Here is a 57,671-nt window from a genome sequence, read left to right on the forward strand (position 1 = left end):
ATTGTCAACTATATTACACCAAAACTTTTTTGGAAACGTTTTTATTTTGTGAAAAAGAAAAACCCCAGATTTTTCGGGGTTTTAGCTGTTTATTTGCTTTCCAAAATGAGCGTAACCGGCCCGTCATTTACCAGCCGGACATCCATCATCTCCCCGAATCTGCCGGTTTCGACATGGACCCCCATTTCTTCAAGCTTCCGGTTAAACAGATGGTAAAGCTTTTCCGCCTGTCCGGGCTTTGCCGCCGCCATAAAATTCGGGCGCCGCCCTTTCCGGCAATCGCCGTATAAAGTAAATTGGGAAACCGACAAAATGTCCCCGCCGGTATCCAAAAGCGACAAGTTCATTTTTCCCTGTTCATCTTCAAACACGCGGAGATGGACGATTTTGTCGGCGAGATAGGCTGCATCTTTTTCGGTATCCTCGTGCGTTACGCCGACAAGGAGGACAAGGCCTTTTGTAATGCTTCCTGCCACTTCTCCGCCTACAGTGACGCATGCTTCCTTGCTGCGTTGCAAAACAACCCGCATTTTTCTGGCTCCTTTAACTCATGATCCTTCTGACTGAATAAATATCCGGAATATGTTTAATTCTTTCCACGACCCGGTGCAGATGGCTGATGTTCTGAATGGAAATCGACATGATAATCGTAGCCATTTTGTTGCGGTCAGTGCGCCCGCTGACGGCTGAAATATTCGTTTTCGTTTCATTGACCACCTGCAGGACTTCATTGAGCAGGCCGCGGCGGTCGTACCCGGTAATTTCAATGTCGACATTATACTCTTTCCGGTCGGCCGCATCCGTCTCCCATTCGACCGGGATAAGCCGGTTTTGCGCCTCTTCGTTCTGCACGTTCGGGCAGTCGGCACGGTGGACGGAAACGCCTCTGCCTTTCGTGATAAAGCCGACAATTTCATCGCCCGGCACCGGGTTGCAACATTTCGAAAGGCGGATCAGTAAATTGTCGACGCCCTTCACGTGTACGCCTGCATCCTTTTTCCGGTGCTTTGCGGCCGGTTTCTGCTCGGAGACAATCTCCTTAATCGTTTCTTCGGAATCCCGCTGCTTCCGCCATTTTTCCGTCAGCCGGTTGGCGATTTGGCTTGCGGTGATCCCGTTGTACCCGACAGCAGCATACATATCATCTTCATTGGCAAAATTAAATTTTTCGGCAACTCTTTTGATATTGTCGGCTGCCATCACTTCTTTTACGTCGAATTCCATCGCCCGGATTTCTTTTTCCACCATCTCGCGGCCTTTTTCAATATTTTCTTCTTTCCGCTGGCGTTTGAAAAACTGGCGGATTTTGTTTTTCGCCTGCGATGTCTGGGCAAGGTTCACCCAGTCGAGGCTCGGCCCGTATGAGTGTTTTGAAGTGAGGATTTCGACAATATCGCCGGTTTTTAACTGGTAATCGAGCGTCACCATTTTGCCGTTGACTTTCGCGCCGATCGTCTTGTTGCCGATTTCCGAGTGGATCCGGTAGGCAAAATCAATTGGGACGGACCCGGACGGCAGTTCAATGACATCCCCTTTAGGCGTAAAGACAAACACCATGTCGGAAAACAGGTCGATTTTCAGCGATTCCATGAATTCTTCCGCATTATTGGTGTCATTTTGAAATTCTAGAATTTCGCGGAACCACGTCAATTTTTTCTCAAAAGACGTTTTCTCATTGACCGTTTTTCCTTCTTTATATGCCCAGTGTGCGGCAACCCCGTATTCGGCAATGCGGTGCATTTCAAACGTCCGGATCTGCACTTCAAGCGGTTCGCCTTTTGGCCCGATCACCGTCGTATGGAGCGACTGGTACATGTTCGGCTTTGGCATTGCAATATAGTCTTTAAACCGGCCCGGCATCGGTTTCCAGCATGTATGGATCACACCGAGCACAGCATAACAGTCTTTGATGCTTTTCACAATAATCCTTACGGCAAGCAAGTCATAAATTTCGTTAAATTGCTTATGCTGCTGGACCATTTTCCGGTAAATTGAATAAATATGCTTCGGCCTGCCGGAAATTTCCGATTTGATGCGAATATCCGCAAGCCGTTCCTTCACTTCTTCAATGACATTTTGCAGGTACTGTTCACGCTCGGCGCGCTTCCGCTTCATCAAATTCACAATCCGGTAGTATTGCTGGGGATTTAAATAACGGAGCGAGGTGTCCTCAAGCTCCCATTTGATGGCGGAAATGCCGAGGCGGTGGGCGAGCGGCGCAAAAATTTCGAGTGTTTCATTCGCGATCCGCCGCTGTTTTTCGGGGGGAAGATGTTTCAATGTGCGCATATTGTGCAGCCGGTCTGCGAGTTTGATCAAAATGACGCGGATATCCTGCGCCATCGCGACAAACATTTTCCGGTGGTTTTCCGCCTGCTGCTCTTCGTGCGATTTATACTTAATCTTCCCGAGTTTCGTTACCCCGTCAACAAGCATCGCCACTTCATCGTTAAATTCTTCACGGAGTTCGTCAAGTGTCACATCTGTATCTTCCACAACGTCATGCAGAAAACCTGCTGCTACCGTTGAAGGATCCATCTCCAAATCCGCCAGTATCCCAGCAACCTGAATCGGGTGAATGATATACGGCTCCCCCGATTTGCGCTTCTGGCCTTCATGCGCTTTACTGGCGAACGCACAGGCATGCCGCACCATTTCAACATGTTCGTCGTTTAAATATTGTTTTGTCCTGTCAATGACGTCTTCGGCGATCATTATTCGGTCATTCGCCATAAAAAAATCACCTTTAAACTGGAATATATGAATCGATGATTGCAATATCATATTGTCATTATTATCATGAAAAAAAAGAAGATTGTAAAGCAAATGACACAGAATGGAAGAAATTTGGCGAAAAAAGACGGTTTTTCCCGGTACAGACAAAACCATCCCGTCATTTCATCCGGATGAAGGATAAATAAAGAAACCGACAATTTTGCCGATTTCCTTACAGTTTATTCATTCTCGTATTCCATCAGGGTGAGGATATCATAGCCCTTCAATTTATCGCGGCCGTGCAAATAATTCAGTTCAATTAAAAAAGCAAGGCCGGCTACAACCCCGCCCAGTTCTTCAACAAGCCGGATGGTTGCTTCCATCGTGCCGCCTGTTGCCAAAAGATCGTCCGTAACCAAAACGCGCTGGCCTGGCCTGATCGCATCTTTATGGATCGTGAGCACCGCTTTCCCGTATTCGAGATCATATTCCGCACGGATCGTTTCCCGCGGCAGCTTGCCTTCTTTGCGGACCGGGGCAAAGCCGACGCCAAGTTCGTATGCGACCGGGCAGCCGATAATAAAGCCGCGCGCTTCAGGGCCGACGACGAGATCAATATGTTTGTCTTTCGCATACTGGACGATCTGGTCCGTCGCATATTTAAACGCCTCTCCATCATTCATCAAAGGCGTCACATCCTTAAACATCACGCCTTTCTTAGGCCAGTCGGGGACGAGTGCAATATATTGTTTTAAATCCATTTTGCTGTTTCCTCCTCATACTGTACAGCAGGCTTGATCATTTGGTCAAACCACATCTTCAGCTCATGGAAAGATGAGTACAGCAGGTCCTTTTCCATTTGATATTGTGCCAGTTTTTTCTGATACGTAAAAGATTCCTTTAAATCGCGTTTTTGTTTGGCTGCTTTCAGGGAAATAAATCCATCCTTTATTGTAACAAAATCAAGTTCAAAAAACACCTGCGAAATAAAATCGATCGTATTTCTCGACCAGCCGCGGTAAGCCGCCAGCTCATCCCCGTGCCGCTTCAGGTTGAACGTTTTCCTTTTTGCAAGAAAAGCGTAAAACCATTTAAAATGTTCGCGCGTCGGAAACGTGCTGAAAAAGTGGTTCCCGGCATGGTAAAAATACGCATAAATCCTGGCCGGCGCACCGCCTTCAAGCAGTGCCGCCATCATCTTCGGGCCTGGCGGAAGATCAAGAAACACAATATTTTTATTTGCCGGGTCAAATGCCCTTGCCTCTTCCATTGTCGCCACCGGCACAAGGCGGACGGAAAAATCCGGCAGCGACAGTTTCCGCAATGTTTCTTTTTGGAACACAACAAAAGCCTGGCCATCTTCCGGGACGTGCCCGACCCATTGCTTTAAAGGCCTGTTGCCCCTGAAATCAAACAATTGCCAGTTTGTGATTTTGATGTCCTTTACCATCATTTGCGGCTTGCGGATATTATTCCATTCATTGATGGACAGTTCCCCGACAACCGATATGCAGGCAGAAGGGGAAATATGCGGGGCAAGATTTCCGAGCCCGAAGCCGACTCCATCGAGCGTTGTGCCGTTTTTGGAAAGCGCCAATTTCAAATGTTTCCCGTCTGCGCCGATCGCCCGGATTTGCGGGCAATAGGCCCCATCCAGCAACAGAAGCGGCTTCGGATTCGCCGTGCCAAACGGCGAGAGCAATGCCATTTCGCGGATCGCTTCCATCCCGGCTTCTTCTATGGAAATTTCAGCGCTGATGTTCGTAACCGGCACAAACATCTCATCCGGCAATGCCGCGGCCTGTTCGTTCAGCCGGCGCCGCAGTTCATCCACATCGGATAAAGAAAGCGTCATCCCCGCCGCCATCGGATGCCCGCCAAAATGCGGCAAAATATCCCTGCATTTCGATAATTCGTTAAACATATGGAAGCCGTCAATACTGCGCGCCGATCCTTTTGCCAGCCCTGTTTCCAGATCAAAGCTGAGCACAATCGCAGGCCGGTAAAAGCGTTCTGTAAGGCGCGAGGCGGCAATGCCGATTACACCGGCATTCCATCCTTCTTTCCCGACAACAAGGACACGCGCCCCCTTTTCCACTTCTTCTTCCACCATTTCGATTGCTTCATTTGTCATCTCGTTTACGATTTTTTGCCGTTCTTTATTGAGCCCGTCAATCGTTTCAGCGAGCATCCCGGCTTCTTCTGCGTTTTCGGTCATCAGCAGTTCTGCTGCCGGTGCCGCATGTTGCAGGCGCCCGGCCGCATTTAAGCGCGGGGCGAGCACAAAGCCGATTGTTTCTTCGTTAATCTCTTCCTGGCGGATATCCGCACACCGACACAGCGCCGCAAGCCCCGGCCGCTTTGTTGTTCTCAGCCGTTTGATGCCGTTTGCGGCAATCAGCCGGTTTTCATCCAATAGCGGCACAAGATCCGCGACCGTCCCGATAGCGGTCAGTTCTTCAAGTTGTTCCGGCACTTTGCCGTACAGCGCATGGGCGACTTTAAAAGCGACGCCTGCGCCCGACAGTTCCCGGAACGGGTATGTACTTTCCGGATGCTTCGGATGGACGATGGCAAAAGCTTCCGGCAACACCGGCCCGGGTTCGTGATGGTCCGTAATAATGAGCGGGATCCCCAGTTCGCGGGCCACTTCCGCTTCGTGGACAGCGGCAATACCGGTGTCCACGGTAATGATCAGCTGGAATCCTTCTTCAGCCGCCCGCCGGAAAGCCGCCTCATTTGGCCCGTACCCTTCTTTAAACCGGTCCGGGATATAAAATTCCGCACGGGCGCCAAGATCGTTTAAAACGGCCATCATGATCGCGGTGCTCGTTACGCCGTCCGCATCGTAATCGCCGAAGACGAGAACCGGCTCTTCCCTTTTAATCGCTTCGCGGATACGGGCGGCTGCTTTTTCCATATCATGCAGCAAAAACGGATCATGGTATTCTGCCCCTTCATGGAATAAAAAAGACCGCGCTTCTTCAACATCCGTTATGCCGCGGTTTACAAGCAATTTTGAAACAAGTGGCGAAACGTTCAATTGTTGCGAGATCGTTGCGGCTGCCTCCGGATCGGTTTCCGGCACCCGCCACCTTGTTCTTGACTGCAGCATATCCCCACCTCTTTCACAATACTTTATTATAACGTTTCGGAGGAAAACTGTCATTACAAAAAATGCAGGCTTTTCGCCTGCATTTTTCTTATACTTGCGGTTCATCCGCGCGGGTGCGCCGCGCTTTTTGAATGAGAATGGAGCCGTGTTTTTTCAGCTGCCGTTTTTTCAGTACAAACCAGATTTGTGCGGCAATGAAAACAGACGAGTATGTCCCGGTAATTAACCCGACAATCAGCGCGATCGAGAAATTTCGGATCGATTCGCTGCCGAAAATGGCGAGAGCCACGGACGTCATCAGCACGGTCAAAACGGTATTGACCGACCGGGCCAGTGTCTGGCGGATCCCGGCATTGACAATATCATGGATTTCCTTCGCCGTTTTAATTTTCCGCCGCCGGTTTAAATTGTCGCGGATCCGGTCGAATGTGACAATCGTATCGTTGATGGAATAACCGACAATCGTCAGGACCGCCGCAATGAAGGTGACGTCGACCTCGAGCCTTGTGATGCTGAAAAAGGCGATCATGAAAAAGACGTCATGGAAGAGCGCCACGATGGAGGCAACCCCCATTCTCCATTCAAACCGGAAGGCCACGTAAATAATGATGCCGACTGCCGCCAACAGCAAAGAATACACGGCGCTTAAGGCCAGCTCTTTTCCGACTGTCGGTGAAACGGAGCTGATGCTCGGGCTCTTTCCGTATTTCTCTGTAAAATACTGGTTGATTTTTGTGCTCTTCTCTTTGTCGCTGAACGAGCCTTTCACCCGGATCACGGCATGATGCCGGTTGGCCCCCTGCATCACAATATCTTCTGATTTCAAATGCAAATGGTCGAGGTCGCGCTGAATCTCCTGCTGGCTGAGCGCATGGTTTGAACTGACTTCAATGCGCGTCCCGCTCGAAAAATCAATGCTCAGATTCAGTTTGAAAATCGAAAGGAGAATAAACCCGCCGATGATCAGCACAGCTGAAATCGCAAAGAAAATATTGCGGTGCTTGACAAAGTCGTACCAGTCAAACTTTGTTTTCAAATCATGCGTATCAACGTTTTCAGCAATATCGTGGATCGCCGATTTTTTCACGCCGAACCAGTGCGGCCGTTTTTTCAGGAAATTGCTGTTTACCCAGAGGCCGAGCAGCCATCTGGAACCGTAAACAGCCGTCAGAAAGCTCAGCAGAATACTGATAATTAATGTTGTCGCAAATCCCCTGATTGAACTTGTCCCGAAATAAAAGAGAATGATGGCCGCAAGAATGGTCGTGATGTTGGAATCAAAAATGGCCACGAACGATGACTTGTTCCCCGCCCGGAACGCCGATTTCACACTTTTGCCGACGCGCAGTTCTTCTTTGATCCGCTCATAGGTGATAATATTGGCGTCGACCGCCATCCCGACCCCGAGGACAAGCGCAGCAATCCCGGGAAGCGTCAGTACCGCGCCCATTAAACGATAAACGAGCAAAATCAGGAAAATATAAACGGACAGCGTAATGCATGCGATAAAACCCGGAAAACGGTAGTAGCCGATCATAAAGAGAAAAATGGCTGCAACGCCGATTATTCCGGCAAGAATTGTATCATGCAGCGCTTCCTGGCCGAAAGACGCGCCGACAGATGTCGAATAGATTTCGTGCAGCTTCACCGGAAGCGCCCCTGCATTCAGCAGGTCTGCAAGATTGGACGCCTCTTTTACCGTAAAGTTCCCGGTAATTTCAACCTGGTCTGTATTTAAAACAGAATTTACACTCGGATTTGACAAAAATTTCGGATTTTTCTTTGCCACTTCTTTTTTATAGGAATCGCCTTTTTGAAAGTCCATCCAAATGACAAGCTGGTTGTTCGGCGCCATCGCCAGGATTTTTTTCGTGACATTGGCAAACTTTTTCCGGCTCTTTAACTGCAGGACAACATCCGGTTTGCCGTTCTGGTCAAATGACTGTTTCGCTTTACCCTGTACAAGGTCCGTCCCGTCCATCATCACTTTGTCATTGACGTCACGGAAAGTTAGGTTCGCGGTTGTCGAAAGCATCTTTCTCGCTTCGTTCTGGTCTTTCACCCCGGCAAGCTGGACGCGGATCCGGTTGTTGCCTTCGACTGAGATCTGCGGTTCGCTGACGCCAAGGGCATTCACGCGCCGGTCCAAAGCGGCTGCCGTATCCGCAAGCGCGGCTTTATCAATCTTCTGCCCTTTTTTGACCGGTTCCACTTTGTAAAGCACTTCAAACCCGCCCCGTAAATCAAGGCCAAGGTTAATTTTTTTCACAACTTTATCCGTCGTTCCTCCTATTAATCCCGCAAACAGCAGGACAATGAGAAAGAAGGCAACGATGCGGCTCCTTTTCACCATTATGTACAGCCTCCTAGCAAATCAAAACATGTAGCATGCCGAAAATACATGCTTCCGGCAATATCATTTCTATTATGATGCAGGGCAAAAAGCGTGTCAATTTTTCTTATTATTCCGCATGCAGCAGCAGGATGCCCGGTTTTGCTTATTTGCCCGCCTATTCTTCCGTCCTTTCCCCGTTAAAAAGCGCATCCAGCTCCTTTTCGTCCAGCTCAGCAAACCAGTTTGGCGAACGGTAAGCTTCCACGGTTTTAAAACTCATCAAATCGCCGGGCTTAACCGTTAAAACGTCGGAAACAAGCGCATACATGCGGACATGCGCCGGATCCGGATTTTTCCACACTTTCCGGATTAAATATTCCCAGACATCCCTTGCTTCAAAAGACCCGTAGCCGAAGACGGCTAGTTCTTCCGCCTTGCTTTTAACCGCAGGTTCAAGTTTTTTATAGTATTTTTCATACGGATGGCGGTCCTTCACACGTTCTGCCCCTTTCCTGAGCATTGATGTATTCTTGTCCATTACCGTGCATATACATCATTGTATAGGAAAATTGCAGATTTGAGAAGGCAGGTTAACAGAATGTCCAAGTTTTTAAGGGGAACGATTATATTGCTCGCCGCAGGTTTTGTAACAAGGGTGCTTGGATTTATCAACCGGATTGTCATTGCCCGGTCGCTCGGGGAAACGGGCGTCGGGCTCCATCAGATGGCTTTCCCGACCTTAATGCTCGTCATTACGGTAACCCAGCTCGGGCTGCCGGTCGCGATCTCGAAATGCATTGCCGAAGCAGACGCGGTCGGAGACAGGGTAAAAATCAAGAAGATCCTTGTCATTTCCTTAACGGTTACCATTTCGCTGTCGGCCGTTTTTACGCCCGGGCTGATTTTACTGGCGCCGTATCTGGCTGACCATTTATTCACAGATCCGCGCGTCTATTACCCGCTTGCCGCCATCACGCCAATTATCCCGATTGTAGCGGTTTCCGCTGTATTGCGCGGCTATTTCCAGGGGAAGCAAAACATGAAGCCTTTTGCCGTCTCACAGGTCATCGAGCAAAGTGTGCGGATTATGCTGATTGCGTTTTTTGCCAATTTGCTTCTGCCGTACGGGATTGAATATGCGGCAGCCGGCGTAATGTTTGCATCCATATTGGGCGAACTGTCATCCCTTCTTTATATGTTTACGATGTTTAAATTGAAAAAGCAGATCCGCGTCCGCAAACATTTTTTCAAAGCCGTAAAATCAGGGAAAGACACGTTTTACGAACTGATGCGCGTGGCGGTTCCGACCGTCTGGAGCCGGCTGATCGGCAATTTCTCCTGGTTCCTCGAGCCGATTGTCGTCTCCCACTGCCTTGCCCTTGCCGGTGTCGCTTCACATCTTGCAACAAAACAGTACGGTTCTTTAACCGGCTTTGCCATGCCGCTGTTGATGCTGCCGTCTTTTGTGACGGTTTCCTTGTCAACCGCCCTTGTGCCTGCGATCAGCGAAGCCAATTCAAGGAAAAATGCCAGGCTTGTTGAACACAGGCTCCAGCAGGCATTGCGTTTTTCCCTTTTAACCGGCGGCATCTCGGTTGTCATCCTGTATGTCTTTGCGGAACCGCTCATGCAGGCGATGTACGGGACGGCAAACGGGGCACAGTTTATCAAAATCATGGCGCCGTTTTTTATTTTTCAAGCATGCCAGGCACCGCTCCAGGCCGCACTGCAGGCAATGGATCTGGCAAAAGCGGCGATGATCAACAGCATCATCGGGGCAGTCGTGAAATTGGGCACCATTTTTGTCCTTGCTTCCCGACCGGAGTTCGGGATCAACGGCGCCGCGATCGGCATCATGGCGGGAATGGTGCTTGTGACCTTTCTTCATTTTGCAACCGTTTTGAAAAAAATCCAGTTTACCCTGTATGTCCATGACTGGGCCAAGCTTCTGGCTGTTTCGGTCGTTTCCGGCGCATTCGGGCACTGGTGGTTCACCGGTATAATGGCGCAAGACGCATCTTTCCTGCGGCTTTTAGCGGGCATTTGTTTGACCGTGGCTGTTTATGCTCTGCTGCTTGTGATGACAAAATTGATCCGCCGGTCCGATCTCATGTATGTTCCAATCCTGAATAAATGGCTATAAAAAGAGCAATAGGCCCTGCATGTTCCGGCCGGGCTTATTGCACATCATCCAGATCAATATAAAACTCGCCATCCTGATAACTGCAAAACGAAATCCGGCTGATATCCCCGTACCCTCTTTTTTGCAGCTCGCTGCGCAGCCATGCTTCGGTCTTGTTGCTTTTCTTTAAATTGTTTTGCTGGATTTTCCCTCCGACAATGAGCGGTTCCGTATAGGATGCCGGTTTGTTTTTGTTTTTGCTTTTTTTCACCACTGACAGCTCCCCGGAAGTTTCCAGAATCGCAAATTCCACATCCGCAATATTGTCAATATCTTTTGAACGGAGCTGCATCAAAAGGTCGTCAAAATTGTAACGCTGCTTGCGCATTTCTTTTTCATCGATTTTTCCTTTACTGATGAGAATGCTCGGCTTGCCGTCAATCAGCTTGCGGAACCGGTTGCTGTGGAGCGAGAAAAGCGCCAGCGCGATTTGGATGCCGAGCAGGACAACCATCGGCAAAAGGGTATTTACAACGGGCTCATTGTGGTTTTCAATGGCAACAACCGCCATCTCCCCGATCATGATAAACACAACAAGATCCAAAACGCTCAGTTCGCCGATCTCCCTTTTTCCCATCAACCGGAAAATAATAAGAATGGCAAAATACATCAGCAGTGTCCGAAAAAAAATAATCAATAAATTTTCCAACGCCAATCCCCCCGTTCGGTCAAAATCATGTATTTAGTATGCGCAGCATGCTTAAATAACTCTCAAAAATCTTTTGCCCGGTTCTTTTTGCTGTTTCCAGGCATATGCTTGTACTGAGGAAAAAAGCTTGCCAAAGGGGGAGAATGAAAATCGGAGCGCAAAAATATAGCATCGGCCTTGTTTACGGGCTGGGCGCCATTTTTGTCCTGCTTGCCATATCAAGCCTCGTGATTTCACTGATTCTGCGGTTTTCAGATATGACGGAGCATGCTTTGCATATGGCGGTCACGATGATTTCTTTTTTCAGTTTATTTCTCGGGGGGCTCGTCGGGGGCGGAAAAGGGAAAAAGAAAGGGTGGCTTCTCGGCAGTTTGACGGGGATCCTCTACACAGCGATTGTTTTTCTCGTCCAGTATCTTGGTTATAATGAACTCTTTACGGTGAAACAGGCCATTTATCATGCTTGCTATATTGTTGCCGCCGCAATGGGGGGCATTTTAGGGGTCAACCTCTTCTCGGGAAGATCGCGGGAAACCTGAAAAAAGCGCCGCATCGCGCGGCGCTTTTTTTATTTCTTTTCCCCGGCATTTTTTTCTGCCGCTTTTTTGTCTACTTTCTGGCTTTCGGCTTTTGCTTTTTTCGCTGCAACGGATTCCGTCACTTCACGGATCGCCGAGCGGTCAAACGTCAACCGCGTGCCATCGCCGCATCTTAAGACGACTTTATTTTCATCAATCGAATCCACAGTTGCATGCAAGCCGCCGATAGTGACAATTTTGTCCCCTTTCGCCAGATTGCTCTGCATCTGCTGGATGTTTTTCTGCCTTTTTTGCTGTGGCCTGATGAGCAGGAAATAAAACAGCACAAACAGAATCACCAAAGGCAGTAACTGGGCCCACGCCATCTGAATCCTCCCTTCTTAAGTTGCTTGTATTAGAAATTTTTTGCATCCGGACGGTTAAATCCGTATTGCTCAAAAAATTCTTCCTTGAAATCAAGCAGCCGGTCTTCGCGGATCGCCTGCCTTACATTTTCCATTAATTTTAACAAAAAATATAAATTATGGTAAGTGGTCAGACGAATTCCGAAAGTTTCGCCACATTTAATCAAATGCCGGATGTAAGCGCGTGAGTAGTGCCGGCATGTATAACAGTCGCAATGCTCATCAAGCGGGCGGAAATCGCGGGCGTACTGTGCATTTTTGACAACAAGCCGGCCGGTTGATGTCATCACCGTGCCGTTCCTTGCAATCCGGGTTGGCAGCACGCAGTCGAACATGTCAATGCCGCGGATGGCGCCGTCAATCAAAGAATCGGGCGAACCGACCCCCATTAAATAACGCGGCTTGTCCGACGGAAGCAGCGGTGTTGTAAATGCGAGCATCCGGTTCATCACGTCCTTCGGCTCGCCGACGGACAGGCCGCCGATCGCATAGCCCGGGAAGCCGAGCGACACAAGGGCATTTGCGCTTTCAAGCCGCAAATCTTCATACGCGCCACCCTGTACGATCCCGAACAAGCCCTGCACACCGGGGCGCGCATGCGCACGGAGACAGCGTTCCGCCCAGCGCGCTGTCCTTTCCACCGACTGTTTCATATATTCATAAGAAGCAGGGTACGGCGGGCACTCATCGAATGCCATCATGATATCGGAACCGAGCGCATTCTGGATTTCCATTGATTTTTCCGGAGACAAAAACAGCTTGTCTCCGTTTAAATGGTTCCGGAAATGGACGCCTTCTTCCGTAATGTCCCGGATCTTGCTCAAGCTGAAGACCTGGAACCCGCCTGAATCGGTCAGGATCGCCTGGTCCCAGTTCATAAATTTGTGCAGCCCGCCTGCCTCTTTAACAATATCATGCCCGGGGCGCAGCCACAAATGATATGTATTGCTCAAAATGGTGCCGGCCCCCATTGTTTTCAATTCTTCCGGCGACATCGTCTTCACCGTGGCGAGCGTTCCGACCGGCATGAACATCGGGGTATCATAGGTGCCATGCGGCGTATGGAGTTTTCCGAGGCGGGCGCCTGTATGTTTTTCCGTTTTGATCAGTTCATAAGTAATGGCAGCCAAGTGATGCGCTCCTTCCACTATTTAATCAGCATCGCATCCCCGAAACTAAAGAAACGGTATTTTTCTTTTACCGCCGTCTCGTAGGCATGCAAAATATTTTCCCTCCCTGCCAATGCGCTTACCATCATAATAAGCGTCGACTTCGGCAGGTGGAAATTGGTGATCAGGGCATCAATTGCTTTATATTGATAACCCGGATAAATAAAAATATCCGTCCATCCGCTTGAGGCGGCAATTTTTCCACCATGGGCGCTTGCCACCGTTTCAAGTGTGCGGGTGGAGGTGGTGCCGACAGAGACCACACGGCCGCCGTTTTCTTTTACTTCCATAATCGTGCGGGCCGCTTCTTCTGATACCTGGTAAAATTCCGCATGCATATCATGGTTTTCAATATTTTCCTCATTGACGGGACGGAAGGTGCCAAGGCCGACATGGAGCGTAATATAGACTATTTTCACGCCCATTGCTTCAATTTTTTTCAATAACGCTTCCGTGAAATGGAGCCCAGCCGTCGGCGCAGCGGCAGAACCCGGTTCTTTTGCATACACGGTCTGGTAGCGGTCCTGGTCCTCGAGCTGTTCTTTAATATAGGGCGGCAGCGGCATTTTTCCGAGTTCATTCAGCACTTCGTAAAAAATCCCTTCGTACCGGAATTTCATTACCCGGCCGCCATGGTCCAGCTCCTCCGCACAAACGGCGGAAAGCTTTCCGTCGCCAAACCGGACAACCGTCCCTGTTTTCACACGTTTTGCCGGTTTGACAAGGGTTTCCCACCGGTCTCCTTCGAGCTGTTTTAAAAGCAGCACCTCAATTTTTGCGCCTGTTTCGTCTTTTATGCCGATCAGCCTTGCCGGCAATACTTTTGTATTGTTCAGGACAAGGCAGTCCCCCGGGCGCAGGTATTGCGTAATGTTTTTAAATACGCTGTGTTCAATTTCCCCTGTTTTTTTATCCAGCACCATCAGCCGGCTGTCCGAACGGTTTTTTAAAGGCGTTTGGGCAATCAGCTCTTCCGGCAGGTCATAATCAAATAAATCGAGTTTCATTGTTGCTTCCCCTTCGTTTTGAATTCCATTTGCGGCTACTTGAACCGTCCAATGATATATAATAACACACTTAAGATCACGCTTAAAAGGATCGATGTTGCGATTGGAAAATAAAAGGTTGTGTTCCCTTTTTTAATGAGGATATCGCCGGGCAGCCGGCCGATTTTCGTAAACTGCAACAACAGGCCGAGAGCAAAAAGAATCACGGCGATGGTCATCAGCACTTTTCCAAATCCGCTCATTCCGGCACCTCCATATGAAAATGCGCATAGCAAAGCGGGGTCGCTACCCTGCCGCGCGGCGTTCGCTGCAAAAAGCCAATTTGCAGCAAATACGGCTCATATACATCTTCAATCGTTTCCCTTTCTTCCCCGATGCTGGCCGCAATCGTGTCGAGCCCGACAGGACCGCCCCGGAAGCGCTCTATGATCGCTTTTAACAGTTTATGATCAATATGGTCAAGCCCGCGTTTGTCAACTTGCAAAAGTTCAAGGGCATAATTGGCGATCTCAAGGGTTACCTTTCCGTCTCCTTTGACCTGGGCAAAGTCGCGCACCCTTCTTAACAACCGGTTCGCAATCCGCGGCGTGCCCCGCGAACGCCTTGCAATTTCCGCCGCCCCCTCAGGCTCAATCGCCGTCTCAAGGATGCCGGCTGTCCGCAGCACAATTTCCGCCAGTTGCGCTTCGTTATAATATTCGAGCCGGCTGATCACCCCGAACCGGTCGCGCAGCGGTGCTGAAACCGAACCAGCCCTTGTCGTCGCCCCGATCAAAGTAAACGGGGGCAAATCAAGGCGGATGGAGCGGGCACCCGATCCTTTACCGATTACGATATCAAGGCAAAAGTCTTCCATTGCCGGGTACAGCACTTCTTCAATCGCTTTCGGCAGGCGGTGGATTTCGTCAATAAACAGCACTTCCCCCGGTTCAAGCGCGGTTAACACGCTGGCAAGATCGCCCGGCCGCTCGATGGCAGGCCCTGAAGTCGTCCGGATGTTCGCGCCCATTTCGTTTGCGATCACGGCGGCAAGCGTCGTTTTGCCAAGCCCCGGCGGACCGTAAAGCAGCACATGATCGAGTGTTTCGCGCCGTCCTTTTGCCGCTTCAATAAACACGGCTAAATTATGCTTCACTTCATCCTGGCCGATATATTGCGCAAGGGTTTGCGGCCTGAGGCTCATTTCAAAGGAAACTTCCTGTTCGTTTGCCTCGCCGGAAACTACGCGGTCTTCCATGCTCTCCCCTCCTCCATTATTTTACCATTGCTTTTAAAGCGAGTTTAATATATTCATCCGCAGAAAGCACTTCTTCCGGAAGTTCAGGCACCACTTTCGCGATTTCTTTTTCCGAGTAGCCGAGCGCCGCCAGAGCGAGCACCGCTTCTTCGAGGTTTTGGTTGCCGGAAGCAGGCGCCGCTTTTTCCCCGCCCACATCATCCGGCATCTCCGGCACGAGGCCTTGCAGCTTTCCTTTCAGATCAAGAATCATCTGCCTTGCCGTTTTTTTGCCGACACCGGGGAATTTGACAAGGAAAGATTCATTTTCATTCTCGATGGCGTCAACGACCTGCTGCGGCTGCCCGTACGCTAGAATGGCAAGCGCCCCTTTTGGCCCGATGCCGGAAACATTAAGCAGCTTTTGAAACAGCGCCCGTTCTTCCGCCGTTTCAAAACCGTAAAGCGCGATCAAATCTTCGCGCACATGCTGGTATGTAAAAATTTTTCGTTCCTGCCCGATGCTTTTTGAAAAAATATACGGGTTCGGCGCCAGCAGCCGGTAGCCGATCCCCCCGTTTTCCACGACAACGTAATCCGGGCTCACGGAATCAATGATGCCTTTAATATATTCGTACAACCTTCCCACACGCTCCTCAAAAACTTGCTATCCCATATTGTACCACAGAACGCAACCGTTTTGGGAACGAATGTCCGGTCTTGCCCTTTTTTCCGGCCGGATGGTTCCTAAAGATGAGGCGCTTTTCCTGTTTCCATGGCGGAAGGAAACCGGCATCCGGAGACAGATGAGTGTCCGTCCGGCATACCGGGCCGCCGCTGCCTCCGGACGGGCTTCCCCGGATTTTCAGCTGGAACAATCGCCCGGGTTTAAATGGCACGATTAGCCGCAGTGCATCGGTTTAAAATAGCACGGGCCACACTCCACATTGTAGCCGGTTTGATACAGGCCTAACCGGCTTTGCCGCAAAAAAGGCACTTTCTGCACCCGGCCGGGCCGGGTGCAGAAAGTGCCTGGGACATTATAATTCGGCGTTATGGTAAATTTCCTTTACATCGTCATCGTCTTCCAGCCTGTCCAGCAATCGCTCCATCTTTTCTTTTTGCGCTTCATCCAAAGCAATTGTGTTTTGCGGCACCATGGTGATTTCTGCCCGGGCAAATGTAAAGCCTTTTTCCTCCAGATTCTTCTTCACATCCATGAATTGCTCCGGGTCTGTATAAATTTCAAACACTTCATCGCTCGTTTCCATTTCCTCGGCGCCTGCTTCAATCACGGCAAGCAGCATTCCGTCTTCATCTATCTCGAGCCCTTCTCGCTCGATGACAAGATAGCCTTTGCGGTCAAACAGGAAAGACACGCATCCGTTTTCGCCGAGATTTCCGCCGTTGCGCGAAAAAGCAACACGGACATTCGAAGCGGTCCGGTTTTTATTATCGGTTAAAGCCGTGACCATGACGGCAACGCCGCCCGGCCCGTACCCTTCATATGTTATTTCCTCGTAATGTTCGGCGTTTTGGCTGCCGTTTGCTTTCTCGATGGCGCGTTTAATATTGTCATTCGGCATATTGGCGGCCTTTGCCTTTTCAATGACCAGGCGGAGGCTTGAATTTGCTTCCGGATCAGGCCCGTTTTTCGCCGCTACATAAATTTCCTTTGCCAGTTTTTGAAAGATTTTTCCGCGCTTTGCATCCTGCGCATTTTTTCTGCCCTGAATATTTTTCCATTTGGAATGGCCGGACATGGCCATCACTCCTTTCTGACAGCGCTGATACAGTCCACTATTACTATACCATACTCGCCCGAAAGGAGGATGAAAATCGTTATGCCGGCGGGGAGCGCCCCTGGTTTTCCGTTATGCTTGCAAACGCCTTTTTACTTCTTTTTGAAACCGGGCGCGTTCCCCGAACTGCCCAATTGAAAGCAGGGAAAGATGCGGCCAGTACTGCTCTTTTTCTTTTTTGCCGCTTCCAGCAAAACGGTTCCACTCCCTTAAAACATCCGTCGGGTAAAGAAGCGCCTCCAGAAAAGTTTCCCGGTCCGGCGCGCCGTCCAGCATTCCCCAGTTTTCAAGGGCGGCAAGCGACCATGAAGCAGCGGGCAAAACCCGGTTGCAAAACTGGAGATCATCAGTCCAGGCCGGGGCAAGGCGGGCAAGGTCAAAATCAATCAAATACAGTTTCCCGTTTTTCGCACGCAAAAAATTATGGTGGGCAACATCGCCGTGCGTGATGCAGTACGGCGGGCGGTGAAGCCAATGCTGTTTTTTTTCGAGCCGGTTTAACGCCTCGCCTGCCCATCTTTCGTACGCGGTGAAATACGTTTCCGGCAAATATCGGACAATCTGTTCTTTGTTTTCAAGAAATGCACGGTACCGCGCCTGCCATTTTCTCAGCTGAAAAAAGCGTGGAAATTCCATTTTTACGGCTTGCGGAAAATGTGCAGTCTTTTCGTGATACTGTTTTAACAGGCGGAAAGCAGCGCGGATGTCTTCTTCCGTCCCGAAGGTGAAACCGGCCGGGTCTTCTTCAATGTATGCCATAAAGCCAAAAGTTTTGCCTTGAAAGGGGCTGCCGCTTTCATCTTCCAGAAAACGGCAAGTTTGAGTGAAACCGCTTTTCTGCAGTTCCGATGTAAGCAGCATTTGCCGTTTAAGGCGCGCATCGGAACCATATTGCTTCATCATCACTTTTTTTGTCTTTGTCCAGACAAGCCACACCCGGTCGCGCAACCTGCGCCAGTGAACAATGGGTTCCTGCAGCCTGTTTTCCGCATAAAGAAGGAGACGTTTGGTTTCGTCTCCCTCTTGTCTGCCGCCGCCCATTATTTTTCTTCTTCGCCGGAAGGGTCCCGGGTTTCCTGCGGCTGGTCCGTTTTTTCGCCCCGGTCATAGCCGAACGGGGCCTGCATCCCGTACGGTTCCTGCACGCCGTATGGCGGTTGTGGCATCCCGTATGGCGGTTGCGGCATGCCGCCAAATGGTTCCTGCATGCCGTACGGTTGCGCCGCCATCCCGTACGATTCCTGCATGCCGGCGTACGGTTGCTTTTGGCACCCGCATGGCTGCGGCTGGTGCGGCGGATACGGGGCGTACTGCGGCATGGTTTGCGGCGGCATGTACTGCGGCATATAAGCGGGGCTTTCTGAAGCAGCGCCGTATAAAGAAGCCTGCTGCGCTCCCCATTGCGGCACGGCGGCAGGATGTTGCGCAGAAACCCCTGCCTGCATACTGGGGCCATACGGGTAAGGAGAAGATGAAGAAGATTCTTCTTCCCATTCGTAACCCGGCATCACTTGCTGCCCCTCCTGACACGCCGGCTGCTGTTGCGGCATAAATCCTGCCGGCGCGGACATCACCGGCATTTGCGGATAGGCCATCGGGTACGGCATTGGATACGGGATTTGCGGATAAGACATGCTGAAAGGATGCGGGAAAAATCCGGCGTGCATGTCCTCTCCCCCGCAGCCGCAATCGTATACCGGCATCACGGGCGGACACGGATTGTATGGTACATACATTTCCGGGCACTCTTCCTTTACCGGCATGGTGTAGTGCATGCTTTCCGACGATTCGCTTTCATGGTGCTTCGGCGGCGGTGCCGCTGTATGGGTTTCGATTTCAGCCATATTGGTCACATAGTAATTATGGATGTCAATTTCAGGAATGACCGGTTGCGGCATTACCGGCTTATAAATCGTTTCTTTTTTTTCAACCACTTTTTCTTTCACCGGCATTTCTTTCGGTCCCGCCGCTTTTGGCAACTCTTTATGAACCGGCATTTCTTTCGCCACAGGCATCTTTACCTCAGGCATTTGCTCGTACGGATGGGTCACGAGCGGCATTTCTTTTGTGCCCGCGTGGCCGTTGTCGCCTGCATGGCCTGTATGTGTCTCTTTTTTTACCATGCCGCCCGTTGTCGGGACTTTAATTTTCATGCCGGGCATAATCATTTCCGGATTGGATAATTGCGCATTCAATTTTTTCAGTTCGTCAAAATCGACGCCATATTTTTTAGCGATTTTCCAAAGCGTATCGCCTTTTTGCACGATATGGATTTTCACACATTTCCCCTCCTCAAGGCTTAAGTCCATACATTCTATGTGGTGCCGGGCAAAATGCGATTGATTTTACATAAAAACTTATGAACGTCCCGCGTCCTTTATGCACTAAAAGGATTGATTCTTTTATCCGGGCGCCTTCGTATGATAAAATCCGAATGAGGCCGAATGAATGGGAGGAAACGCTGTTGGCAGGAAAGAAAAAAATTCCCGGGGAAAAAAGGCGGCATTTGATCCTCGAATGGCTGCAGAATAGCCGGGAGCCGATTACGGGCGGGGAGCTGGCAAAAAGGACAAATGTGAGCCGGCAGATTATTGTAAACGATATTACGCTCCTGAAAGCGAAAAACGAGCCGATCCTGGCAACGAGCCAGGGATATTTGTACATACACCCCGCCGGTGCGGAAAACAAAGTGGAAAAAACGCTTGTTTGCATGCATACGCGCGAACAGGTTGCACAGGAGCTGAATTTGCTCGTGGACCACGGGGTGACCGTAAAAGATGTCAAAGTGGAGCATCCGGTATACGGCGATCTGACCGCCTCGATTATGGTCTCCACCCGCGCAGAAGTGGCCCGGTTTATCCGCCGCATTGAAGAAACAAATGCCAGCTACTTATCCGAATTAACGGGCGGCATCCACCTGCATACGGTTGAAGCCACAAGCGGGCGACAGCTTGAAGAAGCGGAACAGGCGCTGAAAGAAGCCGGCATTTTATTTGCAGAAAATGAAAAAGAGCTGCCCTGAACATAAAGGACAGCTCTTTTTTATCTCCCATCCGGCCTAAAAAACCGGGTTTAAAGCTTGTTTTGCAAAAAAATAATAAGCCCGGGTTCCAGCCGAGCTTATCAAAACAATATTGAAGAAGCGGCCATCATTCATCCGCCATATACCTGTAATAGGTCCCGAGTTCTTTCACGGTGCAGCCGAGCGCATGGATTTCCTCAAGCGAAAAGCGGACAAGCTTTTCCTCTAAGGAGTGGTTCAGATCAATCATAAAAAAGTAGTTTCCAAGCCCCGTCTTTAACGGTCGCGATTCAAGCTTGCTCAAGTTAATCTTTCGCCAAGCAAAGGCAGACAACACCTGGTGCAGCGAGCCGGCCTTGTCCGTCGGCAGTGTGACCATGATCGTCGATTTCAGGAAATCAGGCGTTTTTTCGATATGAAGCTCCTCATTTGAAAGGACAATGAATCTCGTATGGTTAAACGGATAATCATGGATGGCACGCCTGACGATTTCAAGGCCGTACAGTTCCGCTGCCATTTCATTGGCGACTGCCCCCCATTTCAGTTCCGGGTGTTCGCTCACATATTTCGCAGCAGCGGCCGTAGAGCCCATTGCTTCCACTTCCGCATGCTGGAATTCCCGGCGCAGAAACTGGTGGCACTGCGCAAGCGCATGGGAATGGGAAATGATTTTTTCCGTTTCTCGCCAGGCGCCGGCATTTGCAGGATGAACCATAAAATGCTGCTCGATCGGCACAATGATTTCCGCACGGATTGGCGGCAGTTCTTCATGATACAAGTAATCGACCGTTAAATTTACCGAACCTTCCAGGGCGTTTTCAAGCGGAACAACCGCCATATCCACCTTTTTTGCTTTAACGGCTTCCAGACATTCCGGAATCGTCCGGTACGCAACCCGGCTGGCCTCCGGGAACACTGACTGGACAGCGATATCGGTAAACGTCGCTTCCGGCCCGAAAAAAGCTGCTTTCATTTCCTCTCCCCCGCCGGCCGGAGTTCTAGGCTCCGGACCCTAATATTTCTACTTTATTGACAAACTCAAATGCCTGCAGTTCTTCCAGCAGATCATTTAAACTCCTGTTGATCCCGGACACATTCAGCGAGACAGTGACATTTGCCCGCCCCTGTATCGGAATCGTCTGGTGAATCGTTAAAATATTGCATGAATAAGACGCAATGATCCTTAAAATTTCGGATAATGTCCCGGACCGGTCTTCCAAATAAAAAAACAAGGTCACAATTTTTTCTTTTACAACTGAATGGAACGGAAAAACGGTATCGCGGTATTTATAAAAAGCGCTGCGGCTTAAGCCCGCTTTTTTCGCCGCGTCCCCGACTGATACCGCTTGTCCCCTTTCCAGCAGTTCTTTCGCCTGAAGTGTTTTGATCATCGCTTCCGGCAAAACATCCTCACGCACCAAGATAAACTTATGCTCTGCTTTCTTTTCCAAAATGCCCTTTCCTCCACTCGGAGCCGGGATTCCCCGGCCCAGCACGGTTAATCTACAAATTCAAACTCAAAATCCAAGAGGCGGACGGTATCGCCGTTTTTCGCGCCGCGTGCACGGAGCGCGTCATCAATGCCCATTCCGCGCAGCTGGCGGGCAAATCTCCGGACAGACTCGTCATGGCTGAAATTCGTCATTTTAAACAGCTTCTCAACTTTTTCCCCGTGGATGACGAAGCTGCCGTCCGGATCGCGTGTAATGGTAAAATCAGCCTTTTCTTTTTCATGCTTGTACAATACACGGGACGGTTCCGCATCCGGTTCTTCGCCGGCGTGAAGCGGGAAGGCAGGTGTTTCATCGAGCAGATCGGCAATCGCAAACAAAACATCCCTTAATCCCTTGCGCGTCACCGCGGAAATCGGGAAGACGCGTGCGGCATCATCGCCCAGCTTCTCTTTAAATGCCGCCAGATTTTCTTCCGCGCCCGGAAGGTCCATTTTATTGGCAATAATGAGCTGCGGGCGCTCAGAAAGGCGTTCATGATAAGCTTTCAGTTCTTTGTTGATCGTCAAATAATCTTCATACGGGTCGCGCCCTTCCACCGCCGCCATGTCAATGACGTGGACGATCACCCGTGTCCGTTCGATATGGCGCAAAAACTGGTGGCCGAGCCCGACGCCTTCGTGCGCGCCTTCAATCAGCCCCGGCAGATCGGCCATGACAAAACTTCTGCCGTCCTCCGTCTCGACTACACCGAGATTCGGCACAAGCGTCGTAAAATGGTATTCCGCAATTTTCGGGCGTGCCGAAGAGACAACGGAAAGCAAGGTTGATTTCCCGACGCTCGGAAAACCGACAAGGCCGACATCGGCTAGCAGTTTCAGTTCAAGGACAATATAACGTTCCTGGCCCGGTTCGCCGTTCTCGGCAATTTCCGGTGCGGGGTTGGCCGGTGTCGCAAAGCGGATATTGCCCCTGCCGCCGCGCCCGCCTTTGGCAATCACTGCCCGTTCCCCGTGGCGCGTTAAATCGGCAATCGTTTGCTTTGTATCGTCATCGATGACGACCGTACCCGGCGGCACCTTGACAATCATGTCTTCCGCCCCGCGGCCGTGTTTTCCTTTGCTCATGCCGTTTTCGCCGTGGTCCGCTTTAAAATGGCGCTTGTAGCGGAAGTCCATGAGCGTCCGCAACCCTTCATCGACTTCAAAAATAACATCGCCGCCGCGGCCGCCGTCTCCTCCGGCAGGGCCGCCCATCGGCACATATTTCTCGCGGCGGAATGCGACCATCCCGTTGCCGCCGTCCCCGCCTTTCACATAAATTTTCACCTGGTCCACAAACATAAAAGATAAAACCACCTTTGCAATTGCTGTATCGTTAGGCTTTCGGAAAGATTATTTCAACCGGGAAAGCGGATGCCGGGTATGCGTGGATCACGTTCATCCCCGGGCAATCGTTTTCCAGAAACCCGGCAAGCAGTCCGCGCTTTTTTATTGTTCCGCTAAACTCGAAAAAGAAACGGGCACCGGATGGCAAAGTGCTGACCGATAAATATAACCGGTTGTCCCCGTTTGGATCGGCTGCTTCCTCAACAGCCGCGAGAAAATGATTCATCCAGCCGGTCAGCTCCCCGTCATCCGGGAGCGCATTCTGGTCTACATCCAATATTTCATATGCAATCTGCACCGTGTGCCCTTCCCAGTTATATGTAAGCAAAAGTTCGGCAAATTCCGGCCGATGCAAATTTGATAATTTTGACTCCTGCTGCGTTTCCCGGATAATGTCTTCCACAATATTTTTGACTTTTTCCATCTTGTTCAAGCTGGCGTATCCTTTGATCAGCTGCACCTTGTTCAGCCAGTCATGCCTGGCGTGGCGAAGCACGTCAACCGTCGTCCATTCCCGCATTTTCATAGCTCCCGTTCTCCGAAATAGGTTATGTTTAAGTATAACAAAAATTGCCCCAGGTTGCACGGGGCGCGAATGGATAGCGCACTCGCCAGGCGGGTGCGGCAGCGCGGTTTTTGTACGTTTTTCGGTACAGACGCGGCGTTTGTACTGCCGGAAAATGCAAAAGCCCCGGGCCGCGAATATCGCAGCCCGGGGCTTTATGGGTCAGGCTTCTTGTGCCACCGGATATACGCTCACTTTTTTCTTGTCGCGGCCGAGGCGTTCAAAACGCACAACGCCGTCAACTTTCGCAAACAAAGTGTCGTCGCCCCCGCGACCGACGTTTTCGCCCGGAAAGACTTTCGTCCCGCGCTGGCGGTAAAGGATCGAGCCGCCTGTTACGAACTGCCCGTCCGCACGTTTTGCGCCGAGGCGTTTTGCGATCGAGTCACGGCCGTTTTTCGTGGAGCCGACCCCTTTTTTGGAAGCGAAAAACTGAAGATCTAATTTCAACATGATGCTCACCTCCTATTCAAAGGTTATATGGATAAATTCGCCGTATTCCCGTTCTATCGTCTCGAGGGATACAACCATGCCTTCAAGCAGAATCTGCACTTTTGCCGCCTGTTCTTCCGGCAGCTGCGCAGGGATTTTGCATTCCAAAAGGCCGCTTTCGGACTGGCGGATTTCAGGTTCAACCCCCGCCACTTCCATAATGGCGTTCACCGTCCCGAAAGAAACAGCGGAAGCGCCGGCACAGACAATGTCCTGGCCGTATCCGGCAAATTCGGCATGGCCGCTCATTTCAAAAGACGAGATGTTCCCATTCTTTTTGCGTTTGATGCGGACCCGGATCATGCCGCGTGCACCTTACGCATTGATTTTTTCAATGACCACTTTTGTGTACGGCTGACGGTGGCCTTGTTTTTTATGGTAATTTTTCTTCGCTTTATATTTGAACACAACGATTTTTTTCGCACGGCCGTGTTTTTCCACTTTACCCGTAACCGTAGCGCCTTCAACAACAGGGCTGCCAACTTTTACCGATTCGCCGCCGACAAAAAGAACGCGGTCAAATGTAACAGATTCGCCTTCTGCTGCATCCAATTTTTCAATGTATACAGCCTGGCCTTCTTCTACTTTGATTTGTTTCCCGCCGGTTTCAATAATTGCGTACATCACTGCACCTCCTTAAGACTCAGACTCGCCAAAGACAGGCGTTTTACGAAGCGTAAAAACTTGGAAAGCCTGTTCCTGAGCGGTTGTAGCACAGGGCGCTACAAACATAACATACTGATGGTAACACACACTTTTTCCTTTGTCAATTGGGATCTTTGCCTTTTGCGGCAAGCGCGGACAGGGGCCCGAACTGCCGGATGGCATAAAACGGATGCGCATCGCGGGAGATGTGAAAAAACAGTCTCATGCCGAGCAGGTTTTCCAGCCGCTTTAAGTGTACCCCCGTTTCCCCGCAAAAACAATCTTTCACATCTTGCGTGCATTCAATCAAAACGGCTTCGTAATCCGCGTGCGGCGCTTCCCACAGCTCGCGTTCGAGGCGGAAAGCAAGCGTCTCGGGGCTTTCGATTTTGCCGCTGCCCCCGCAGACCGGGCAAACGGAAAGCAGTGCCTCGGGGAGCGATTTGCGCGTTTTCTTGCGCGTCATTTGCAAAATGCCGAGCTCCGTAAAACCGGTGATACGAGTTTGCTTCTCGTCGTTTTCCAGCTCTTTTTCTAGCGCCGCCCTCACTTGCGCGCGCTGTTCATCGCGCTGCATATCGATAAAATCAACGAGAATGATGCCGCCGTAATCGCGCAGTTTCAGCTGGCGGCCGATTTCTTTCGCCGCAAGCAGATTCGTTTTCAACACCGTCTCGGCCTGGTCCGTTGCGCCCGTATATTTTCCGGTATTCACATCGATGATGGTGAGCGCTTCTGCTTCGTCGATGACAAGATAGGCGCCGTTTTCAAGCCAGACCACTCTTTTCAACGCATCCTCAAGCGCCCGGTCGATACGGTAGCGGGTAAAAATATTCTGTTTTCCGCTATAGAGCTCAAACGACCAGTCCAGTTCCGGCCGGCCCGCAAGCAATGCTTTCAGGCGGGCAAGCGCCTCCGCATCGTCCGCAATCACCATGCCGCTTTTTAAACGGGCAAGTTCGCGGAAAATTTCCGCTTCCACCGTGCTTTTTTCGTGCAGAACAGCCGGCGCTTTCAGTTGTGCCGCCTTTTCGAGCAGGCTTTTGTACCGAAGCCTGAGGGATTTTAGTTCATCGAGCCACCCGTCCCCGCCGGCATGGATGGCCGCGGTCCGGACAATAATCCCTTCCTGCGGTTCAAGCGCTTTGCGGGCCCTGGCCCGCCACTTGTTCCGGTCCGCATCATCCGCTTTTTTGGAAACAGCCGTGTACTTTCCTTCCGGCAGATACACAATCTGTTCCCCCGAAAGCTCAATGATGCCGGTCAGAAGCGGCCCTTTTTGCCCTGTTTCATCTTTTTTCACCTGGACCATGACCGTCTGCCCGGGCGAAAGATAAGCGGAAATCGCGGCATTTGGATTTTTGCCGTGCACAAAAGCGGGAAGCCGGCTGATATGCAAGTAACCGTGCCGGCCCCCGCCGATATCGATAAACGCGGCATTGATGCCGGGTTTGACGTCCGCCACCTTGCCGAGATAAATATTCCCGACTTTTGCCGCGCCGCCCGGCTGCCGGATGCGGATGGCGGATACTTCGCCGTTTTCCATGACCGCATACCGTTTTTCCCTTGTTTTCACATTGATGATGATTGACCTGTCCAAAAATTCCACCACACTGTCTTCGCTTTCAGCCGCTTCTATTGCGATTGCCATCAATAATTATACAGAATATCGCTTACTTTCGCATTGGTTTGCTTCTCGGAAAAAAAGGCGTGAAGGAGTTCATTTTCATCGAGTTTCCCGACTTCCACCCCGTTTTTAAGGACAATGAGCGGATGTTTGCGCCCGCGTTTAAAGCTTTCAAGCACTTCATACAAGTATGCGCCCGCATCCACTTCGATCGTTTCCAGATGGCGGAGCGGTTCCCTTTTGCCGTAATACCGTTCAAGCAGGAAACGGATAAAAACAAAGTAAAGCTGTTTCCATTCTTTCCAAAGTGCGGCATATAAATAAACGACGATCGCCCAGACGTTCAAATTTGCCGGCGCATTCAACAGGGCGGCCGCATGAAAAAGGAACAGCGCGATAAACGAACAACAAATCGTCATCCGGAATGCGCGCAAAAAAGGATAGACCGTGGAAAACGCCATATTCAGCAGTTTCCCGCCGTCAAGCGGCCAAATCGGGAGCAAATTAAAAAAAAGAATGGCCCGGTTCCACTCCCCGATTTGCGTATACATCTGCCCGGGCAAGACATCGAAACGGAACAACACGTGCGCGAAAACAGCGATCCAAATATGCTGGAGGGGGCCTGCGAGTGTCACGATCAGTTCTTCTTTCAGCGGGCGGTTTCCGTGTTCCTCCGTTTCAGCGACGCCGCCGAACGGCAAAATGGCAATTCTTTTAACCCGCCATGAAAAATATTGCGCCGCAACCGCGTGCCCCATTTCGTGGATGAAAATGATCGCAAACAGCAGGATGAGATCCTGGAAACGGGCGGTAACAGCAGCAATGGCGGCCACGGCCCAGAAAAGGGGATGGATTTTGATTTTTTTCAGAAGCCAAAACCGCTCATTCAAATTTAATCACCTGGATCGGATCGATAAAACCGCCGTCTTTTTTAAGCGCAAAATAAAATTCCCCTTTTTCCCCGCTGCTTCGCGCCGTGCCGACCTTTTCGCCCGTCTTGAGGCTGTCATACTGGCCCACATCAATTTTGCTGAGGTTTGCGTACCATGTTTCCGTTGAATCGGCATGCTGGATAATGACGGTATTGCCCAGTTTCGGCTTTTTCCCGGCAAAAATGACCGTCCCGCCGCTCATCGCTTTTACGCTTGCGCCCGGCTTTGTTTCAATCGTAACCCCTCTTCCATCGGCTGAAAAACTGGTCAGAACTTTTCCCGATACCGGCATCGCATATTGCGGATCTTCATTGGAAGCAGCGGTTTCCGTTTTTGACGATTTTTCCGGAAAGAGCGCGACCGGCTTGCCAAACTTTTTTTCATACCAGGCGGCTGCTTTTGCAAATTGAAATTCGGACGCCATTACCTGTTTGACGGCGGCTTTCGGCTTGTCAAATTCCGGACGTTCCGATTTAAACAGAATTGCCACAGCGAGGACAAGGCAGGCAGAAGCCAGAATTTTAAATAGCACCGTTTCTTTTTTAAAAAGCGGATGCGGCGTTTTGCCCGGCGGTTCATATACATGTGTGCCTTCATCCTTAATCAGGCTCGCATAGACCGTTTCTTTGCCGTTATAAGCCTGTTTCATCGTTTTTCTCCGCTTCGCCATTTGCCTCCGGATTTCATCGGCGCGGTTTCCCAATCGATTCACCCCTTCTGTACAGGCATTCGTTTATTACCAATGTATGACCTGTCCAAAGCGGTTAGAACCGGGAACAAAACAAGCCGCCCTGATCGTTTGGAAAAACGTTCAGACACGGCTCTGCCATTAAGAAGATTTCGAACTAAATAATTTTTTAAAGCGCGCAAACATGCCGCGTTTCTGGTCTTCAAGCGGCATTAAAGGCACCGTTTCCCCCAAAATCCGGCGGGCAATATTCCGGTAGGCAAGGGATGCGCGGTTCGTCGGATTTAGCGCAATCGGTTCGCCCTGGTTCGAGGCGCGGATCACTTCTTCATCATCGGCTACAATCCCGATCAAATCGATCGATAAATGGTTTGTCACTTCATCGATGTCCAGCATGTCCCCGCTTTTCATCATATGGCTCCGGATCCGGTTGATGATCAGTTTCGGTGGCTCGATATGTTCTTCCTTTTCCAAAAGCCCGATGATCCGGTCGGCATCCCTTACCGCCGAGATTTCTGGTGTTGTCACAACAATCGCCTGGTCAGCACCCGCCACTGCATTTTTATATCCCTGCTCAATGCCGGCCGGGCAGTCAATCAGAATATAATCGTAATCCTGTTTTAACCCGTGGATCAATTGTTTCATTTGTTCCGGCGTGACGGCGGATTTGTCGCTTGTCTGGGCAGCCGGCAGCAAAAAGAGCTTGTCATCGAAACGCTTGTCCTTTACGATTGCCTGGTGGATTTTACAGCGGCCTTCTACGACATCGACCAGATCGTAGATAATCCGGTTTTCAAGCCCCAGCAGGACATCAAGATTACGGAGCCCGATGTCTGTATCGACAAGGCAGACTTTCTTTCCGAGAAGCGCGAGCGCTGTCCCGAGGTTTGCCGATGTCGTCGTTTTGCCGACGCCGCCTTTTCCGGATGTGATGACAATCGCTTCACCCATATGAGAACCCTCCTTTTAATCTTGTCATATTCGGCCGCAAATATTTCAAAACTTGCAATTTATCAATGATAATATGGTCCGATTCATCTATGTAAGCACATTCCATCTCATGCCGGCCCTCTTCCCCGTAATCATCAGGGGCCCGGTTCAGGCAATCGGCAATCCGGATTTGGGACGGAACCATATTGGAAGCGACAACAACGGCGTCCCTTCTCCCGCTGTAGCCGGCATGCGCAATGCCGCGGAGGTTTCCCATGATAAAAATATTGCCGTTTGCAATCACGGTACCGCCCGGATTGACATTGCCGACAAGCAAAAGATCGCCTTCCGCCTTTAACACCTGCCCGGACCGGACGATGGTGGTGACAGGCACAATTTCATTTTCCGCTTTTTCGCGCGCAGCCGCTTCTTTTGTGATGACATTGCTGATGATTTCATCGACAACAAGGTTCCGCCGGGAACGCACAAGGCTTTTGATCTCCTCTTCCTGACCGGGCGTCAAATAACGGTTGCCAAGCTGAATTTTGACGGCAAGAATCGGGCTGTTCTCTTCCTCATCGGCAGCCTGGACCAGTAATTTTTGCTCTAACTCCGCCTTTAAAGCTTGAAAGGAGCATTGGTCGTTTAAATGCAGCACAATTCCGTCTTTCGTGCCTTTTATGGTTACATTTTGCGTTTTTTTCATTTCAAACTGCTCACCTCAACGGCTGATAAATGAAACGGCATCCATCCGAAATGGCTTTCAGACGGCGTTTTTCGGCCCGGCACACGGGATTTCAAGCCTCCGTGCGTGCGGTTCCTGCCGGTTTTTCGGCCCGCAAACCCCTTTGCTTTTTCCACTCCCCCTTGTCCGGATAATTCGACAAAAAGGCAGGAAATCCTTCTTTCCCATTTTAACAGATTTTCTCCCCGCCGGTTATTCCTTTTCTTCTTCCCTTGCGCGCCGCTTTAAAAAATTTCCCATCGGATACCATGCCAAAATAAAAAAAGCGGCGTTTAAGATCAAAGTCGGCCAAAGCCTGAGCAAGAGAAAATCGTCAAATCCCATCACCTGCGGATTAATTAAAGCATTGATGCCATAGACCAAAAATTCGACAATCGCCATGTTTAAGACTGCCACAAGCGTGCCGGTAAAAATATTGGATTGGAGGATCCTGTCCATTTTTTCTGTCAGGTAAACCGCAAGCGGATAGAAAAACAGATAAATGCCCAAAATGCCCGTGTAAAAAGCATCAAACAGCATGCCGAATACAAAGGCATAAATGATGGAGAGCCTTTTGCGGTAATGCATCCCCATTAAAATCAGCATCACGAGCAGAAAATGGGGAACGATGGTAAATTTTCCGCCAAAAGAACGGGCCGCAAAAAATTGGGCAAATAAACTTTCAGCAATATAGCACAGGCTTAAAATCAGAGGGAGCACGATACGTTTCATCACTGCTCTCCTCCCGTGCCGCCCGCGTTGAATTTTTGTGTTTTCCGGTTGATGACGAGCACTTCGCGGACATCATAAAAATTGGCTGCCGGCTTGACATAAGCGGTTTGCGTCAGCCCGTTTTCATCCGGGGTCACTTTTTCGATGTCACCAATCAGAAGCCCGCTCGGAAACATGCCGCTTAAACCGGATGTCACGACATGATCGCCTTTTTTGACTTTGATATTAAAATCAAGCTGTTTCAAAAGCAGCATTTTGGTTTTTTTGTCGTACCCTTCGATTAATCCGTAAGCATCTTTTTTGGCATTTTGCACTTTGGCGGATACGCGGTTCGTTTCATCGGGCGAGCTCAAAAGTTCGACGGTTGAATAAAATTTGTCGACCTGCGTGACTTTTCCGAGGAAACCGCCTGAAGTGACGACGGCCATGTTTTTGGCAACGCCGTTGACTTCGCCTTTATCAATCACCACTTGCTCGTACCAATTATCCGGGTTGCGTGCAATGACCTGGGCCTGAATGGACTCTGAATCTCCGAGACTGTTTTTTTCCTTTATAATAGATCTCAAATTTTCATTTTCTTTTTTTAGTTCGTGATTTTGCGCTTCCAGGCTTGTCAGCTGTTCCAAATGGGATTTCAGCTTTTTGTTTTCGGTATATGTATTTTTTAAGTCCTCGATATTGTCAAAAAAACCGGCAAGGGCATTGGCAGGTTTGGCAATGACGGACTGGCCGAGCCCGACGATATCGCGCACAAACTGTTCCGGTTTTGAAATCCGGTCGCGTTCCCTGATGGAAAACCCGATCATGGCGACAAGCAGGATAACACTGATTAAAAGGACGATCAATCGTTTATTCCAAAAAAACTGTGGCATAAAATCCACTCCCATAACACTTTGTTCCAGCCATTCCCGGATTGAAAACCATTCTCCCGCCAGGAAAGCCGGCAGGAGAATGAGTTAACAGGACACTGGCATTCTTCTTATTTAGAATCTTTTGCTTTGTTTTTAAACAGTTCAATATTTTCGAGCGCTCTGCCTGTTCCGATTGCTACGCAGTCGAGCGGGTTTTCGGCAATGAGCACCGGCATTTCGGTTTCTTTGCTGATGACATGGTCGAGGTTACGCAACAGGGCACCCCCACCTGTCAGGACGATGCCGCGGTCCATAATATCAGCTGCCAGTTCAGGCGGTGTCTGTTCAAGCGTGTATTTGACCGCATCGACAATGGCATACACCGTGTCGTGCAGCGCATCGGCCACCTCATCCGCGGAAATCGTGATCGTCTTCGGCAAACCGGTCAGCAAATCCCGGCCCCTGATATCCATCGGTTCGATCCCCTCCGGCTCGCCTGCTGAACCAATTTCCATTTTAATTTGTTCTGCGGTCCGGTCCCCGATTAAAAGATTATAATTTTTGCGGATATAACTGATGATCGCTTCATCCATTTCATCCCCGGCCACCCGGATCGACTGGCTTGTCACAATCCCGCCCAGCGAAATAATCGCCACTTCCGTTGTGCCGCCGCCGATATCGACAACCATGCTTCCGGTCGGCTCCCAGACAGGCAGCCCGGCGCCGATCGCTGCTGCAAAAGGCTCTTCAATCGTAAAAGCATCCCTTGCCCCGGCCTGGCGGGTTGCATCAATCACCGCGCGCTCTTCCACCGCCGTGATGCCGGACGGAACGCAGACCATGACATACGGATTTTTTGAAAAAAAACCTTTTTTATTTGTGGCCTGCTGAATATAATACTTCATCATCGCAGCCGTCGTTTCATAATCCGCAATCACGCCGTCTTTCATCGGCCGCGTCGCCACGATGTTTCCCGGCGTCCTGCCGATCATTTTTTTCGCGGCATCCCCGACTGCGACAATTTGTTTCGTATCCGTCTGGATAGCCACAACGGAAGGTTCCCGCACGACAATTCCTTTCCCTTTTATAAAAACCAATGTATTGGCTGTCCCAAGATCAATCCCCAGGTCTTTACTTCCGAACATGGATGTATCTCCCTTTCTTCACGATAAATTTTCATCACCAGTTGGTGCCATACTTTTGCTTATTTATGGATGCCGCTTTGAAAATGCATCCGGATTCTGGCTTTCCGGCGCAGTGCCGACCGTAAAAATCATACGATTTATTATATCGTAACCATAAAAAAATTCAAAGCCTTACAAATACCCTTTTTCTCTCAGGCTCACAAATTTTTTCTCACCGATGATCAAATGGTCAAGAATCTCAATCCCCATTATTTTACCACATTCGGCAAGCCGTTTGGTAACTTCGATATCTTCTTTGGAAGGAGAAGGGTCCCCGGATGGATGGTTATGGAAACAAATAATGGAAGCAGCTGAACGCCTGAGCGCTTCTTTGAACACTTCGCGGGGATGGACGATCGAGGCATTTAAGCTTCCGATGAAAATCGTCTGCCGGTGGATCACCTGGTTTTTAATATTTAAATACAGGCAGACAAAATGCTCCTGGGACAAAAAGCGCATATCATTCATGACATAATTGGCCCCGTCCTGCGGCGTGCGGATCACATAACGCGTATCGTGCTGCAAATTGGCGATCCTTCTGCCGAGTTCAATGGCGGCCAGAATCTGGACCGCTTTTGCTGTGCCGATGCCTTTGATGGCTGTCATTTCCTCAAGGGAAGCATCTTTTAAAAACCGCAAGCCTTCAAAATGGCGGATCAGCCTGTTGGCAAGCTCGAGCACCGATTCATCTTTCGTGCCGGTACGGAGTAAAATGGCAAGCAGTTCCTGATTGGAGAGGCTCTCCGCTCCTGTGCGGATCAGCCGTTCACGCGGGCGGTCTTCTGCAGGAAAATCTTTGATCAGCATTTTTTCCAAATGAATTCCTCCTTTTCTAAAGCAGGAGGCGGGGGAATCAAACCAATAGGCTTTTGTATGGGAGATACAATTGTATCGTACCAAAAAACGGGCCGTGTAACAACTGCAAATTCAACCTTTTCAGACAAAAAATAGTGCCATGCGGGCATTCGTGGCACCGCAGCTTTTCAGCCGGAAGCCCGCATTTGGTTTCAATGCCCGCTGTAAACCTTTACGTAGTCCAGCAGGTTTTGTTCGGCATCCGTTAAATCCTGCCGGTTGCCGCTTTTTTGATAAGCCGCGAGCGATTCATACGCGGCCGTTTCGTATTTTTTCAGCCGGCCGAGCGTTTCCTGCCTGACTTTTGCCAGCTTTTTGACGTTGCCGGCTGCTGTTCCGACTGTCTTCATGCCGTCCGGTGAAACCTCTCCGTTCTGGACAGCGGCGGCCGTTTCTTTTGCCAGTTTTTGAAAAAGCGGAACCGTTTCCCGGGCAAAAATTTGCTCATCCTTTGTCGTCGTTTGGACCTTTTTGCTGGAAAAACTGATTTCTTTTGCATACAGTTCGACGCCTTTGTCTTTCCAGGCACTTTCCATTTTTTTGGCCGTGCCAGGGCTGTCGGCCACACCTGCAAAAATATAGCGCTGCCCGTCCATCGAAAGCTGCATCGACGGGACCTTTTTTGAGGCGAGTTCGCGCGACACTTTAGAGGCGGCGCCTTCCGTGCTGAACACCCCTGCCTGGATGATGCCGATGCTTAGCGCCGGAAGCCTGGCCTCTTGCTGTGCTGCGCCCGTTGCAGCGCCTTCAGCCTGCTGATTCGGGAGTTTTGTTTGATGATCTCCGTACGCAATAAATTTTAATACAACAAACCCGAGCAGCGCCCCAAACACCACTGCGGACACGACAGAAAACAAAATCGCCGGCGCGGCCCTATTCGCCGCCGTTTTTTTCGGGAAGATACTTTTCTTTTTGGGCGCGGGTGTATAATGGATCGGCCGGAATTCTTCAATCTGATCCGCATCGAGTTCGGGCAGCACCCATTCAAATGATTCCTCTTCTTTTGCGCTGTCTTCCTGTGCGGCAGCCGTTTCCTCGGCCGCTTTCCAGTCATGGACTTTTACGCTGTCTTCCGGCTGCTCCTTTTTTCCGCCCACTTTGACTGTAATTTTCGCCTTTTTTTTCGCCTTGTCCAATGCTTTCACCTCTCCTGCCCGATTTGCTTCATGCTACCATAACCGGCAAAAAAAAGAACAAGACTTTTGTCGCCTTGTCCAAAAACCATTCGCCGATTTCCGGCATTTTATGCAAATTTTATCCGAGCCCGGAGAAACGCAAATACATCCCGATAAGGCTGTTTCCGAAAAAATAGGCGGTAAGCGCACCGATGGCGATAAACGGCCCAAACGGCACCGGTTTTCGTTTTTTAAATTTGCCGGCAGCCATCAAACCGACGCCGTAAAGCGCGCCAAAGAGGCAGGCCAGAAAAAAGGCCAGAAAAGTTTTCTCTATGCCGAGCACAAGCCCGATCACAAAAAACAATTTAATGTCCCCGCCGCCCATCGCGCCTTTTGTGAAAAAGGCAATGAGATAGAGGAGGCAAAAGCCGAAAACCGCCCCGAGCCAGGCGGACCACCACGGCGATGCCGGGTGAAAAAGCCGGACGGCGGCAATGGCGGCTGCAAAAGGAAACAGCACTTTATCAGGAATAAGCATATACGCCAAATCGGAAACGGTAATGATGACAAGCAGCGAAATGAACAGAATGGCAAGCAAAAATTCAAGGCTCCAGCCGAACCGGTAAAAGGAACAGGCAAACAAGCCCCCGGTCAGCGCCTCAAACACCGGATAAATCGGGGAGATCGGCGCGCGGCAGCTTCTGCATCTGCCCCGTAAAATAAGAAAAGACAATACCGGTATATTTTCATTCCAGCTTAACGAGTGCCCGCACTTCGGGCAATGCGACCCGGGACGGATAATCGATTCATGATTCGGCACACGCAGCCCGATGACATTATAAAACGAGCCGAAAACCATCCCCAGTGCCGCAAAATAAGCAGTCCATAATCCATGCATGTTTGATCCCTCTGATCTTTCAGCATATGGTATTTTCTTGGTTCGCTACCGGCAAGCAACGGGCGATATTAAGCATATGTAATGGCAAGGATGAACATGCCGAAAACTTATTGCCCCTTTATTGCGACCGGGTCACTTTTATGTCCTGCTGCCGGCACGTCGATTTCCGGCAAATAGTCCGAATACCGGCTTAACGCCGGGTAATAAAAAGTGGAGACCGTGACGGTGTACTGCAATCCACTCGATCCAGGCGCTCCTTCCCCCGGACTGAAATTGAGGCTTTCGATCACCGTAATGCGCGGCAAGTTTTCAATCGTCTGTAAAAATGTTTTCATGCTCTTGTAGCTGTCTGACTCCACTTTTAAAGTATACGACAGTTTTTTGACACCGACAGGCAGCACGTCTGTTTTTTGCTGTGTGCCGGATGAGGTGCCGCTCGTTGTGCTTTGTGTAGCCTCCTCGCTCCCGGACGTACCGGCGGAGTCCTGCTGGGCGTCTGTTTCCGTAATCCGGCTGCCGGAAAGGGCCTCTGCCATCCTGAACTGAAGCAGCACTTGTTCCGCAAGCGGTTTTGCCGGGATTTTCCGCATCAGGCTGACGACATTGCCAAGCTGCAGTTCCGGGCTTTGCTGTTTTTTTGACTGCAGGCTGGATAGCACCTGCTGTTCCGATTTCAACGCGGCTTTTTGCCCGGCCAGCTCGGACTTGGCCGGCGCCAGCACAAACCAGTACAAACCGGCTGCACCGGCAAGGCAAACGGCAAAGAGGGCAAGAATGATAAAAAGCTGCTTCCGGTTTAAACGGAGGTTCATTGCTGTTCCTCCTTTTTGCCGGCGGCATTGAGCGCGGCTTGGTTGAGCTGCATCGTATATGTCGCTTCATAAACCGTTACGCCCTCCGCTTCACCGGTTGCCGCATTGTCCGGGCCGGCCGTTCCCCCCGCCGCCGCCGGGGCGGAAGAGGAACCGCCCCCCTTTGTTTCACCGGCCGTTTTGGATGCAGCAGATGAGGAAGAGGAACCGGTTTTAGGCATCCCTGAAGACGATCCGCCGGCCGTTTTGGACGCATCCGATCCTGAAGATGCGCTGCTTGCCGTTTTGGAAGTGCCGGATATTGTGCCCGTTCCTGCAGCTGAGCCGGTTGCAGCGCCGGATGTGCCGCTTGACGAAGCACCGGCCGTTTCCGTATTCATTTTGATGCTGTTTAAGACGGCGCCGCTGAAGTACTGGCTGTCATTCAGCCGTTTTAAAAAGTAAACCGCTTCATCAGGAGAATCAAACTGGACGGTCACATTCGCGCCTGTGCTGCCGCAGGAAAAGTCCGTGATATAGCCGTATTGCGGCAAAAGTTTGGTAAGCTTGTCCAATACCGGCACCGTCTTGACCGGCGTATCGCTTGCCCATTTAACGGCGGACGAAAGCTTTTTGAAATCCTGTATGTCCGCATTGCTTTTTTGTGCTGCCTGTTCAGCGGCCTGGAGCGCTTCCGTCTGTTTGATTTGCTGATTGACAGCAGCAAGGTCCTGTTTTGTCTGATGGAGCGCAATAAAGAAGACAATGAGAAAGATGGCGGATGCACCGGCCAGTATCCCGGCCCAAAAGAGCAATGCGATATTTTTCGGTTCTTTTTTCGGCAGCAGGTTAATCTCAACGAGCATTTATTTCACCTCTTTCAGTGCAAGGCCCAAAACAGGCGCAAAGCGGGCGGGAAACGGCTGCCCGGTTGCGGAAGATACTTTTTCCGTTACAATCATCGTGACCGGAAGGCCAAACTGCTCCGCAAGATTCTCCGCAACCCCAGGCAAATACGGATAATCGCCGTTCAGCAAAATTTGATTGACTGCATCCTGCCCTTTCCGGATCGAAAACTGGTAATAATTCATGATTCTGTCCAGCTCTTTATAAATATTTTCCGTCTGGTAGCGGAGCAGCGGGTCGCCCTCCGGCCAGCGGTACTTTTTTTCGCCAAAAGCACTGGTCTCCGTCTCCCATTTGGAAAGCGGAATATCGACTTCAATCTCCCTGGTAAGCAGCGGGAAATGCCGGTGGAAAATGGTTGCAGTGGCCATGGACAAATCAAACTGGAGAAGGAGCAGATGGTCCATCGCATTCAGTGTATTCAAATGATAAAAAGACCGGTAGGCGCATAGCGGGGAAATATCGGCAGCAACCGGGCTCAGGCGGATATCGTTAAAAAAACCGGCATAATCTTCGACGACATCCCGGGGCGCAGCAAATAACAACACCTGCTTTTCTTGATTCGATGCACCAAGGAGCGCAAAGTCAAATACAGGATCGTCAAACGGCAAATGAATGGTGGAACCGAGCTCAAGGGTAATATAACCTTCCATTTCATCCATGGCAATCTCATCCGGAACAGCAATTTGGCGCACGACGACAAAATTGTCGGGCACAGCAAAGCGAACCGGGTGCTTTCCCTTCAGCCCCCAATCATCAAGACATTCTTCAGCGATCATCGCAAGCGTCTCGGCATCGATGATTTTCCCGCCGCGGATCAGCCCTTCCGGCAAATACCGCTCGCCCATTTTCGCAACAACAGGCGGGTCAGCCTGCCTCAATTCGAGAAAACGAATGACATGGTCTTTGATAATGAAATTTCCGGTTTTTTTCGATGATGGAAAAAATGAGCGTGGCATCATGATGGCTCCTTAACTAGAAATCTTAAAAACCAGTAACCAAGGCCTGGCACAGAGGGCAGGCCTTGATTTAAAAAATTGTTGAAAATGTATAGCACTTATCACTGTGTTGCTGTTGCTGTACCTATTTACCTATTGTTACTTCATCACCTGTACGTTTTGCAGAATTAATGTCTGCTAAATTCGCATTCTTAAAATGTACTTTAACACCACCATCATCTCCATCCCCGGTTAATTGGTAATCAATTTTTCCATCACTACCTGTTGTAACTGTTACTGTGTATGAGTTCAGTTTGCTATCCTTATCATCGACATACTTGGCCAAATCATCCTGTTTTATTGTTTCTCCTGGCTTTACATCATTATCCGCTGCATATAATTTTGCAGCATTAATCACTTGTATAGCGTCTGACTTAATCGCATTAAATCTCGAATTCTTGATGACATTCGCAATCGCCGGGATCGCAATCGCGGCAATAATGGCCAAAATGACAATAACCGCCAACAGTTCAATCAACGTAAAGCCCTTTTGATTTTTCAATAACTTTCTTTTCTTGTGCAACATTGTTTCTCCTCCTATTGTTATAGAACTTTTTACCTATATTATACATGATCATGTTGCATAATCCTACCTTTTTTGGCCAATTTATTGAACATTATTATAAATTTCGAACATCGGAATCATGATGGCGGCAATGATCGTGCCGACAACGGCTGCCAGGACGACGATCATGAACGGTTCAATCAGCGCCTTGATCTGGTCGGTGGCGGCTTCGACTTCGGCTTCGTAAAAGTCGGCGACTTTGCTAAGCATGGCATCCAGCGCACCGGTTTCCTCGCCAATCGCAATCATCTGCGTGACAAGCGGGGGAAAGACCCAGTGGCGCCGCATCGGTTCTGTCATCGACTGCCCTTTTTCCAGCGCATCGCGGGCCTGGCGGAGCACTTTTGTCATCACTTCGTTTTCGACGATCGCCTCCACAATCGACAATGCCTGTAAAATCGGCACGGAACTGGAAAACAGCGAGCTCAATGTCCGCGTCATCCGGGCAATGATCGATTTTTGGACGAGTTTGCCGAAAATCGGGAATTTGAGCACCGCATAATCCAAATAAAATTTGCTCGTTTTGTTTTTGCGCAAAACGACCAGCAGCACGTACACCCCGATCAAAATCAGCACGACAAGCCACCAATAATGCTGCATAAACCTGCTTGCTGACAAGACAAGGCGTGTGACCGCGGGCAGGCTGGCGTTATAGTTTTTGAGCATTGAAACAAAGGTCGGGACGATTTTTACGAGCATAAAAATGACGACAACAATCGCCATCACCCCAACAAAAGCCGGATACGTCAGCGCCGACCTTACCTTTTGCCTTGTGCGGTGCTGCTTTTCGTAGTAGGTTGCGAGCCTTTCCAATGTGCCGTCAAGGTTGCCGCCCGCTTCACCGGCGTAAACCATGTTAATGAACATCGGGGAGAACACTTTTTTATGTTTCGCGGCTGCCTGGGAAAGCGGAATCCCGCCGCGCAAATCTTCCTCGACAGCCAAAAGCGTTTTCTTTAATGTCTTGCTGCTCGTCTGGCTGGCAAGTATGCTTGTGGAATCGACGACGGTTACGCCGGCTTTCAGCAGTGTTGAAAACTGGCGGAGGAAAATGACAAAATCCTGCAGTTTCACCCTGCCGCCGAGGCTGATTTCCATCGTCATCAGCGTTTCCGGCAGCTCGTTGATTTGGAGCACACGAACGCCCTGCCCGCGCAGCTTGACCAGCGCCTCCCGTTTCGATTCGGCCGTGACGACGCCGTTTTTCTTCCCGGCTTTTGTCCTTCCCTCGTACTTAAATCGTGGCATTTTGGACAATCTCCTGTAAATAAGGTTCTGCCGCTTCTTTGGAAATCGCGCCCACTGCAAGCAATTCCTTCACATCGGTTTCAAGCGTGTGCATCCCGAATGCGCGGCTCGTCTGCAGGACATTCACGATCTGGTGAACTTTTTCATTGCGGATCAGATTGGCAATGGCCGCGTTGTTGACGAGCACTTCCGTGGCAGCCCTCCGCCCTTTGTTGTCGGCTGTCGGGAAAAGGCGCTGCGAAATAATCCCAACTAAAACATTTGCCAGCTGGATGCGGATTTGCGCCTGCTGGGACGGCGGAAAAACGTCAATGATCCGGTCAATCGTCGACGGCGCGCCCGATGTGTGCAGCGTGCCGAGGACAAGATGCCCGGTTTCCGCCGCTGTAATCGCTGTATGGATCGTTTCGAGATCGCGCATTTCCCCGACTAAAATCACGTCCGGGTCCTGCCTGAGTGCCGCGCGCAGGCCGTTCGCAAAGTTTTGCGTGTCAAACCCGACTTCACGCTGGTCAATGATGCATTTTTGGTGTTTATGTAAATACTCAATCGGGTCTTCAAGCGTAATAATATGTTTGTGCAGCGTTTTGTTCATATGGTCAATCATGGCGGCAAGCGTCGTCGACTTCCCGCTTCCGGTCGGCCCTGTCACAAGCACTAAGCCATGCGGTTTTTCCGTGAATGCATACAATACAGGCGGCAGATGCAGTTCTTCAACTGTCGGGATCGCAGTCGGGACAACGCGGATCGCCAGCGACACGCAGTTGCGCTGCCGGTACACATTGATCCGGAAACGGGATACGCCCGGGATGCCGTAAGAAAAATCAAGCTCCCCGCGTTCCTGGAAAACCGGCCACATGGTATCGGAAATGATCGCTTTCGCCATTCCTTCCGTCATTTGCGGCGTCATTACTTCTTTTCCGTAACGTTTCAGCTGGCCGTTTAAACGCAGTATCGGCGGCACGCCAACGGATAAGTGAAGATCCGATGCTTTCAGTTCGAAAGCCGAGCGAAGCAAGTATTCAATTTTTTCCTTCATTCCTTTCACCTACTCCGGTAGGGCGACGCGCAACACTTCTTCGGTCGTTGTCAGCCCCTGCTTTACCTTTAGTAATCCGTCATCGAGCAGAAAAATCGTTTTATTTTGGATTGCATACTCCCTTAATTTGGACAAAGGTTCCCCGTTCATAATCCCGCGCCGGATGTTTTCATTGATCACCAGCAGTTCCTGGACTGCCATCCGCCCTTTATAGCCGGTCATGTTGCAGTTTCCGCATCCGCGGCCGCGGATAATTTTTTCAATTTTGATGCCGCGCTTTTTAAAAATTTCTATTTCTCGTTTTGTCGGCGCCTGTTCTTCTGCGCAGTCGCGGCACACTTTGCGCACGAGCCGCTGCGATACGACACCGCTGAGTGAGGTGGCAACGAGAAACGGCTCAACGCCCATGTCTATTAATCTCGTAATCGTGCCGAGCGCATCATTGGTATGCAGCGTACTTAAGACGAGATGGCCGGTGAGGGAAGCGCGGATGGCAATTTCAGCCGTTTCCTTGTCCCGGATTTCCCCGACCATGATAATATTCGGGTCCTGCCGCAAAATCGCCCGCAGCCCTTTGCTAAACGTCATGCCGACCCCCGGGTTGACCTGAATTTGGTTGACGCCTTCAATCTGGTACTCTACCGGGTCTTCTACCGTAATGATATTCACCTGTTCATCATTGAGATGGTTTAGGGCCGCATATAAAGTCGATGACTTCCCGGAACCGGTCGGCCCTGTGATCAAAATGATGCCGTTCGGGCGGTGGATCAGCTGCGTAAAACGCTTGAGATTTAGCTTGTTAAAATCGAGCTGGTGGATATCATGGATGGCTGTTGACAGATCCAAAATCCGGAGCACAATTTTTTCCCCGAATACGGTCGGTAGCGTTGATACCCGGATATCAACCGGATGGAAATCGACGTCCATTTTAATGCGTCCGTCCTGCGGGATGCGATGTTCGGTAATATCGAGATTTGCCATAATTTTAATACGCGCCACAAGCACGCTTTGCATCGATTTCGGCAGCACCCGTTCCGTCCGCAAAATCCCGTCAACACGGTAACGGACGATAAACTTTGTTTCCTGCGGGTCCAGATGGATATCGCTCGCCCGCATTTGGACGGCATTTTGCAAAATCTGGTTGACGAGCTGGACGACAGGCGAATCTTCTTCCCCCGGACCGGTTTCAGCCGCCTCTTCCTTTTCAGCAATGCCGTCCAGCAATTCTTCCATATTGTCATCGAGGTCGTAATACTTATGGATCGCCCGCAAAATATCGTCTTTCGAGGCAATCGCCGGTTCAATGCGGAAGCCGGTCGATAGCCGCAAGTCATCAATCGCATTAAAATCCATCGGGTCCGCCATTGCGACAAACAGTTTATCCCCGTCTTTTTTGAGCGGAATAAGAAGATTTCGTTTCGCCATTTCTTTCGGCACAAGGTTCATGATGCTCTGGTCAAAAGGATAGCGGAAAAGGCTGATGTGCGGGATGCCGAGCTGGAATTCGAGCGCTTCAATGAGCTGCTGCTCGGTAATCAGCCCGCGCTGAAGAAGCACATCGCCCAGTTTTTGGCCCGCCGCTTTTTCCTTCAGCACCTGTTCCAGCTGTTCTTCTGTAATCAACCCTGCATCCACCAATAAATCGCCAAGCCTTTTTCGCACTTGTTTCATCCGAATTCCCCCGCTTTATCTGTCATGTCCCGGGCCTTTCTTATGTCAGCTTTTGCTGTCCGCCCCGTTATCCTTGCCGTCATGCGTACCGGTGCTGTCTTTGCTGTCATTTGAAGTTCCAGCTTTTGTGCTGCTGCTTTTTCCGTTCTTTTTTGAAGCTTCCGCATCGGCATTTTTTCCGCTGCTTTTCGCAGCCTCCGCGCCGGCACTTTTTCCGCTGCTTTCTGAATTGCCGCCGCTTGTTGGCGTGTCCGTTTCATTACCGGAACCGTTATCTGTTTCCGATGAGCCATCCGTGTTTTCCGTTTGCGCCGGATTGCCTTTTACAACCATTTGTGCCACCGGCGGATAAAAATCTTCCGCCAACAGCACGGATTTCAGCAGGCCGTGATTCCGGCTGTAAATATTGCGGAACACCCTGGCATAATAACCTGCTTTTCCAGCTTGCACGACAACAGATTGATCCGTTTTTAAAGCGGCTTGAAATTGCACGGTTGTTTCGGGATGAATCGTTTTTTTATCTTTCAGCACCATTTTATAGTTTTCGAGAAAAGGCCGGCCTGCCACAGAAACGGAAAAAACACCGTTATGAACCGTAAATTTCAGCTGATAAGCGGTTGGGTTCGGGTTGACAAAAGAGAAATCCAGCTTTCCTTTCACCACTTTCGCTTCTTTTCCAAGCGCTGCATAATACGGCAGTTCGTTCCCCGTATTGCGTTCAATGATTTCAAAATTGGTCGGCAGCACCGCCCCGTATACTGCGGTTGCGACTATGCTGAGTGCTTCATTTGAAAAAGAAGCGCCTGTTTTTTCCGCTGTTTTTAATAAGGAAAACATCCCGTGCGCAGGAATGTTGACTTCCGGAAACTGCTTTGCCCAATTTTCGAGCTCCGTTGCTTCCACAATCGAAACATTTGATACGGAATCTTTTGATACTGTCGTTTCTTTTTCGCTCCCGTCCAGGGCATAACCGGACAAATCAAAGGAAAGATTGGTGGTCTCAAGCCTGGCAGCGGCATGGCATATGGCCTTGTCCAGCCGGGAAATATCCACGTCATCCGGGCTGACGTCGGGAAAAGACTTTGAGACCAGGTTCCGAAGCCCGTTATCGTCAAGCGTAACAACAAGTGACGAGGCCTGCCCGTTTTTTACCCGGAGCATGCTTTCTGTTACAGAAAAATGCAGCAGTCCAGCCGGAAGCTTCACCGTTTTTGACAAATAGACAATTTCTGCCGAATTGGATGCCTTCCATTTCTGCACGGCAGCCGATAATTTTTGCCGTGCCTGCTCTTCAGTCAGCCCGGACAGCTCTATTCCCCCGGCTGCAGTGCCCTGCGCATATTTTTCTTTATGGCCGAATCCGTTCTCAATGGCCAAAGCCCCAAAATGTGAGAAACTGAATATAAAAGCTGTGCTGATCAATAAGATTGTAAACACTTTTAAAAACCGCTTGTTTCCCACACTTCAACGCCGCCTTTCATTCATCAACATGCATGGACAATTCAACAAGAACACCCGGCCCGGCCTCCTGCGCCCGCTTAATGTCTTCTTCAGACAAAACCGTTCCGGCCGTGATAACCCGTTCCCCGTTTCCCGCGTAAATGTCTTTTGACGCTTTCTTTCCTTTTAAAAGTTCCACCTGTTTTGCCCGGAGTGCCTCCATTCCCGCTTCGCCCGGTTGTTCAAGATCCTCTTTCTCTTCTTTTTTCAGCAGTTCTTCAGGATCGTCAAGAAAATGGCCGGGTGCTTCCTCTTCCACAACGACAATATCTTTTCCGTACGTCATGACAAAGTCAGCAGAAAGGATCGTTTCCGACTCGCCTGTTTGCAAAACAATGCCTAAAATTTTGCCTGTATTTTCATCCGCGTAAAATTCTTTTACTTCGCCAACCAGTTCTCCTTTCCGGGTCATTACTTTCGCGCCGACAATGCGGATTTTTTTGTTGACGAGCTGGTCTGCGATCGGAATTTCATTTAAATCAATAACAGCCCTGTCGCTTTCCACGGTGACCGCATACTCGCCGATCCCGACCACTTTTTTGAACGGAATTGCTTTTACAGTTACTTGCCAGTCTTCGTGTTCGATCGTTAAAAAATCGACGGATCCTTTGTCCGGGTTAATGACGAAAGACTTTACTTTCCCGATTTCAGCGCCTTCAGAAATGCTGATGATCGGCTGCCCCAAAATTTGCGTGCTTTTTTTCATCTACCTCACACCTGTTTCCTCATGGATTATAGACCGTATTTTGTCCTTAAAAAATCAATTTCTTCGCGGATGACCGGGTATTCCACATATGTTTCCGCCAAGCCCCTAAGCAGAGAACGCAGCTTGCCAAATTGTTGTTCAGCTATGTAATGGTCGATCAGAAGGCTTGCAAAAGTGAAATAATCTTCCGGCGCAAGCTGCGGGTGCAAATGGGCTTTCACAAGCTGTTCGTACGCATCAGCTGGCTGCGTAAGGCGGTAAAGGTTCAGTTGTTCAAGCAGCACCCCAAGCAATTGCTTTTGAATAGGCGTTGTCCCGTTTGGCACGGCTGCTGCTGCCGGCGCTTCCTCAACAGCAGTGTTTCCGGCCGTCTCCTCTTTTTTTGCAGTTGTGTTGTCCATACCTGCGCCTTTTTCTTCTTGGAGGCCGTGGCCTGCCTCCGAAAGATTCCCGAATTTTTCCGTCTTTCTGGTTTCCTGGTTAGGCATCCTATCGATTTCTTCCAGCTCATCCACGGCAGGCATGCCTTTCCCGGAAAGTGCAGCAGGTGCTTCCGCTTCCTTTTCAAAAGAAAGGAGCGGGATCTCTTCTTGTTCAACATATGGAACATTTTCAGAACCGGATGGCGTTCCCGGCCCGGTTCCTGCACCAGCTTCGGAATCCTGGCCATCCGCCTCTTTTGCGGCTGCCGCGTCCAGAGGGTTGGTGTCCGGGCTCTCCGCTTCCGCAACCCATTCTTCAACTCCATACATTTCAGGCAATTGATCAACCGCATGTTCTTCATTTGTTTCTTCAAGCATTTCCAGGCGGTTTTCAAGAAACGCAATTTCTTCTTCCCCGGAACGTTCTGCCGCCTGTTCGTTTGCCGGAAGAGCGGTTCCCGTTTCATTTCCGGCCGTATCCTCCAATTCTTCCCATTCCGGTTCATCCTTTTCTTCTGGCAGGGCCCCTTCTGTTTCAGGTCCCGGCCCATTTTTCCCCGGCAAAATCTCTTCCATTTCAGGAGCCGGAGCACTTTTTTCAGCCGGGAGAACAGCGGCATTTACGTCAGGCGAGACCAGTGCTGCCGGCCGATTTCCCCGTGCAACCGCCATCTCTTCCTGCTCATCCCATACTGGAAATTCGTCTGCATCGTTATCCTGTCCAGCGAACAAAAATGCCAGCTTTTTTTCGAACAGATAAGCCACACAAAGCACGAGCAAAAAAACAATCAAACAGCTCTCCCATAGCGGAACCACATTGCCCGCCAAAATGCCGAAAAGCGCCAGCAAAAAAGCGGTGCCGGCCAGCACAACCACGCCTTTTTTGGAAAATCCGAAAGAAAAAAAGACAAAAAAGGCAATTACGCATAAAAATCCAATCACGGCAAACGCCGCAGTGAGAAGATCCATCATCCCACCTCTGTTTCTGTCAGAGTACAATATTTCCAGAAAAACCAATTATCGAAAATCAACTAAGACTATTTTATTATAAATCTCGGCGAATGGGAAGATTGTACTGCATCTTTTTACCTGTCTCTTACTGGACTGATGTATTGATTTCTTTCAAAGTCACTTTATTCACTGTCGGGATCCCTTTCGGCGGGTTTAAAATCATATCTTTTTTAAAATTAACGGTGAGTCTGGACTTTGCAGGATCCGCAGGCTGGGGATATTGGAATTTCAAAATTAGCCCATTTTCTGTCCAGCCCCTTGATGCACTTAAACCAATCGTATTCCCATAGATACCCCCATTAATTTTCAAATTTGATCCGATGCCATATATAAATAAGTCACGATTTGAGTAGAGATAAGCATCAATCACTTTTGGACGGTCTTTATACAAATTATTGTTGGCCAACTGAATATTTCCATCGCAAAGTAAAATAAGCGTGCCGCTACTGTTCGAGAAATTCTCGACATCTGCGTCTCCTCGTACATAAATGCTGCCGTTCGTATTGACATCCCCGCTGCTCGTAAGGGAACCGTTGACATACATCACCCCGTTTAAATTTAATGCTGAAACGTCGCTTAAAGTAGCATTTCCGGCAATATAAATATACTTATCCGCCCCTGTCGACAGCACTCCGTTTAAATCGGCATAACCGCCTACGTAAATTTTGCCTTTTACTGTTAAATTCCCTTTGACAGTCAAATCATCTTTTACATAAAGATCCCCATTTACAGTCAGGCTTTTGTTTTCCCCAACGATTAAATCATCGCCAACGTACAAGTTTCCTTTTATCGGTTGACTGCCAACCTGGCTGGCTGTTACATCATAACCAAAAGCGTTCCCATACTTGTCTGTATTATAGGAATAATTGGAATTTATTTTTATATTTTCCGGCCATCCCAGCAGCTTAGCTGTAATCATATCGCCTACATTTATTTTATCAACCGTTAACTGACGATTTTTCACAACCGGAGCAACAGAAAAGTAGCGGCTGAAGCTTTCAGGTCCAAATGGCTTCCATGAATCAAATGTTCTTGCCGGATGCTGACCGGCCTCATAATATCTTCCCTTCACTGTTAACGTCCCATTGATTGCTGGATAGTAAGTTCGTATATATTGCGTGAACCCTAAATCAACATATTTCCCGTAGTTTGAAACATACAGATCCCCCCCGATATTCACATCTCCAATAATATAAGGAGACCCGTACAAATACATATTCGACGGCGTCACGGCTGTATATTGAAAAACGTCCGAGACAGTGGAAAGCGTCATCACCTTTGTTAACGTTTTTCCAGACTTTCCGATTGGCACTGTTATGGTGACTTTGCCCAAAACAATGCCGTCTGGTGCTGTCCCGTCTTTCAATGTTTTATATGCGATGCTGCATTTGCCGTTTTTCTGTTGCTGTATGTTGGTTATTGCTGCCTGAAGCATGCTGATCAGCTGGCTTGGCATGACAGTCCCGGTTGCAATAACACTGTTGATGCTGTCAACTTGTTTCTCAATTAAAGCAGTCGCTTCATCAGCCACCATTTCCGCGTTTAATTTATCCTGGGTGCCCGTTTCAGATACTTTTACTGTTTTAAAAGTGCTGACGGATGCGGATACGAGCGAAACGGTGATGATCGCCGCGACTGCGAAAATGAGAAGCACTGTCACAAGCGTATACCCCTTCTCTTCTTTTAAAACATGCATCATTGATCCCCCTCTTCGCCCAGTTTATAAGAGGCATAGATCTTTTTCTCGAAATGATTTTGCGTGTCTTTCATTACAAAATGGCATATTAGGCTGCCGTTCTTGACCGTAAAAGTTGTCCCGTCAAGTGAAATTTCATCGCTGTTTACAATGGTGCCTCCTACCGACAAATTCCCGTCTGATACAGCGATTGTCTTGTCTGTTGAACTTTCCTGGTAGGTACCGTCACCCGCAACATCTATATTGATAGCCACTGCTTTGAAACGGGTAAAAGTCCCGTCATCACTTTCGTCATCAGGTTCAACGTCGTCTATATTTTCCATTGTTCTCTCCATATATTGCAAAATTGCCGTTTGTTCTTTGACAAAGTATTTACGGGCCATGTCGCTTTTGGATTGGGTGATCACCGAATTTAAAACGGCATAAATAACCCCGATAATGATAAATGAAATGGTAACAGCCGCCAGTAATTCTACTAAAGTGAGCCCTTTTTCATTCCGGCATTTCATTTTTTCACATACCCTTTCACTTCAACTGGCTTTGGATTATTTCCAGTGTCGACTTTCACTTTGACCAGCAGGAGGCGATCAGAAAGAGAAGAATCCGCCGGAAGGGAAACGGACACATATGCCTTATAACCGGAAATTTCCGCATCGCTGTCCAGCCCTAAAACCGATTGAATATCAGCCTGTTGTGTGGTGTTCGCCATCTGCTGCACTTCATTAAAGTTTTTTTTCTGGTAAGCTCTTAATATCCCGGTTGCAATTTGCAATGCAGACAGCGAGTCATCCGCTTTTTTTGTCACGCCCGCATTATTGGCCAAGATGGCGCCCACTGTAAGCATCACAATCGCTAAAATCGTAATCGAAGCCAGCACTTCGACAAGTGTAAATCCCCGGCTGTTTTTAAAAAGGGGTTTTTTCATAGCAACCTCCGTAAGCATTTTGTCATGAGCCTTCTTACCTATAAAACTTATTTTATCAAAAAGCGCCGGGAAAGTAATTCAACAAAAGAACAAATAAACAAAAAGGGCAGAACTTTTTCAGCTCTGCCCATTTCTCTCTGATTGGCCCAAAATGTATTTCCGGACTTTTGAAATAAAGTATAAGGACCCTGTAATCACTAAAACATCTTCTGAGCCTTTCATTTCTTTTATTTTGGTGCGTACGGTTTCTTTCCAATCCTTAGAAAATGATTTATTTTGATGACGGCTTATCTTATACAACACCTCTGCCGGAATGGCTCTTGGAAAATCAAAAGTTGTGAAAATGATTTCGTCTGTTTTTTGGTCGAGTTTTGGAATCATGTGATCCAAGTCTTTGTCGCCAAGTGCGGAAAAAATCATGCGGATTTTTTTTCCGCGCAGATGGGTGTCCATCGTTTCGATCAGGCTATCAATGCCTTCCGGGTTGTGGGCGCCGTCAATGATAACGGGCGGGTCATCCAGCAGTTTTTCAAAACGGCCGATCCATTTGCTTTCGAGAAGGCCTTTTTCCAGCGCATGCTGCGGGATGCGGAAATGGTGGAAATGCTGTAACAGTTCCGTCCCCATAACAGCAAGGGCGGCATTGTAAATCTGATGACGTCCCATCATCGTGATCGACAAACGGTCATAGGCGCCGTACGGGGAAGCAAAACGGAACTGTTCACCGGTTAGATCCCCGCCGATCTCCGCGAAAGAAAATTCCTTCCCGGCACGGAAAAGCGGCGCCTTTTCTTTTGCCGCTTTTTCTTCAATTACCGCCAGCGCATCAGGCAGCATGGCTGTTGTTGCAACCGGCACCCCGTGTTTGATAATGCCCGCTTTTTCAGAGGCGATTTCTGCAATCGTATGGCCAAGCACATTCATATGGTCATGGCCGATATTGGTAATCAGGCTGGCAAGCGGTGTGATGACGTTTGTGGAATCAAGCCTGCCGCCAAGGCCGACTTCATAGATAACAATATCCACCGGCCGGATCCCGGCAAAATACAAAAGTGACATCGCTGTAATGACTTCAAACTCTGTCGGTGCGCCGAATGCTGTGTGCTCCAGTTCTTCTGCAAGCGGGCGGATCTCGTTTGTAAGCCGGACGAGGTCTGCATCCGTCACCGGCGTTCCGTTTACGCTGATCCTTTCGTTAAACTGCTCAATATATGGGGAAGTAAAGGTGCCAACCAGTAATCCTGCCTGCTCTAAAATATTGCGCAAAAAGGTGACGGTCGACCCTTTTCCGTTCGTCCCGGCCACGTGGACCGTCCGGATTTTTTGTTCCGGGTGGTGCAATTTTTCCATCAGCCACTGCATCCGTTCAAGCCCCGGTTTCATCCCGAATTTCGAGCGGGACCGGATCCAGCCGACCGCTTCTTCATAGGTTTCAAACATTTGCCTTTCCTCCCGTATGCAAGGAAGACGAATCCGTAAAGAATTCGCCTTTCGCCCTTGTGTTACTGGTTTTCAAGTTCTCTGATGCGCGTTTCGACGGCGCTTCGTTTTTCGAGATAGTCTTTTTCTTTTGCCCGTTCTTCGGCAACGACTTTTTCCGGCGCTTTTTTCAGGAACCCTTCATTGGACAGTTTTTTCTGGACGCGTTCAACTTCTTTATTCCATTTTTCCAACTCTTTCCTGAGCCGGGCCAGTTCTTCTTCAAAATTGATCAGCCCTTCAAGCGGCAGGAACAGTTCCACACCGGAAACGACCGCAGTCATGGCTTTGTCCGGCGCCTCAAGGTCAAGCCCCATTTTCAATTCATCCGGGTTGCAGAAACGGGTAATGTACGCTTCGTTTCGTTTTAAAGCCGCTAAGACCGTCTCGTCTTTCGCTTTCAAATGCAGTTTGATTTTTTTGCTTAACGGCGTGTTCACTTCGGCGCGGATATTGCGGACAGAACGGATGATGTCGACAAGCAGTTTCATTTCTTCGCTGGCCGCGGCATCCGTAAGGCTTTCGTCCGCTTCCGGCCACGCGGCTGTTGTGATCGATTCCCCCTGATGCGGCAGGTTTTGCCAAATTTCCTCGGTAATAAACGGCATGAACGGGTGCAAAAGCCGCATCGTATTGTCGAGCACATACGCGAGAACCGAGCGCGCCGTTTTCTTCGCTGCTTCATCTTCGCTGTAAAGCGGCAGTTTTGCCATTTCAATATACCAGTCGCAGAAATCGTCCCAGATAAAATTGTAAAGCATGCGCCCGGCTTCGCCGAATTCGTATTTGTCCGCCAGTTTTGTAACGGTTTCGATCGTTTCGTTCAAACGCGTTAAAATCCATTTGTCAGCGACTGATTTTTCACCGGAAAGGTCAATTTCTTCGTATTTCAGCCCGTTCATGTTCATAAGCGCAAAACGGGAGGCGTTCCAAATTTTATTGGCGAAATTCCAGACCGCTTCGACTTTTTCGTAACTGAAACGCAAATCCTGGCCGGGCGCGCTGCCGGTAGTAAGGAAATAGCGGAGCGAGTCCGCGCCGTATTTGTCGATTACTTCCATCGGGTCGACGCCGTTGCCGAGCGATTTGCTCATTTTCCGCCCCTGCTCGTCGCGGACAAGGCCATGGATCAGGACATCTTTGAACGGGCGTTTGCCGGTAAACTCAAGCCCCTGGAAAATCATCCGCGATACCCAGAAGAAAATGATATCATAGCCGGTCACAAGCGTATCGGTCGGATAATAACGCTTGTAGTCTTCCGCTTCTTCATCAGGCCAGCCCATTGTCGAAAACGGCCAGAGCGCCGAGCTGAACCACGTATCGAGCACGTCCGGATCCTGTTCCCAGTTTTCGATGTCACGGGGCGGCTCGGTGTCAACATATACTTCGCCGGTTTCTTTATGGTACCAGGCCGGAATCCGGTGGCCCCACCAGAGCTGGCGCGAAATGCACCAATCGCGGATATTTTCCATCCAGTGCAAGTAGGTTTTTTCAAAGCGTTCCGGCACAAAATGGACTTTTCCTTCCGACGCCTGCAGTTTTACCGCGGCATCAGCGAGCGGCTGCATTTTCACAAACCATTGCGTGGACAAATACGGTTCGACAACCGCGCCGCTCCGTTCGGAATGGCCGACCGAATGGATATGGTCTTCCACTTTGACAAGAACGCCGAGTGCTTTCAAGTCCTTCACGATCTGTTTGCGGCATTCAAACCGGTCCATGCCTTTGTATTTTCCGGCATTTTCATTCATTGTGCCGTCCTCGTTCATCACAAGGATGCGTTCGAGATTGTGGCGGTTCCCGACTTCGAAGTCGTTCGGGTCATGGGCCGGTGTAATTTTTACGGCACCGGAACCAAATGCCATATCAACATACTCGTCTGCGATAATCGGAATTTCGCGGCCGACGATTGGCAATACAATCGTTTTCCCGATTAAATGTTTGTAGCGTTCATCATCCGGGTGGACAGCGACCGCCGTATCACCCAGCATCGTTTCCGGGCGCGTTGTCGCGATTTCAATCGTGCCGGAACCGTCGCTTAACGGGTATGCCAGATGGTAAAATGCGCCCTGCACCTCTTTGTAGACTACTTCAATATCGGAAAGCGCCGTTTTCGTTTCCGGGTCCCAGTTGATGATGTACTCGCCGCGGTAAATCAAGCCTTTTTTATAAAGCGAAACAAATACTTCTTTTACAGCTTTTGACAGCCCTTCATCGAGCGTAAAACGTTCGCGCGAATAATCGAGACCGAGGCCGAGTTTCGCCCATTGTTTGCGGATAAAGTGAGCGTATTCCGCTTTCCACTTCCATGCTTCTTCCGTAAACTTCTCGCGGCCGAGGTCATAGCGGGATTTGCCTTCTTCACGCAGTTTGGCTTCCACTTTTGCCTGCGTTGCAATCCCGGCGTGGTCCATCCCCGGCAGCCAGAGCACATCATAGCCCTGCATCCGTTTCATCCGGGTTAAAATATCCTGCAAAGCCGTATCCCAGGCATGGCCGAGATGGAGCTTGCCGGTTACGTTCGGCGGCGGAATCACAATCGTGTACGGCTTCTTTTCCGGATCGCCTTTTGCTTCGAAAAATTTGCCGTTCACCCACCATTCATAGCGCCCTTTTTCAACAGCCTGCGGATCATATTTGGTCGGCATGCTGATGTCCTGCTGTTCCATTTGTATCATTCCTTTCTGCGTTTTTTGCGGATAAACACAAAAACTCCCTTCGCCATAAAAGGACGAAAGGAGTCTGTTCGCGGTACCACCTTTTTTCACGGGCAAACGGATGCCCGGCACTCTCGGGTCATTAACGGCACTTCGCCGGCTTTTGCTATTATCGGGTTCACAAAAGCTACTCCCGGGCGACCTTCCAGCCTGTTTCGCATAGGAAATCTTTCAGCAGCTGATTCCCCTCTCTGCATGGAAACAAAATCTGTACTCTTCCCGTTCATTGTATTTTGATTTTTGAAATTGGCTATAGTTTATGGTATCGGTTTTTTTGAAAATCGTCAATAGCATTGCCCATTTTTAGAAAAAATATGCAACGGATTCACTTATCCGCCCGCTTTTCATACATTATCGTTGAGGGATAGGTGGATGATGATGAAGAAAAAAATTGACAAACAGGCCGTCCGTACTTGGGGGCGGAATGCAAAAAAAGTGTGCAAGCAGCTGATTCTTCCGTTCTCCGTCTTTCAGGCCATCCGCACGATTATTTTTCCGACCACGTTTGACGTCCTGCTGCTTGCCATATTTATTCTCATTTATCTCGGGTTCCAGTATGAATGGTTTTAATGGCCGTCCCTGCTTTTCATGACGCGGGGGCGGTCCCTTGTGACAACTGCATGACGACATACTCGGTATTTTTCATCCGCCAGTACTTTTCCTGCAGTTTCGCGACTGCTCTCGCTTCATGGCGTTTCCCTTCATTTGCAAAGTATTCCTCCACGGTTTGGATGATCGGTGCGGGATAAGCGAGATAGCTGAAAAATAAGCTTTTTTCATCTTCCTTAAGCGGAAAATAGCTGAAGTAGGTCTTCACCCAGTCCACGCAGTCGTCAAACCGGCTCGGATAGGAGTCGAGCGCCCGCGACAAGAAGGGAAGCAGGTCATAAAAAGGCGCAGCGGTTTTTGCCAGTTCGAAATTAGTGAAGTATCCGAGCCCGCGTTCATCGTACAGGAAATGCTCCGTTGAAATTTTTCCGTGGATGGTCACCGTTCTCGCTTTCTCCATCTCTTTCGATTGTTCATACCAGTTTTCCAGCTGCTGGATCGAGAATTTGAGCGCCTGGTTCGTTTCATTGTAAAAGGTGCAGTACAACAGGGCAAACGGGGACATATAGACCTGCTCTTCACACCGTTCAAGGAACTCTTCTAAAAAATCCTGCTGCCCGTACCAGCGGGAAAGGGTTTCTTCATAGTATTCCCGCCGTTTTTCTATTGAGACCTCCGTATCTTTGACGGACAAGCTGTGCAGGCGCGCGAGTTCCCTGAACATTTTTTGATGTTTCTCGCCGCGTGCTTCTTTTTCTTCGTTTGGCAGCCAGGGCATTAAATAGTACAATGCCCCGTTATACAGCACCCCGTAACGGCCGTCCAACGCGGGATAGACCGGGACAATACGGTTATACCCCCGCTGGTACAGGGACTGGACATGCCGGATAAATCCCATCCCGTTTTGCGGTGCAATTTTTTTTAAAGCAAAAATACCCTGGCCGGTATAAATTTTATACACTTTTCCGTACCGCCCGACATATTCAGTGTTCAGGCCGTAATGCTTCACAATCCGATTGATGTCCTGCTGCGAAAGGTCAGCCACCCGTTTCACCTTCTTAGAGCGTTACTCCTCAAAAATAGGCGCTTGCTCATTTTCATTCCCCGCTGGCGCCGCATTCGCCGCGGCTTGGACGCAGGCGCCTTCCGGGTTAGGAAGACTTTCATTTTGCTTGATGCCTGAACATAGACCGCTTTAGGCTAAGGAAGACGCTAAGTTTTGCCTGCTTCCTTCACACAGGCGCACGCCGGGTTAGGGAAGGCCCCGCTTTTGCACGCTTCCTTCACGGAAACACACTCTGAGTAAGGAAGACGCATATTTTGCAAGCTTCCTTTACGTGGTCAATTCTATGTTAACTCAGGCTCTGAATGCCAATGCATCTTCACCTGGACGCCCGTGCCTGTGAATGCCCGGGCTCAGTGATTTTTTTCGGCGCGCGCGTTGGCGGGAACGTACAGCACTTGCCCCTCATACACATCCTGGTTCACTTCCAAATGGTTCATCCTTAAAATCTGCTGGACATTGATATTGTATTTTTCAGCAAGCTGGTCGAGCGTCTCCCCGCTTTGGACGATGCAAACCTTTAACTTGGCAGGCTTTTCTTCATCTCTCCGGGCAAAAAAGTCGGCAAGTGAAATGGATTCGTATTTTTGCTTCTTTTTCTTCTTGGCAGCCGAATCCTTTTCTTCCGGCTCTTCCTCTGTTTTTCCTTCGCTTTCAGGCGACTCTTCCACCATCGTTTCGCCTTCGGTGCCAGAAGCGGATTCGTTTTTTTCAGGCGATTCTTGCTTGAGATAAGCAGAAGATTCATCTTCCATTGCTTTGCTCTCAATCCGGAAAACAGGTTCAGTCTTCCTGGAATCGTCCGGCTCAAGAGATTCTTCATTCAGCGCCGTTTTGCTCTCCGTCCGGGACACGGATGCGGTTTCTCCGGACAATTCCTGATCAGGATGCCATTCGTCCCGTACCGGATCTGCCTGCCATTCATTCCGCACTGATTCGCTTTCTGCTATTGATGCCGGTTCGTTTTTGCTGGAAAACTCCGGTTCCGCATGCCATTCATCCCGCGCCACTCCGCTTTCCGCCAACGATGCAGACTCATTTTTATCAGGTAACTCCGGGCCGGCCTGCCATTCGTCCTGCGCCGGTTCACTTTCCGCCAACGATGCCGACTCGTTTTTACCAGGAAAGTCCGCTTCGAAATGCCATTCATTCTGCACTGGTTCACTTTCCGCCAACGATGCCGATTCGTTTTTTCCGGAAAACCCCGGCTCCGCGTGCCACTCATCCCGCGCCACTCCGCTTTCCGCCAACGAGGCAGACTCATTATTACTGGAAAACGCCGGATCCCCATGCCATTCATCCCGTACCGGCGCGGTTGTTTCTGCCTGCCATGAAGCACTTTCCGGCCTTTTTCCGCCTGTTTCCGGCAAGAGGCTCTCCTCCTCCTCTTCTGGCAGTTCGACCGGTTCCAATACATTCAGTTCGTTTGTGAACGGTTCCGGCTGAGCAACCGATTCTTCCGGCACCACACGCGATTCAATTGTAAAAGGCGTATACAATTCCGGGTCAGCGTGAGATTCATCCTCTTCTGCTTTTTCCTCATCTGCACGAAAAGGCACTTCTTCAAAGCTTTCCGCTTCTTCCATAAAATGGCGGGGCAGTTCGGCGCTCTCTTCTTCTTGTTCCGCCAAGCCCCATTCGGAATGGCTGAAAGGCGCCTGATATGCTGCGTCCGGCTCATCCAAATATGTTTCCCTGCCGTTTAAATCCGGGTATGGCGCTGTTTCTGCTTCGTCTTCTTCCTCATCCCCGTCTTGCAATATTCCCTCAATCGCAATATCCGCATTGATTTTTAAACAATCGGTTCCGTGAAACTGATAGTCAAAACCTTCTATATTGACGTCCAGCTCCTCAATATCCGCAATTCTTGTCTTTGGAATGGTAACGTCTACCGGGAAAGATTGGTAAAATTCAAATATACCGTCTTCTTCCCGGTACTGGACCGACTGCACGTACTTCCTGAACAGCACATCTTCCCCTTCTTCTTCCCCGCAACCAATGTACTCCCCGGATAAATAGAGATTGCCTTTGATCACGACATACTGCTCCAATTCCTGTATGGTGATATGGGGATCCAATGATATCGATAAAAGTTCTTCAACTTCCTGTCCTTTTTTAAACCAAATCAATTCTTCTAATGAAAATCGTATGGACGATTGATTTTGCGGCAAAGCGGGTTCCTCCCTTCAATTCCTCCAAATCCCAATGAATATGTCATTTACACTGTATGAAGCAATCGGGGTTTTTATGATCGCAAAAAAACCGCAGCATCCGCAAATCACTTGAATGGCTTTTCTGCTACAATATTGGATGCGGTGAAAGATCGGTAAAAACTGGCCATCCGTTTTCAAAGTTACCCATTCAAAAACCGCAGGGCACCCAGCATGCTTTCCCTTATTGCCGTTTCTCTCACCCGCAGCGGACAAAACGCAAAAAACCGGCTCATCCGTTTTCGGACTTGCCGGTTCATAGCCGCAGGATTTACCCGCGGATTGCCTTAAATGTTTTTTCTGCTGCTTCGACGGTACGGTCAATATCGTCATCTGTATGCGCGGCGGACAGGAAGATGCCTTCGAATTGGGACGGCGGGAGGAAAATGCCGTTTTCTGCCATGCCACGGTAGTAGCGGGCAAACAGATCCAAATCCGAAGTTCTTGCTGATGCAAAATTATTGACTTCTTCATTGGTGAAAAAGATGCCAATCATCGATCCCGCCCGGTTAATGGTATGCGGGATGTCGTATTTCACCGCTGCCTCATGAAAGCCCTGTTCGAGGCGGTCTGCTTTTCGCCTGAACGCTGCATACGTTTCAGGTGTTAACTGCCGCAATGTTTCATATCCCGCCGTCATCGCAAGCGGGTTGCCGGACAAAGTCCCTGCCTGGTAAACAGGCCCGGTCGGTGCGATTTTTTCCATAATGTCGGCCCGTCCGCCAAATGCGCCGACAGGAAGGCCGCCGCCGATTACTTTGCCGAGGCAGGTCAAATCAGGCGTTACATCAAAATAGCCTTGTGCACAGTGATAGTCGACACGGAAACCGGTCATCACTTCATCAAAGATCAGGAGGGCGCCGTATGCTGATGTGACATCGCGCAACCCTTGCAAAAAGCCGGGCTTCGGCGGAACAACGCCCATATTGCCGGCAACCGG

Annotated in this window: 56 protein-coding genes and 2 other annotated features (1 of these 58 cut by a window edge); of the genes, 4 read left to right on the top strand and 52 right to left on the bottom strand. The window is 49.7% G+C overall.

The features are described 5' to 3' along the window. Nucleotides 1–89: 89 nt before the first annotated feature. The 6 genes from dtd to NSU00_RS09600 form a co-directional block, all read right to left on the bottom strand. On the bottom strand, nt 90–530 hold the full coding sequence (gene dtd / locus NSU00_RS09575; protein WP_019720839.1) for a D-aminoacyl-tRNA deacylase: 441 nt from the start codon (nt 528–530) through the stop codon (nt 90–92). A 13-nt stretch (nt 531–543) separates the two neighbouring features. After that, complete coding sequence (locus NSU00_RS09580; RefSeq protein ID WP_340702738.1) at nt 544–2,733, bottom strand: RelA/SpoT family protein; 2,190 nt, start codon at nt 2,731–2,733, stop codon at nt 544–546. Nucleotides 2,734–2,954: 221 nt separating this feature from the next. Further along, complete coding sequence (locus tag NSU00_RS09585; RefSeq protein WP_013859780.1) at nt 2,955–3,476, bottom strand: adenine phosphoribosyltransferase; 522 nt, start codon at nt 3,474–3,476, stop codon at nt 2,955–2,957. Next, nucleotides 3,467–5,830 (bottom strand): single-stranded-DNA-specific exonuclease RecJ, encoded by a 2,364-nt coding sequence (recJ, locus tag NSU00_RS09590; protein WP_340702739.1) that lies wholly within the window; start codon nt 5,828–5,830, stop codon nt 3,467–3,469. Before recJ ends, NSU00_RS09585 begins: the two co-directional genes overlap by 10 nt. Before the next feature lie 88 nt (nt 5,831–5,918). Beyond that, nucleotides 5,919–8,183, bottom strand: a complete 2,265-nt coding sequence (gene secDF, locus NSU00_RS09595) for a protein translocase subunit SecDF (RefSeq protein WP_340702740.1) — start codon at nt 8,181–8,183, stop codon at nt 5,919–5,921. A gap of 157 nt (nt 8,184–8,340) precedes the next feature. Beyond that, nucleotides 8,341–8,661, bottom strand: coding sequence for a post-transcriptional regulator (locus NSU00_RS09600; protein WP_017552647.1), 321 nt, complete (start codon nt 8,659–8,661; stop codon nt 8,341–8,343). 102 nt (nt 8,662–8,763) lie between these two features. Between NSU00_RS09600 and spoVB the strand changes: the two genes are divergently transcribed. Then, nucleotides 8,764–10,308, top strand: a complete 1,545-nt coding sequence (spoVB, locus tag NSU00_RS09605) for a stage V sporulation protein B (protein WP_041819186.1) — start codon at nt 8,764–8,766, stop codon at nt 10,306–10,308. 34 nt (nt 10,309–10,342) lie between these two features. On the opposite strand, the gene NSU00_RS09610 is transcribed toward spoVB, so the two are convergent. Next, nucleotides 10,343–10,996 (bottom strand): DUF421 domain-containing protein, encoded by a 654-nt coding sequence (locus tag NSU00_RS09610; RefSeq protein ID WP_265115148.1) that lies wholly within the window; start codon nt 10,994–10,996, stop codon nt 10,343–10,345. Between the two features lie 143 nt (nt 10,997–11,139). Between NSU00_RS09610 and NSU00_RS09615 the strand changes: the two genes are divergently transcribed. Further along, nucleotides 11,140–11,535, top strand: coding sequence for a TIGR04086 family membrane protein (locus NSU00_RS09615; RefSeq protein ID WP_017552650.1), 396 nt, complete (start codon nt 11,140–11,142; stop codon nt 11,533–11,535). Between the two features lie 29 nt (nt 11,536–11,564). On the opposite strand, the gene yajC is transcribed toward NSU00_RS09615, so the two are convergent. The 9 genes from yajC to safA form a co-directional block, all read right to left on the bottom strand. After that, a complete protein-coding gene (gene yajC / locus NSU00_RS09620; protein ID WP_019720847.1) occupies nt 11,565–11,900 on the bottom strand; it encodes a preprotein translocase subunit YajC in 336 nt (111 codons plus the stop codon). A 29-nt stretch (nt 11,901–11,929) separates the two neighbouring features. Then, nucleotides 11,930–13,069, bottom strand: a complete 1,140-nt coding sequence (gene tgt, locus NSU00_RS09625; protein ID WP_013859788.1) for a tRNA guanosine(34) transglycosylase Tgt — start codon at nt 13,067–13,069, stop codon at nt 11,930–11,932. Between the two features lie 17 nt (nt 13,070–13,086). Further along, nucleotides 13,087–14,115 carry a tRNA preQ1(34) S-adenosylmethionine ribosyltransferase-isomerase QueA gene (gene queA, locus NSU00_RS09630; RefSeq protein WP_029141942.1) on the bottom strand — a complete coding sequence of 343 codons (1,029 nt, stop codon included), beginning with the start codon at nt 14,113–14,115 and terminating at the stop codon, nt 13,087–13,089. A gap of 35 nt (nt 14,116–14,150) precedes the next feature. Further along, complete coding sequence (locus tag NSU00_RS09635) at nt 14,151–14,357, bottom strand: DUF2905 domain-containing protein (RefSeq protein WP_013859790.1); 207 nt, start codon at nt 14,355–14,357, stop codon at nt 14,151–14,153. Continuing rightward, nucleotides 14,354–15,352 carry a Holliday junction branch migration DNA helicase RuvB gene (ruvB, locus tag NSU00_RS09640; protein ID WP_017552653.1) on the bottom strand — a complete coding sequence of 333 codons (999 nt, stop codon included), beginning with the start codon at nt 15,350–15,352 and terminating at the stop codon, nt 14,354–14,356. Before ruvB ends, NSU00_RS09635 begins: the two co-directional genes overlap by 4 nt. A 16-nt stretch (nt 15,353–15,368) precedes the next feature. After that, the gene (ruvA, locus tag NSU00_RS09645) at nt 15,369–15,971 is read right to left on the bottom strand and encodes a Holliday junction branch migration protein RuvA (RefSeq protein ID WP_019720849.1); all 603 of its coding nucleotides are present in this window, start codon (nt 15,969–15,971) and stop codon (nt 15,369–15,371) included. A 400-nt stretch (nt 15,972–16,371) separates the two neighbouring features. Beyond that, nucleotides 16,372–17,094 (bottom strand): YebC/PmpR family DNA-binding transcriptional regulator, encoded by a 723-nt coding sequence (locus tag NSU00_RS09650; RefSeq protein WP_017552656.1) that lies wholly within the window; start codon nt 17,092–17,094, stop codon nt 16,372–16,374. A gap of 111 nt (nt 17,095–17,205) precedes the next feature. Beyond that, nucleotides 17,206–18,174 (bottom strand): aminoglycoside phosphotransferase family protein, encoded by a 969-nt coding sequence (locus NSU00_RS09655; protein ID WP_017552657.1) that lies wholly within the window; start codon nt 18,172–18,174, stop codon nt 17,206–17,208. Further along, nucleotides 18,174–19,412: a SafA/ExsA family spore coat assembly protein gene (gene safA, locus NSU00_RS09660; protein WP_340703607.1), complete on the bottom strand. Its 1,239-nt coding sequence runs from the start codon at nt 19,410–19,412 to the stop codon at nt 18,174–18,176. Before safA ends, NSU00_RS09655 begins: the two co-directional genes overlap by 1 nt. Nucleotides 19,413–19,567: 155 nt before the next feature. On the opposite strand from safA, the gene NSU00_RS09665 reads away from it, so the two are divergent. After that, nucleotides 19,568–20,155 carry a transcription repressor NadR gene (locus NSU00_RS09665; protein WP_029141938.1) on the top strand — a complete coding sequence of 196 codons (588 nt, stop codon included), beginning with the start codon at nt 19,568–19,570 and terminating at the stop codon, nt 20,153–20,155. Nucleotides 20,156–20,282: 127 nt separating this feature from the next. On the opposite strand, the gene pheA is transcribed toward NSU00_RS09665, so the two are convergent. The 33 genes from pheA to NSU00_RS09830 form a co-directional block, all read right to left on the bottom strand. After that, entirely contained in the window at nt 20,283–21,128 is an 846-nt protein-coding gene (gene pheA, locus NSU00_RS09670) for a prephenate dehydratase (RefSeq protein WP_013859797.1), read from the bottom strand. Between the two features lie 25 nt (nt 21,129–21,153). After that, nucleotides 21,154–21,606, bottom strand: coding sequence for an ACT domain-containing protein (locus tag NSU00_RS09675; RefSeq protein ID WP_014097873.1), 453 nt, complete (start codon nt 21,604–21,606; stop codon nt 21,154–21,156). A 47-nt stretch (nt 21,607–21,653) separates the two neighbouring features. Beyond that, the gene (gene obgE / locus NSU00_RS09680; RefSeq protein WP_019720853.1) at nt 21,654–22,949 is read right to left on the bottom strand and encodes a GTPase ObgE; all 1,296 of its coding nucleotides are present in this window, start codon (nt 22,947–22,949) and stop codon (nt 21,654–21,656) included. A gap of 34 nt (nt 22,950–22,983) precedes the next feature. Then, nucleotides 22,984–23,514: a Spo0B C-terminal domain-containing protein gene (locus NSU00_RS09685; RefSeq protein ID WP_340702742.1), complete on the bottom strand. Its 531-nt coding sequence runs from the start codon at nt 23,512–23,514 to the stop codon at nt 22,984–22,986. A 207-nt stretch (nt 23,515–23,721) separates the two neighbouring features. Then, the gene (gene rpmA / locus NSU00_RS09690; protein ID WP_013859801.1) at nt 23,722–24,012 is read right to left on the bottom strand and encodes a 50S ribosomal protein L27; all 291 of its coding nucleotides are present in this window, start codon (nt 24,010–24,012) and stop codon (nt 23,722–23,724) included. 12 nt (nt 24,013–24,024) lie between these two features. After that, the gene (locus tag NSU00_RS09695) at nt 24,025–24,354 is read right to left on the bottom strand and encodes a ribosomal-processing cysteine protease Prp (protein ID WP_013859802.1); all 330 of its coding nucleotides are present in this window, start codon (nt 24,352–24,354) and stop codon (nt 24,025–24,027) included. Nucleotides 24,355–24,366: 12 nt separating this feature from the next. Next, complete coding sequence (rplU, locus tag NSU00_RS09700; RefSeq protein ID WP_013859803.1) at nt 24,367–24,675, bottom strand: 50S ribosomal protein L21; 309 nt, start codon at nt 24,673–24,675, stop codon at nt 24,367–24,369. An 11-nt stretch (nt 24,676–24,686) separates the two neighbouring features. Next, nucleotides 24,687–24,770, bottom strand: a sequence feature (ribosomal protein L21 leader region). Between the two features lie 47 nt (nt 24,771–24,817). Continuing rightward, the gene (locus NSU00_RS09705) at nt 24,818–26,347 is read right to left on the bottom strand and encodes an Rne/Rng family ribonuclease (protein WP_340702743.1); all 1,530 of its coding nucleotides are present in this window, start codon (nt 26,345–26,347) and stop codon (nt 24,818–24,820) included. Beyond that, complete coding sequence (locus NSU00_RS09710; RefSeq protein ID WP_061574065.1) at nt 26,347–27,213, bottom strand: M50 family metallopeptidase; 867 nt, start codon at nt 27,211–27,213, stop codon at nt 26,347–26,349. The genes NSU00_RS09705 and NSU00_RS09710 overlap by 1 nt, the downstream gene beginning before the upstream one ends. Then, a complete protein-coding gene (locus NSU00_RS09715) occupies nt 27,206–27,958 on the bottom strand; it encodes a M23 family metallopeptidase (RefSeq protein WP_061574066.1) in 753 nt (250 codons plus the stop codon). The genes NSU00_RS09710 and NSU00_RS09715 overlap by 8 nt, the downstream gene beginning before the upstream one ends. A 126-nt stretch (nt 27,959–28,084) precedes the next feature. Next, entirely contained in the window at nt 28,085–28,894 is an 810-nt protein-coding gene (gene minD, locus NSU00_RS09720; RefSeq protein WP_327076375.1) for a septum site-determining protein MinD, read from the bottom strand. Next, nucleotides 28,887–29,579, bottom strand: a complete 693-nt coding sequence (gene minC, locus NSU00_RS09725; RefSeq protein ID WP_340703608.1) for a septum site-determining protein MinC — start codon at nt 29,577–29,579, stop codon at nt 28,887–28,889. The genes minD and minC overlap by 8 nt, the downstream gene beginning before the upstream one ends. Before the next feature lie 231 nt (nt 29,580–29,810). Beyond that, on the bottom strand, nt 29,811–30,329 hold the full coding sequence (gene mreD, locus NSU00_RS09730; RefSeq protein WP_041819195.1) for a rod shape-determining protein MreD: 519 nt from the start codon (nt 30,327–30,329) through the stop codon (nt 29,811–29,813). After that, nucleotides 30,329–31,201, bottom strand: a complete 873-nt coding sequence (gene mreC / locus NSU00_RS09735) for a rod shape-determining protein MreC (protein WP_207368107.1) — start codon at nt 31,199–31,201, stop codon at nt 30,329–30,331. The genes mreD and mreC overlap by 1 nt, the downstream gene beginning before the upstream one ends. 107 nt (nt 31,202–31,308) lie before the next feature. Next, complete coding sequence (locus NSU00_RS09740) at nt 31,309–32,325, bottom strand: rod shape-determining protein (protein ID WP_195850701.1); 1,017 nt, start codon at nt 32,323–32,325, stop codon at nt 31,309–31,311. Between the two features lie 171 nt (nt 32,326–32,496). After that, complete coding sequence (gene radC, locus NSU00_RS09745) at nt 32,497–33,180, bottom strand: RadC family protein (protein ID WP_013859812.1); 684 nt, start codon at nt 33,178–33,180, stop codon at nt 32,497–32,499. A gap of 191 nt (nt 33,181–33,371) precedes the next feature. Further along, on the bottom strand, nt 33,372–34,364 hold the full coding sequence (locus tag NSU00_RS09750) for a hypothetical protein (RefSeq protein ID WP_230951701.1): 993 nt from the start codon (nt 34,362–34,364) through the stop codon (nt 33,372–33,374). A 109-nt stretch (nt 34,365–34,473) separates the two neighbouring features. Further along, nucleotides 34,474–35,235, bottom strand: coding sequence for a prepilin peptidase (locus NSU00_RS09755; RefSeq protein WP_013859814.1), 762 nt, complete (start codon nt 35,233–35,235; stop codon nt 34,474–34,476). Nucleotides 35,236–35,342: 107 nt separating this feature from the next. Next, entirely contained in the window at nt 35,343–36,047 is a 705-nt protein-coding gene (gene pilO / locus NSU00_RS09760; RefSeq protein ID WP_340703609.1) for a type 4a pilus biogenesis protein PilO, read from the bottom strand. Beyond that, nucleotides 36,044–36,892, bottom strand: a complete 849-nt coding sequence (locus tag NSU00_RS09765; RefSeq protein WP_340703610.1) for a PilN domain-containing protein — start codon at nt 36,890–36,892, stop codon at nt 36,044–36,046. The genes pilO and NSU00_RS09765 overlap by 4 nt, the downstream gene beginning before the upstream one ends. Next, on the bottom strand, nt 36,893–37,891 hold the full coding sequence (gene pilM, locus NSU00_RS09770; RefSeq protein WP_340703611.1) for a type IV pilus biogenesis protein PilM: 999 nt from the start codon (nt 37,889–37,891) through the stop codon (nt 36,893–36,895). Between the two features lie 124 nt (nt 37,892–38,015). Beyond that, on the bottom strand, nt 38,016–38,456 hold the full coding sequence (locus NSU00_RS09775) for a prepilin-type N-terminal cleavage/methylation domain-containing protein (RefSeq protein WP_340703612.1): 441 nt from the start codon (nt 38,454–38,456) through the stop codon (nt 38,016–38,018). Nucleotides 38,457–38,537: 81 nt separating this feature from the next. Next, nucleotides 38,538–39,743, bottom strand: a complete 1,206-nt coding sequence (locus tag NSU00_RS09780; RefSeq protein ID WP_340703613.1) for a type II secretion system F family protein — start codon at nt 39,741–39,743, stop codon at nt 38,538–38,540. Continuing rightward, nucleotides 39,730–40,782 (bottom strand): type IV pilus twitching motility protein PilT, encoded by a 1,053-nt coding sequence (locus tag NSU00_RS09785; protein ID WP_207368102.1) that lies wholly within the window; start codon nt 40,780–40,782, stop codon nt 39,730–39,732. The genes NSU00_RS09780 and NSU00_RS09785 overlap by 14 nt, the downstream gene beginning before the upstream one ends. A 9-nt stretch (nt 40,783–40,791) precedes the next feature. Beyond that, nucleotides 40,792–42,453 carry a GspE/PulE family protein gene (locus tag NSU00_RS09790; protein ID WP_340703614.1) on the bottom strand — a complete coding sequence of 554 codons (1,662 nt, stop codon included), beginning with the start codon at nt 42,451–42,453 and terminating at the stop codon, nt 40,792–40,794. Between the two features lie 45 nt (nt 42,454–42,498). Beyond that, on the bottom strand, nt 42,499–43,914 hold the full coding sequence (locus tag NSU00_RS09795) for a VanW family protein (RefSeq protein WP_340703615.1): 1,416 nt from the start codon (nt 43,912–43,914) through the stop codon (nt 42,499–42,501). Nucleotides 43,915–43,930: 16 nt separating this feature from the next. Beyond that, nucleotides 43,931–44,659: a PRC-barrel domain-containing protein gene (locus NSU00_RS09800; RefSeq protein WP_340703616.1), complete on the bottom strand. Its 729-nt coding sequence runs from the start codon at nt 44,657–44,659 to the stop codon at nt 43,931–43,933. Between the two features lie 26 nt (nt 44,660–44,685). Further along, nucleotides 44,686–46,053 (bottom strand): hypothetical protein, encoded by a 1,368-nt coding sequence (locus NSU00_RS09805; RefSeq protein ID WP_340703617.1) that lies wholly within the window; start codon nt 46,051–46,053, stop codon nt 44,686–44,688. Between the two features lie 124 nt (nt 46,054–46,177). Beyond that, a complete protein-coding gene (locus NSU00_RS09810) occupies nt 46,178–47,791 on the bottom strand; it encodes a polymer-forming cytoskeletal protein (RefSeq protein ID WP_340703618.1) in 1,614 nt (537 codons plus the stop codon). Beyond that, nucleotides 47,788–48,297, bottom strand: coding sequence for a prepilin-type N-terminal cleavage/methylation domain-containing protein (locus NSU00_RS09815; RefSeq protein ID WP_340703619.1), 510 nt, complete (start codon nt 48,295–48,297; stop codon nt 47,788–47,790). Before NSU00_RS09815 ends, NSU00_RS09810 begins: the two co-directional genes overlap by 4 nt. Then, nucleotides 48,294–48,713, bottom strand: coding sequence for a prepilin-type N-terminal cleavage/methylation domain-containing protein (locus NSU00_RS09820; RefSeq protein WP_029141301.1), 420 nt, complete (start codon nt 48,711–48,713; stop codon nt 48,294–48,296). Before NSU00_RS09820 ends, NSU00_RS09815 begins: the two co-directional genes overlap by 4 nt. Before the next feature lie 117 nt (nt 48,714–48,830). After that, the gene (locus NSU00_RS09825; protein WP_340703620.1) at nt 48,831–50,153 is read right to left on the bottom strand and encodes a bifunctional folylpolyglutamate synthase/dihydrofolate synthase; all 1,323 of its coding nucleotides are present in this window, start codon (nt 50,151–50,153) and stop codon (nt 48,831–48,833) included. Nucleotides 50,154–50,215: 62 nt separating this feature from the next. Beyond that, entirely contained in the window at nt 50,216–52,861 is a 2,646-nt protein-coding gene (locus NSU00_RS09830) for a valine--tRNA ligase (protein WP_133536297.1), read from the bottom strand. 55 nt (nt 52,862–52,916) lie between these two features. Then, nucleotides 52,917–53,145 (bottom strand) — a binding site (T-box leader). A 142-nt stretch (nt 53,146–53,287) separates the two neighbouring features. On the opposite strand from NSU00_RS09830, the gene NSU00_RS09835 reads away from it, so the two are divergent. After that, a complete protein-coding gene (locus NSU00_RS09835) occupies nt 53,288–53,479 on the top strand; it encodes a hypothetical protein (protein ID WP_017553791.1) in 192 nt (63 codons plus the stop codon). 16 nt (nt 53,480–53,495) lie between these two features. Here the strand turns inward: NSU00_RS09835 and ysxE are convergent, their stop codons facing one another. The 3 genes from ysxE to hemL all read right to left on the bottom strand — a co-directional run. Then, the gene (ysxE, locus tag NSU00_RS09840) at nt 53,496–54,512 is read right to left on the bottom strand and encodes a spore coat protein YsxE (protein ID WP_285958284.1); all 1,017 of its coding nucleotides are present in this window, start codon (nt 54,510–54,512) and stop codon (nt 53,496–53,498) included. A gap of 362 nt (nt 54,513–54,874) precedes the next feature. Continuing rightward, entirely contained in the window at nt 54,875–56,692 is a 1,818-nt protein-coding gene (locus NSU00_RS09845; RefSeq protein WP_340703621.1) for a LysM peptidoglycan-binding domain-containing protein, read from the bottom strand. 310 nt (nt 56,693–57,002) lie between these two features. After that, nucleotides 57,003–57,671: the 3' portion of a glutamate-1-semialdehyde 2,1-aminomutase gene (gene hemL, locus NSU00_RS09850; RefSeq protein ID WP_013859833.1), read on the bottom strand. It continues 621 nt past the right edge of the window; 669 of the gene's 1,290 nt are visible here — the last part of the coding sequence; the start codon falls outside the window, past its right edge; its stop codon occupies nt 57,003–57,005.

Source organism: Weizmannia sp. FSL W8-0401 (assembly GCF_038009125.1).
GTDB classification, from domain to species: domain Bacteria; phylum Bacillota; class Bacilli; order Bacillales; family Bacillaceae_C; genus Weizmannia; species Weizmannia coagulans.

Bases quoted from the DNA above. Each gene is read 5' to 3' on its own strand.
- NSU00_RS09785 (WP_207368102.1), bottom strand. From the start codon at position 40,782: ATGAAGGAAAAAATTGAATACTTGCTTCGCTCGGCTTTCGAACTGAAA.
- mreC (WP_207368107.1), bottom strand. From the start codon at position 31,201: ATGCCACAGTTTTTTTGGAATAAACGATTGATCGTCCTTTTAATCAGT.
- NSU00_RS09790 (WP_340703614.1), bottom strand. From the start codon at position 42,453: ATGAAACAAGTGCGAAAAAGGCTTGGCGATTTATTGGTGGATGCAGGG.
- NSU00_RS09815 (WP_340703619.1), bottom strand. From the start codon at position 48,297: ATGAAATGCCGGAATGAAAAAGGGCTCACTTTAGTAGAATTACTGGCG.
- NSU00_RS09665 (WP_029141938.1), top strand. From the start codon at position 19,568: ATGAGGCCGAATGAATGGGAGGAAACGCTGTTGGCAGGAAAGAAAAAA.
- NSU00_RS09585 (WP_013859780.1), bottom strand. From the start codon at position 3,476: ATGGATTTAAAACAATATATTGCACTCGTCCCCGACTGGCCTAAGAAA.
- NSU00_RS09810 (WP_340703618.1), bottom strand. From the start codon at position 47,791: ATGATGCATGTTTTAAAAGAAGAGAAGGGGTATACGCTTGTGACAGTG.
- dtd (WP_019720839.1), bottom strand. From the start codon at position 530: ATGCGGGTTGTTTTGCAACGCAGCAAGGAAGCATGCGTCACTGTAGGC.
- NSU00_RS09780 (WP_340703613.1), bottom strand. From the start codon at position 39,743: ATGCCACGATTTAAGTACGAGGGAAGGACAAAAGCCGGGAAGAAAAAC.
- spoVB (WP_041819186.1), top strand. From the start codon at position 8,764: ATGTCCAAGTTTTTAAGGGGAACGATTATATTGCTCGCCGCAGGTTTT.
- ruvB (WP_017552653.1), bottom strand. From the start codon at position 15,352: ATGGAAGACCGCGTAGTTTCCGGCGAGGCAAACGAACAGGAAGTTTCC.
- pheA (WP_013859797.1), bottom strand. From the start codon at position 21,128: ATGAAAGCAGCTTTTTTCGGGCCGGAAGCGACGTTTACCGATATCGCT.
- mreD (WP_041819195.1), bottom strand. From the start codon at position 30,329: ATGAAACGTATCGTGCTCCCTCTGATTTTAAGCCTGTGCTATATTGCT.
- NSU00_RS09755 (WP_013859814.1), bottom strand. From the start codon at position 35,235: ATGCATGGATTATGGACTGCTTATTTTGCGGCACTGGGGATGGTTTTC.
- rpmA (WP_013859801.1), bottom strand. From the start codon at position 24,012: ATGTTGAAATTAGATCTTCAGTTTTTCGCTTCCAAAAAAGGGGTCGGC.
- NSU00_RS09705 (WP_340702743.1), bottom strand. From the start codon at position 26,347: ATGGCAATCGCAATAGAAGCGGCTGAAAGCGAAGACAGTGTGGTGGAA.
- NSU00_RS09825 (WP_340703620.1), bottom strand. From the start codon at position 50,153: ATGTTTGAAACCTATGAAGAAGCGGTCGGCTGGATCCGGTCCCGCTCG.
- pilM (WP_340703611.1), bottom strand. From the start codon at position 37,891: ATGCCACGCTCATTTTTTCCATCATCGAAAAAAACCGGAAATTTCATT.
- rplU (WP_013859803.1), bottom strand. From the start codon at position 24,675: ATGTACGCAATTATTGAAACCGGCGGGAAACAAATCAAAGTAGAAGAA.
- obgE (WP_019720853.1), bottom strand. From the start codon at position 22,949: ATGTTTGTGGACCAGGTGAAAATTTATGTGAAAGGCGGGGACGGCGGC.
- NSU00_RS09695 (WP_013859802.1), bottom strand. From the start codon at position 24,354: ATGATCCGGGTCCGCATCAAACGCAAAAAGAATGGGAACATCTCGTCT.
- NSU00_RS09765 (WP_340703610.1), bottom strand. From the start codon at position 36,892: ATGCTCGTTGAGATTAACCTGCTGCCGAAAAAAGAACCGAAAAATATC.
- NSU00_RS09615 (WP_017552650.1), top strand. From the start codon at position 11,140: ATGAAAATCGGAGCGCAAAAATATAGCATCGGCCTTGTTTACGGGCTG.
- minC (WP_340703608.1), bottom strand. From the start codon at position 29,579: ATGAAAAAAACGCAAAATGTAACCATAAAAGGCACGAAAGACGGAATT.
- NSU00_RS09740 (WP_195850701.1), bottom strand. From the start codon at position 32,325: ATGTTCGGAAGTAAAGACCTGGGGATTGATCTTGGGACAGCCAATACA.
- queA (WP_029141942.1), bottom strand. From the start codon at position 14,115: ATGAAACTCGATTTATTTGATTATGACCTGCCGGAAGAGCTGATTGCC.
- NSU00_RS09635 (WP_013859790.1), bottom strand. From the start codon at position 14,357: ATGAGCGGATTTGGAAAAGTGCTGATGACCATCGCCGTGATTCTTTTT.
- NSU00_RS09685 (WP_340702742.1), bottom strand. From the start codon at position 23,514: ATGCGGGAATGGACGACGGTTGACGTGCTTCGCCACGCCAGGCATGAC.
- NSU00_RS09655 (WP_017552657.1), bottom strand. From the start codon at position 18,174: ATGGGCGGCGGCAGACAAGAGGGAGACGAAACCAAACGTCTCCTTCTT.
- NSU00_RS09830 (WP_133536297.1), bottom strand. From the start codon at position 52,861: ATGGAACAGCAGGACATCAGCATGCCGACCAAATATGATCCGCAGGCT.
- pilO (WP_340703609.1), bottom strand. From the start codon at position 36,047: ATGAACCTCCGTTTAAACCGGAAGCAGCTTTTTATCATTCTTGCCCTC.
- yajC (WP_019720847.1), bottom strand. From the start codon at position 11,900: ATGGCGTGGGCCCAGTTACTGCCTTTGGTGATTCTGTTTGTGCTGTTT.
- NSU00_RS09820 (WP_029141301.1), bottom strand. From the start codon at position 48,713: ATGAAAAAACCCCTTTTTAAAAACAGCCGGGGATTTACACTTGTCGAA.
- NSU00_RS09800 (WP_340703616.1), bottom strand. From the start codon at position 44,659: ATGAAAAAAAGCACGCAAATTTTGGGGCAGCCGATCATCAGCATTTCT.
- recJ (WP_340702739.1), bottom strand. From the start codon at position 5,830: ATGCTGCAGTCAAGAACAAGGTGGCGGGTGCCGGAAACCGATCCGGAG.
- NSU00_RS09650 (WP_017552656.1), bottom strand. From the start codon at position 17,094: ATGTCCGGCCATTCCAAATGGAAAAATATTCAGGGCAGAAAAAATGCG.
- minD (WP_327076375.1), bottom strand. From the start codon at position 28,894: ATGGGTGAAGCGATTGTCATCACATCCGGAAAAGGCGGCGTCGGCAAA.
- secDF (WP_340702740.1), bottom strand. From the start codon at position 8,183: ATGGTGAAAAGGAGCCGCATCGTTGCCTTCTTTCTCATTGTCCTGCTG.
- NSU00_RS09580 (WP_340702738.1), bottom strand. From the start codon at position 2,733: ATGGCGAATGACCGAATAATGATCGCCGAAGACGTCATTGACAGGACA.
- NSU00_RS09805 (WP_340703617.1), bottom strand. From the start codon at position 46,053: ATGATGGATCTTCTCACTGCGGCGTTTGCCGTGATTGGATTTTTATGC.
- NSU00_RS09775 (WP_340703612.1), bottom strand. From the start codon at position 38,456: ATGTTGCACAAGAAAAGAAAGTTATTGAAAAATCAAAAGGGCTTTACG.
- NSU00_RS09835 (WP_017553791.1), top strand. From the start codon at position 53,288: ATGAAGAAAAAAATTGACAAACAGGCCGTCCGTACTTGGGGGCGGAAT.